Annotated in this window: 53 protein-coding genes and 3 pseudogenes (1 of these 56 running past the window's edge); 36 read left to right on the top strand and 20 right to left on the bottom strand. The window is 38.1% G+C overall.

The window, feature by feature from the left end; genetic code table 11:
* Positions 1-120: pseudogene (locus FTU77_RS03335) on the bottom strand (IS5/IS1182 family transposase); the annotation flags it as partial.
* Positions 121-198: 78 nt separating this feature from the next.
* Positions 199-1,037, bottom strand: a pseudogene (locus FTU77_RS03340) (IS3 family transposase); the annotation flags it as partial.
* A gap of 121 nt (positions 1,038-1,158) precedes the next feature.
* Between FTU77_RS03340 and FTU77_RS03345 the strand changes: the two are divergent.
* Positions 1,159-1,728 carry a hypothetical protein gene (locus FTU77_RS03345; protein ID WP_180042250.1) on the top strand — a complete coding sequence of 190 codons (570 nt, stop codon included), beginning with the start codon at positions 1,159-1,161 and terminating at the stop codon, positions 1,726-1,728.
* Positions 1,729-1,990: 262 nt separating this feature from the next.
* Entirely contained in the window at positions 1,991-3,151 is a 1,161-nt protein-coding gene (locus FTU77_RS03350) for an MFS transporter (RefSeq protein WP_180054633.1), read from the top strand.
* A 24-nt stretch (positions 3,152-3,175) separates the two neighbouring features.
* Here FTU77_RS03350 and FTU77_RS03355 read toward each other — a convergent pair whose 3' ends face one another.
* Complete coding sequence (locus tag FTU77_RS03355; RefSeq protein WP_180054635.1) at positions 3,176-4,606, bottom strand: GGDEF domain-containing protein; 1,431 nt, start codon at positions 4,604-4,606, stop codon at positions 3,176-3,178.
* A gap of 251 nt (positions 4,607-4,857) precedes the next feature.
* On the opposite strand from FTU77_RS03355, the gene FTU77_RS03360 reads away from it, so the two are divergent.
* Positions 4,858-5,340 carry a hypothetical protein gene (locus FTU77_RS03360; RefSeq protein WP_078190792.1) on the top strand — a complete coding sequence of 161 codons (483 nt, stop codon included), beginning with the start codon at positions 4,858-4,860 and terminating at the stop codon, positions 5,338-5,340.
* A gap of 70 nt (positions 5,341-5,410) precedes the next feature.
* Here FTU77_RS03360 and accC read toward each other — a convergent pair whose 3' ends face one another.
* Genes accC through aroQ form a run of 3 tightly spaced genes read right to left on the bottom strand, consistent with a single transcriptional unit; the run spans position 5,411 to position 7,677 of the window.
* Positions 5,411-6,772, bottom strand: a complete 1,362-nt coding sequence (gene accC, locus FTU77_RS03365; protein WP_180005521.1) for an acetyl-CoA carboxylase biotin carboxylase subunit — start codon at positions 6,770-6,772, stop codon at positions 5,411-5,413.
* A 17-nt stretch (positions 6,773-6,789) separates the two neighbouring features.
* Positions 6,790-7,206 carry an acetyl-CoA carboxylase biotin carboxyl carrier protein gene (gene accB, locus FTU77_RS03370; RefSeq protein ID WP_078190790.1) on the bottom strand — a complete coding sequence of 139 codons (417 nt, stop codon included), beginning with the start codon at positions 7,204-7,206 and terminating at the stop codon, positions 6,790-6,792.
* A gap of 15 nt (positions 7,207-7,221) precedes the next feature.
* Entirely contained in the window at positions 7,222-7,677 is a 456-nt protein-coding gene (gene aroQ / locus FTU77_RS03375; protein ID WP_078190789.1) for a type II 3-dehydroquinate dehydratase, read from the bottom strand.
* Positions 7,678-8,796: 1,119 nt separating this feature from the next.
* Between aroQ and FTU77_RS03380 the strand changes: the two genes are divergently transcribed.
* From FTU77_RS03380 to FTU77_RS03420, 9 genes are all read left to right on the top strand, one after another.
* Positions 8,797-9,165, top strand: a complete 369-nt coding sequence (locus tag FTU77_RS03380; RefSeq protein WP_180054637.1) for a hypothetical protein — start codon at positions 8,797-8,799, stop codon at positions 9,163-9,165.
* Between the two features lie 3 nt (positions 9,166-9,168).
* Positions 9,169-9,561 (top strand): hypothetical protein, encoded by a 393-nt coding sequence (locus FTU77_RS03385; RefSeq protein ID WP_180050770.1) that lies wholly within the window; start codon positions 9,169-9,171, stop codon positions 9,559-9,561.
* A gap of 584 nt (positions 9,562-10,145) precedes the next feature.
* Positions 10,146-10,406 (top strand): hypothetical protein, encoded by a 261-nt coding sequence (locus FTU77_RS03390; protein WP_168379492.1) that lies wholly within the window; start codon positions 10,146-10,148, stop codon positions 10,404-10,406.
* Between the two features lie 3 nt (positions 10,407-10,409).
* Positions 10,410-11,165 (top strand): zeta toxin, encoded by a 756-nt coding sequence (locus FTU77_RS03395; RefSeq protein WP_257223565.1) that lies wholly within the window; start codon positions 10,410-10,412, stop codon positions 11,163-11,165.
* Positions 11,166-11,208: 43 nt separating this feature from the next.
* A complete protein-coding gene (locus tag FTU77_RS03400; protein WP_180041448.1) occupies positions 11,209-11,454 on the top strand; it encodes a hypothetical protein in 246 nt (81 codons plus the stop codon).
* A 240-nt stretch (positions 11,455-11,694) separates the two neighbouring features.
* Positions 11,695-12,108 (top strand): YeeE/YedE family protein, encoded by a 414-nt coding sequence (locus FTU77_RS03405; protein ID WP_180054639.1) that lies wholly within the window; start codon positions 11,695-11,697, stop codon positions 12,106-12,108.
* Positions 12,109-12,110: 2 nt separating this feature from the next.
* The gene (locus tag FTU77_RS03410; RefSeq protein ID WP_180054914.1) at positions 12,111-12,530 is read left to right on the top strand and encodes a DUF6691 family protein; all 420 of its coding nucleotides are present in this window, start codon (positions 12,111-12,113) and stop codon (positions 12,528-12,530) included.
* The gene (locus tag FTU77_RS03415) at positions 12,530-13,414 is read left to right on the top strand and encodes an MBL fold metallo-hydrolase (protein WP_180022652.1); all 885 of its coding nucleotides are present in this window, start codon (positions 12,530-12,532) and stop codon (positions 13,412-13,414) included. The genes FTU77_RS03410 and FTU77_RS03415 overlap by 1 nt, the downstream gene beginning before the upstream one ends.
* Positions 13,415-13,590: 176 nt before the next feature.
* Positions 13,591-14,352, top strand: coding sequence for an alpha/beta fold hydrolase (locus FTU77_RS03420; RefSeq protein ID WP_180054641.1), 762 nt, complete (start codon positions 13,591-13,593; stop codon positions 14,350-14,352).
* A gap of 45 nt (positions 14,353-14,397) precedes the next feature.
* On the opposite strand, the gene FTU77_RS03425 is transcribed toward FTU77_RS03420, so the two are convergent.
* From FTU77_RS03425 to tssH, 6 genes are read right to left on the bottom strand one after another with little or no spacing between them, the layout of a single operon-like run.
* A complete protein-coding gene (locus FTU77_RS03425; protein ID WP_180054643.1) occupies positions 14,398-15,354 on the bottom strand; it encodes a M15 family metallopeptidase in 957 nt (318 codons plus the stop codon).
* Positions 15,351-16,022: a hypothetical protein gene (locus tag FTU77_RS03430; RefSeq protein WP_180054645.1), complete on the bottom strand. Its 672-nt coding sequence runs from the start codon at positions 16,020-16,022 to the stop codon at positions 15,351-15,353. The genes FTU77_RS03425 and FTU77_RS03430 overlap by 4 nt, the downstream gene beginning before the upstream one ends.
* A gap of 12 nt (positions 16,023-16,034) precedes the next feature.
* Positions 16,035-16,838: a type IVB secretion system protein IcmH/DotU gene (icmH, locus tag FTU77_RS03435; RefSeq protein WP_078190778.1), complete on the bottom strand. Its 804-nt coding sequence runs from the start codon at positions 16,836-16,838 to the stop codon at positions 16,035-16,037.
* 9 nt (positions 16,839-16,847) lie between these two features.
* Positions 16,848-18,212, bottom strand: a complete 1,365-nt coding sequence (gene tssK, locus FTU77_RS03440) for a type VI secretion system baseplate subunit TssK (RefSeq protein WP_168379484.1) — start codon at positions 18,210-18,212, stop codon at positions 16,848-16,850.
* Positions 18,213-18,217: 5 nt separating this feature from the next.
* Positions 18,218-19,348 carry a type VI secretion system protein TssA gene (gene tssA, locus FTU77_RS03445; protein WP_078193367.1) on the bottom strand — a complete coding sequence of 377 codons (1,131 nt, stop codon included), beginning with the start codon at positions 19,346-19,348 and terminating at the stop codon, positions 18,218-18,220.
* A gap of 19 nt (positions 19,349-19,367) precedes the next feature.
* The gene (gene tssH / locus FTU77_RS03450) at positions 19,368-22,040 is read right to left on the bottom strand and encodes a type VI secretion system ATPase TssH (protein ID WP_180054647.1); all 2,673 of its coding nucleotides are present in this window, start codon (positions 22,038-22,040) and stop codon (positions 19,368-19,370) included.
* Between the two features lie 373 nt (positions 22,041-22,413).
* Between tssH and FTU77_RS03455 the strand changes: the two genes are divergently transcribed.
* From FTU77_RS03455 to FTU77_RS03520, 14 genes are all read left to right on the top strand, one after another.
* Positions 22,414-23,109: a hypothetical protein gene (locus tag FTU77_RS03455; protein ID WP_180054649.1), complete on the top strand. Its 696-nt coding sequence runs from the start codon at positions 22,414-22,416 to the stop codon at positions 23,107-23,109.
* 15 nt (positions 23,110-23,124) lie between these two features.
* Positions 23,125-23,628, top strand: coding sequence for a type VI secretion system contractile sheath small subunit (gene tssB, locus FTU77_RS03460; RefSeq protein WP_078193364.1), 504 nt, complete (start codon positions 23,125-23,127; stop codon positions 23,626-23,628).
* Positions 23,621-25,105, top strand: coding sequence for a type VI secretion system contractile sheath large subunit (gene tssC / locus FTU77_RS03465; RefSeq protein ID WP_168379480.1), 1,485 nt, complete (start codon positions 23,621-23,623; stop codon positions 25,103-25,105). Before tssB ends, tssC begins: the two co-directional genes overlap by 8 nt.
* A 48-nt stretch (positions 25,106-25,153) precedes the next feature.
* Positions 25,154-25,657 carry a type VI secretion system tube protein Hcp gene (locus tag FTU77_RS03470; RefSeq protein ID WP_078190771.1) on the top strand — a complete coding sequence of 168 codons (504 nt, stop codon included), beginning with the start codon at positions 25,154-25,156 and terminating at the stop codon, positions 25,655-25,657.
* 70 nt (positions 25,658-25,727) lie between these two features.
* Positions 25,728-26,204: a type VI secretion system baseplate subunit TssE gene (gene tssE, locus FTU77_RS03475; RefSeq protein WP_078190770.1), complete on the top strand. Its 477-nt coding sequence runs from the start codon at positions 25,728-25,730 to the stop codon at positions 26,202-26,204.
* Positions 26,205-26,219: 15 nt separating this feature from the next.
* Positions 26,220-28,028 (top strand): type VI secretion system baseplate subunit TssF, encoded by a 1,809-nt coding sequence (gene tssF, locus FTU77_RS03480; protein ID WP_180005371.1) that lies wholly within the window; start codon positions 26,220-26,222, stop codon positions 28,026-28,028.
* Entirely contained in the window at positions 27,992-28,984 is a 993-nt protein-coding gene (tssG, locus tag FTU77_RS03485) for a type VI secretion system baseplate subunit TssG (protein WP_180054651.1), read from the top strand. Before tssF ends, tssG begins: the two co-directional genes overlap by 37 nt.
* A gap of 2 nt (positions 28,985-28,986) precedes the next feature.
* Positions 28,987-30,432 carry a hypothetical protein gene (locus FTU77_RS03490; RefSeq protein ID WP_180054653.1) on the top strand — a complete coding sequence of 482 codons (1,446 nt, stop codon included), beginning with the start codon at positions 28,987-28,989 and terminating at the stop codon, positions 30,430-30,432.
* A 28-nt stretch (positions 30,433-30,460) separates the two neighbouring features.
* On the top strand, positions 30,461-34,291 hold the full coding sequence (gene tssM / locus FTU77_RS03495) for a type VI secretion system membrane subunit TssM (protein ID WP_180054655.1): 3,831 nt from the start codon (positions 30,461-30,463) through the stop codon (positions 34,289-34,291).
* Positions 34,292-34,348: 57 nt separating this feature from the next.
* Complete coding sequence (gene tagF / locus FTU77_RS03500) at positions 34,349-35,308, top strand: type VI secretion system-associated protein TagF (RefSeq protein ID WP_078190765.1); 960 nt, start codon at positions 34,349-34,351, stop codon at positions 35,306-35,308.
* 20 nt (positions 35,309-35,328) lie between these two features.
* Positions 35,329-36,075, top strand: coding sequence for an OmpA family protein (locus FTU77_RS03505; RefSeq protein ID WP_306669385.1), 747 nt, complete (start codon positions 35,329-35,331; stop codon positions 36,073-36,075).
* Positions 36,076-36,478: 403 nt separating this feature from the next.
* A complete protein-coding gene (locus tag FTU77_RS03510) occupies positions 36,479-38,107 on the top strand; it encodes a long-chain-fatty-acid--CoA ligase (RefSeq protein WP_180054657.1) in 1,629 nt (542 codons plus the stop codon).
* 241 nt (positions 38,108-38,348) lie between these two features.
* Positions 38,349-39,236 carry a DMT family transporter gene (locus FTU77_RS03515; protein ID WP_180054659.1) on the top strand — a complete coding sequence of 296 codons (888 nt, stop codon included), beginning with the start codon at positions 38,349-38,351 and terminating at the stop codon, positions 39,234-39,236.
* A 263-nt stretch (positions 39,237-39,499) separates the two neighbouring features.
* Positions 39,500-40,798: an MgtC/SapB family protein gene (locus tag FTU77_RS03520; RefSeq protein WP_180054661.1), complete on the top strand. Its 1,299-nt coding sequence runs from the start codon at positions 39,500-39,502 to the stop codon at positions 40,796-40,798.
* Positions 40,799-40,821: 23 nt separating this feature from the next.
* Here the strand turns inward: FTU77_RS03520 and yddG are convergent, their stop codons facing one another.
* Positions 40,822-41,745, bottom strand: coding sequence for an aromatic amino acid DMT transporter YddG (gene yddG, locus FTU77_RS03525; protein WP_180054663.1), 924 nt, complete (start codon positions 41,743-41,745; stop codon positions 40,822-40,824).
* A 265-nt stretch (positions 41,746-42,010) separates the two neighbouring features.
* Between yddG and FTU77_RS03530 the strand changes: the two genes are divergently transcribed.
* From FTU77_RS03530 to FTU77_RS03560, 7 genes and pseudogenes are all read left to right on the top strand, one after another.
* Complete coding sequence (locus tag FTU77_RS03530) at positions 42,011-42,406, top strand: hypothetical protein (protein WP_180054665.1); 396 nt, start codon at positions 42,011-42,013, stop codon at positions 42,404-42,406.
* Between the two features lie 303 nt (positions 42,407-42,709).
* Positions 42,710-43,162, top strand: coding sequence for a GNAT family N-acetyltransferase (locus tag FTU77_RS03535; RefSeq protein WP_180041450.1), 453 nt, complete (start codon positions 42,710-42,712; stop codon positions 43,160-43,162).
* A 370-nt stretch (positions 43,163-43,532) separates the two neighbouring features.
* Positions 43,533-44,099, top strand: a complete 567-nt coding sequence (locus FTU77_RS03540) for a hypothetical protein (protein ID WP_180054667.1) — start codon at positions 43,533-43,535, stop codon at positions 44,097-44,099.
* 96 nt (positions 44,100-44,195) lie between these two features.
* Positions 44,196-45,158 carry an allantoinase PuuE gene (gene puuE, locus FTU77_RS03545; RefSeq protein WP_180054669.1) on the top strand — a complete coding sequence of 321 codons (963 nt, stop codon included), beginning with the start codon at positions 44,196-44,198 and terminating at the stop codon, positions 45,156-45,158.
* A 143-nt stretch (positions 45,159-45,301) separates the two neighbouring features.
* A complete protein-coding gene (gene uraD, locus FTU77_RS03550) occupies positions 45,302-45,805 on the top strand; it encodes a 2-oxo-4-hydroxy-4-carboxy-5-ureidoimidazoline decarboxylase (protein ID WP_180054671.1) in 504 nt (167 codons plus the stop codon).
* A complete protein-coding gene (gene uraH / locus FTU77_RS03555; protein ID WP_180054673.1) occupies positions 45,802-46,122 on the top strand; it encodes a hydroxyisourate hydrolase in 321 nt (106 codons plus the stop codon). Before uraD ends, uraH begins: the two co-directional genes overlap by 4 nt.
* 30 nt (positions 46,123-46,152) lie before the next feature.
* Positions 46,153-47,533: pseudogene (locus FTU77_RS03560) on the top strand (nucleobase:cation symporter-2 family protein).
* Positions 47,534-47,737: 204 nt separating this feature from the next.
* Here the strand turns inward: FTU77_RS03560 and FTU77_RS03565 are convergent.
* Complete coding sequence (locus FTU77_RS03565) at positions 47,738-48,238, bottom strand: ureidoglycolate lyase (protein WP_180022856.1); 501 nt, start codon at positions 48,236-48,238, stop codon at positions 47,738-47,740.
* Between the two features lie 90 nt (positions 48,239-48,328).
* Positions 48,329-49,336, bottom strand: coding sequence for an allantoicase (gene alc / locus FTU77_RS03570; RefSeq protein ID WP_180054675.1), 1,008 nt, complete (start codon positions 49,334-49,336; stop codon positions 48,329-48,331).
* Between the two features lie 208 nt (positions 49,337-49,544).
* Here alc and hpxO point away from each other — a divergent pair, with 208 nt between their 5' ends.
* On the top strand, positions 49,545-50,702 hold the full coding sequence (hpxO, locus tag FTU77_RS03575) for an FAD-dependent urate hydroxylase HpxO (protein ID WP_180054677.1): 1,158 nt from the start codon (positions 49,545-49,547) through the stop codon (positions 50,700-50,702).
* Positions 50,703-50,806: 104 nt separating this feature from the next.
* Here hpxO and FTU77_RS03580 read toward each other — a convergent pair whose 3' ends face one another.
* Positions 50,807-51,736: a LysR family transcriptional regulator gene (locus tag FTU77_RS03580; protein ID WP_180054679.1), complete on the bottom strand. Its 930-nt coding sequence runs from the start codon at positions 51,734-51,736 to the stop codon at positions 50,807-50,809.
* 248 nt (positions 51,737-51,984) lie between these two features.
* Here FTU77_RS03580 and FTU77_RS03585 point away from each other — a divergent pair, with 248 nt between their 5' ends.
* Entirely contained in the window at positions 51,985-53,040 is a 1,056-nt protein-coding gene (locus FTU77_RS03585; protein ID WP_180054681.1) for an aromatic ring-hydroxylating dioxygenase subunit alpha, read from the top strand.
* A gap of 85 nt (positions 53,041-53,125) precedes the next feature.
* Here the strand turns inward: FTU77_RS03585 and FTU77_RS03590 are convergent, their stop codons facing one another.
* Positions 53,126-53,566 (bottom strand): DUF2147 domain-containing protein, encoded by a 441-nt coding sequence (locus FTU77_RS03590; RefSeq protein WP_168379617.1) that lies wholly within the window; start codon positions 53,564-53,566, stop codon positions 53,126-53,128.
* A 524-nt stretch (positions 53,567-54,090) separates the two neighbouring features.
* Between FTU77_RS03590 and FTU77_RS03595 the strand changes: the two genes are divergently transcribed.
* Positions 54,091-54,927: an SDR family oxidoreductase gene (locus FTU77_RS03595; protein ID WP_180027184.1), complete on the top strand. Its 837-nt coding sequence runs from the start codon at positions 54,091-54,093 to the stop codon at positions 54,925-54,927.
* Between the two features lie 181 nt (positions 54,928-55,108).
* Here FTU77_RS03595 and benE read toward each other — a convergent pair whose 3' ends face one another.
* The 3 genes from benE to benC all read right to left on the bottom strand — a co-directional run.
* Positions 55,109-56,332: a benzoate/H(+) symporter BenE gene (benE, locus tag FTU77_RS03600; RefSeq protein WP_168379615.1), complete on the bottom strand. Its 1,224-nt coding sequence runs from the start codon at positions 56,330-56,332 to the stop codon at positions 55,109-55,111.
* 64 nt (positions 56,333-56,396) lie between these two features.
* Positions 56,397-57,182 (bottom strand): benzoate diol dehydrogenase BenD, encoded by a 786-nt coding sequence (gene benD / locus FTU77_RS03605; protein WP_180054683.1) that lies wholly within the window; start codon positions 57,180-57,182, stop codon positions 56,397-56,399.
* Between the two features lie 14 nt (positions 57,183-57,196).
* Positions 57,197-57,671, bottom strand: the 3' end of a protein-coding gene (benC, locus tag FTU77_RS03610; RefSeq protein ID WP_078190731.1) for a benzoate 1,2-dioxygenase electron transfer component BenC. It continues 542 nt past the right edge of the window; only the last 475 of its 1,017 coding nucleotides appear in the window; the start codon falls outside the window, past its right edge; its stop codon occupies positions 57,197-57,199.

Raw genomic sequence — 57,671 nt, forward strand, 5'->3', positions numbered from 1 at the left:
AATTCGAAATAAAATCGCTTCAATAAAATTCCGTAAATTTAATTTGAGATAAATATTAAAGTGACGGAAAATAGCAAGTAACTTGGACCAGTGTTGATCATTTAGCATTGTTCGAGGCATAGCGAGTGTAAAATTGGGTTTGGCGATTTAATTTTACTATCTCGCTATTTTTTTAATCAACAAATGTCAACAGACCCTAAATATTTCAGGTCGACCATATTTTTCAATAGCTTCATTTAATGTTTCTATGCAAAATGTAACCTCCATACTAATCGATACTCTATGCGCAAGTACCTTGCGGCTATGCCAATCAATCACAACACATAAATAAACAAAGCCTTTTGCCATAGGGATATACGTTATATCCGTAGACCACACTTGATTACTGCGCTGAATAGCCAATCCTTTGAGCAGATATGGATATTTGCGGTGAGCTTGATTAGCCTGGCTTAAATTTGGTTTGCAATATAACGCATTAATGCCCATTTTCTTCATTAAAGTACGTATATGACGTCGTCCTATATGATGTCCTTGACGATTCAACAAATCACGCATCATACGGCTACCTGCAAAAGGGTATTGCATATGTAACTCATCCATACACCGCATCAGCTTCAGATCTGATGCACTCACAGGTTTTGGGCGATAGTAATAACAACCACGGGAGACTTTCAGCAGCTGAGCTTGCTTAGATACTGAAATCTGAAGTGAGTCATCGATTAACTTTTGTGGTTGAAGCGGCCCAGTTTCTTCAACACACCTTCTAAAAAATCAATTTCTAATGCCTGCTCACCGATTTTTGCATGTGGTTTTTTTAGATCGATGGGTGGTTCTGTTGGAGCTTTTGATTGCTCGAAAGCTTGCGAGGAAGCTGAAATCAGTTGATTTTTCCAGTCGATAATTTGGTTTTGATGAACATCAAATTCAGCACTCAATTCAGCAAGTGTTTTTTCTGCTTTAATCGCAGCAAGTGCTACCTTAGCTTTAAAATCATTTGAATGATTTCTTCTTGGTCTACGTGCCATAAAATACTCCATATATTGATGTTTATAACATCATTTGGGGAGCAAAATATCACTTATAAGTGTTGTTCAAATTTCCTGATCCACCTCTTTCATTCGTAAACTCAAAATCGGCTATCTCCTAAATAACAAAGGAATGAGTTCAGTTCAGATAATTAAAAATTTAAGCACTGAAAAGATGGTGCTAGAAATATTTAAGAAAAAGGCGATCGTTGGTAAACATATGCATAGTAATAAATGTATGTTTAACAATAGAACGACGAATGAATGGCTGTCTGAAGATGATAGTGTTGAAGAGTTTATTTTTGAGCTTGTACGTATGGGCTGGATAAAATTGAATCGACCACCTGAAGAGAGTAGATTTTGGCAGATGATTCACGACGAAGATGGTAAAATGTTTGGAGTGTTTAATGCTGTTGAAAAAACTTTTATTTATGATTGGATTGCTGGCAAATCTATAGATCCTAAGCAAAATCAAGTGAATAATGAGTATGTGAAAAACTTCCTAGAGACCAATTCATTTAATTATTTAGCTAACCATGAAATGGCTGAGCTTAAGAAACAATTTGATGGAAATACGAATACAGGATATAAGATCAACAAACTTCTAAAGTATTTAGCGCCTCATATGCATCATCAAGAAATTGGTTTATGGAGTACCCAACGTATTGTTGAATGTTTATTTCCATCTCTAGCTCGTCAATAAAATAAATACTCCAAAAGATTTATAACTTTCATCGTCAAAAATAACCGCCTTCGGGCGGTTTTTCTTTTATGCGAAAAACAGTGATAAAATAGTGAAAATTAATGAGTTTTTAAAGCAGTCTACAAAAAATCAAAAAAAATATTTTTTTGCAATTTGTAGACTCATTTGTAGACTGTTGAGCTACAAATACAGCCAAATGAGTGCAATCTTATATAACCATTAACTTATTTAAGTGTTTGAAAATACAAGTGAATATAACCAAATGCAATCAATTCCAATCCAAACAAAACTAGGTGGATTCTACTTTTTCTATTATTCAATAGTGGGTACATTCATGCCGTATTGGAGTTTGTATTTAGAGGATCAAGGGTTTAATTATCAAGAAATAGGGGTTTTATCTTCGATTGCAATTGTGACACGTTTTTTTGCCCCATTTATTTGGGGTTGGATTGCAGATAAATCCGGCAAGCGCATGCTTTTAGTTCGAATCGCAACATGGATGGAAGCCTGTATTTGGTTTCTGATTTTTATAATTCCCAACAGTTTTCAATCTGTTGCATTACTCATGCTGGTTTTTAGTTTCTTTCAAAATGCTATATTGGCTCAGTTTGAAGGAGTAACTTTATTTTGGTTAGCTGAGCGGCGTGCAGAACTTTATGGAAAAGTCAGAAAATGGGGATCAGTTGGCTTCATTGTTGGGGTATTTGGAATTGGGGCTTTGCTAGAAATAATACCTGTTTCAATGCTGCCTATCATGTTGTTATGCATTGCATTTCTCGCATTTATTTGGTCATTTACGATTAAAGAGCCCGCTACTGCACCATCTTCACAGAAAAAACTTGAACCACTTTGGCCTATCTTAAAACGACCAGTTGTAGCGAGTTTTTTTATCATTGAATTTTTTCTGCTCTTTTCGCATGCACCGTTTTATAGTTTTTATAGCAATTACCTTATGCAAGCTGATTTTTCGACGAGTCAAATCGGTTTTTTATGGTCTGTCGGAGTCATTGCGGAAATCATTATGTTTGCCTATGCCAATGTCTTTTTTAATCGATATTCTTGGCGTAACTTAGTGCTCATTTGTTTAGGGCTAACAGGGATGCGATGGTTGATTGTAGGCTTATATCCGACGGTGTTTATCACTCAATTTGCTGCGCAAACGATTCATGCCTTTAGTTTTGGATTATTCCACTTAATCGCTATGCGAATCATTTTTCAAAATTTTACCGCAAGTCAACAAGGGCGTGGTCAAGCGCTATACAGTACCATGTGGGGCTTAGGTGTTGCGAGTGGCAGTATTTTAGCAGGTCGATATTGGGACATGCTTTCGGGACCCGTTATTTTTATGATCGCAGGACTGGCGGTTATACCTGCCATGTTTTTGGTCGTGGGCTTGCCTAAAACGAACCAAAAGCCAGCTTGAAACAATTCAGTATATTGAAAAGTCTCAATGGACTAAAATCACTTGATTACGGCCGAGTTCTTTAGCTTGATATAATGCCTGATCGGCTTGATTAATCATACTTTGCAAACTTGGAGCATTGGGCAAAGACTGATGAATCAGACCCATACTCACCGTAATATAAAAAGTATTTTGTTCATCAATGATGATAGGTGTAGTTTCAACGACTTTTCGGATGCGTTCAGCGATACCTTGGGCTTCAGGTGCTGCAACGTTGGTAAGTAATATACTAAACTCTTCACCACCTATACGTGCAAATAAATCTGTTTCACGCAAATTCTTACGTACAATACCAGAAAATTCCTGTAAAACTTGGTCACCGACATAATGCCCATATTGATCATTCAATTGTTTAAAATGATCAATATCTATCATGATAATGGAAAAATTGAGCTGAATTTGGTTTTGTAGGTAAAGCTCACCTTGCTCGAAAAAATATCGACGATTCATCGCATGCGTTAAACTATCATGATTTGCAAGGTATAAAACTTCTTTATACAGTTCGTGCCGATTGCGGCTAATAATACAAAGAATTAATGGAGCGATTATCAGCATGGCAAGGCCAATGCGTACAGAAATGGCTGTAGACAAGTAGGTGAGTGATGAATCATGTAAATAGAAGGCATTTAAATTGTAATAGGTCGCTAAAATGACTACGGCATTAATCAGAGATAGGGTAAATAATCGATAGGTTAAAGCTGCCCAAATCAGAGCCGCTAAAGGGTAGAGAATTGCGCCCGGACCAGTAGTCACTGTCGTTAAAAATACGCAGAAGATAACCGCAATAGCTGGAAATATCTTGTTGATTTGAAAGCTTTGATTGCGTCGGTCTTTGCAATACAGTTTAAGATCGGCCAGTTTAGGAAAAGACAGAATAAGCGGTAATATAATCAGCGCATTTAATATTTCAGTAATCCACCACATACCAAAATCAATCGACAATCGATCGGTCGACATAAACGTGTTGGGGATATAAGGCACAGTGAAAATAGCAAAAAGAGCACCTGCAAGGCATCCACCACAGGCGATGATGACAATCATGGTCAGAAAGGTGAAACCTTTATTATAGTTTTGATAGTTCACCTGAAAATATCGCATAAAAAATAGCGATACCATGCTGTTGGTTAAATTTGAAAAAGTGAGAAATAAAGTGAGTTGGAAATAATTGCCCGTCACTAAATCTGCGAGCATATAACCGGTAAATGCACCTAACCATCCTCCCAGATTACTCAGTTTAGGGAACCTTAAGAATATTGCTAACAATACTGCATTCGCAGGCCAAAAAATCGCTAAATAGCTTAATGGGCGGCTGAAAATACCGACTAAGCAGCAGCAAAGAATAACTGCAGCGACTATGACAAAAGCCATGCTGTGGCGTGCATTAAGCGGAGCAAGACTATTCGAATGCAGTTTCATTAGCTTATGTAAGCCTAAGTTAAATATGGGAGAATTCGTTTTTTTCGAATATTAAACGATAAAAAAGATTTTATATTATTTTATTGTAAATAGTGTGATTTGTTTGGCATTTAGCTGATTTGTAGTTTCGTTAACCGAGATTGATTTTTTGGATAAATAGGAAAAATGATTGTTATGAAAATGTGATAAACCGCGGATTTGTAAAAAAATGTGTTACTTTAAGAGCATGATTTATATGACTGATTAAATGTATGAAAATAGCATATCTTACAGTTTTACTCATGTTGAGTTCATCGTTGGTGATGGCGGCAGATAATAAGAATACAACTCAAAATTCAGAGGCTAAAAATCAAGTTGAAGCGGTGAATAGCTTTAGGGTGACAACACGTTCTGAATTGGTCGGCTTATGGGGTATGGAAATTCCGACCAATAAAAAGTGCGTTGAATATTATAATTTTAAGAGCAATAATGATGTTGTGATCAAAAGCGGTGAAGAGTGGTCATCTGGGGTATATGACTATCAACCTGCGCAAGATCCGAATGTGCAAATTCCAGCACTGATTTTACAAGTGAAATATGACAATAATCAGATGGATTGTTCGGGCAATATTCAAGATCAAACCGGCGAAATTTCACAGTACTTTGTAAAGTGGAAAAGTCCATCGGTTATTAATTTCTGTGCCAATGATCAGGCTCAGCAGTGTTTTGCGACATTGCGTCGAGTTTTGCCTTAAGCATGACTATAGATCTTTCTTATGAAAATAAAAAACCACTCATTTGAGTGGTTTTTTTGACGCTGAAGTTTTATTTCTCTTCATGTCCTTCGACTTTCTTTAATAGATGTTTTTCAAGATAGTGAATATCCATTGCTTGTTCGCAGAAATTTTTATCTTGAAGAATCAAATCTTTATGTAGCGGAATATTGGTTTTCACGCCAGTTAAGATAATCTCTTCGAGAGCTTGTTTCATGCGCGCAATAGAGGTTTCACGATCTTTACCATGCGCAATGAGTTTTGCAATCATTGAATCATAGTATGGCGGGATGCTATATCCTTGATAGATATGAGAATCTAGTCGGATACCTGCGCCGCCCGGTGCATAGAAATGATCGATTTTGCCCGGTGAAGGCATAAATGTAGATGGATCTTCTGCATTAATACGACATTCAATCGCATGACCTTTAAGTTGAATATCTTCTTGTTGAAGATCCAAACCTAAACCGGCAGCAATGCGTAATTGTTGCTCGATAATATCTACGCCAGTCACTTGCTCAGTAACAGGATGTTCTACTTGTACACGAGTATTCATTTCAATAAAGAAGAATTCACCTTCTTCAAATAAGAACTCGAATGTACCAGCACCACGGTATTGCATTAATTTACAAGCGTTTACACACGCTTCAAGAATATGCGCACGTGCTTCTTCAGGTAAACCCGGTGCAGGCGCTTCTTCAAGCACTTTTTGATGGCGACGTTGCAATGAACAGTCACGATCATAAAGGTGAATTGCATGGCCATTACCATCTGCAAGAACTTGCACTTCGACATGGCGTGGCTTTTGAAGGAAACGTTCCATATAAACGGTGTCGTCACCAAACCACATTTCCGCATCACGTTGAGCGGCTTGTACAGATTCGAGTAGCGTGTCTACACGTTCAACGATACGCATACCACGACCACCACCACCTGAGGCAGCTTTTACAATCAATGGGAAGCCAATTTCTTTGGCTTCTGCCAATGCATTGTGAATCGTTACAGCATGGTCACAACCCGGAACTGTTGGTACGCCAGCTTTTTTCATCGCAATAATGGCAGAAACTTTGTTCCCCATTAAGCGAATGTGTTCAGGACGCGGACCGATAAAGATAAAACCTGAGTTTTCTACAATTTCTGCAAACTCAGCGTTTTCAGATAAGAAACCATAACCTGGATGGATGGCATCTGCACCGGTGATTTCAGCCGCTGTAATAATGGCAGGGATATTGAGATAACTTTCGCTGCTGGCACCTGGTCCAATACACACTGCTTCGTCACAGAAGCGTAAGTGCATTAGGTCTTTGTCGGCATCGGAATAAATCCCTACGGTTTTAATTCCTAAAGTTTTGCAAGCGCGGGTGATGCGGAGCGCAATCTCACCACGGTTTGCAATTAAAACTTTTTGCAACATTGTGATTCCCCGTGGTCTTAAGCGCGATAGCGGAATAATGGTTGACCGAATTGGATCACTTCGCCATTTTTAACCAAAATTTCTTCAATTACACCGCTTTGAGTTGCTTCAATTGGGTTCATGATTTTCATTGCTTCGATGATACCGAGTGTTTCACCAGCAGATACAGTTTGACCAACTTTCACAAATGGTGCTTCACCTGGATTTGGCGCAGCATAGAACACACCAACCATAGGAGACGGCTCAACAGCACCACGTGGTGAACGAGGTGCAGCAGGCGCAGCGGCAGGAGCAGCCATAGCAGGCGCAGCGGCAGCAACTACTGGATTGCGACGAGTTAGAGCAATCGATTGATCGCCTTCTTTAACTTCAATCGCCTGTAAGTCAGATTCAATCATCAAATCGATGAGTTTCTTGATTTTACGGATATCCATGAACAGTATTCCTAATTAAGATTGAGAAGTTGGTTGAATTTTTTCGATGGCGAAGTCTAGTGCTGCGGCATAGCCTTTTGCACCTAAACCACAAATAACGCCAACGGCTTTATCAGATAGATAGGAGTGATGTCTAAATGCTTCGCGAGCGTGGACATTTGATAGATGTACTTCGATAAACGGAATGGCTACACCAAGGAGGGCATCACGCACAGCAACCGAAGTATGTGTTAGGGCTGCTGGGTTAATAATGATAAATTGAACGCCTTCTTGTTGCGCTTGATGAATTCGGTCGACGACAGCGCCTTCCCAATTACTTTGGAAAGTGTCGAGAGAAATGGAAGCGTTTTGAGCCTGTGAAATCAGTTTTTGGTTAATATCTTCGAGTGTTAGATAGCCATAAACTTCGGGTTCACGTTTTCCCAGTAAGTTGAGATTCGGTCCATGAATGACCAAAATGGTCGAGCTCATTCAGCCTGCTCCAATAAAAAGTTGCAAATTTACTTTGCAAGATACCTGCAAAGTTTGCTCATTATGGCATAAAATTCCACATTTTTTTTATAATTTCTTTGAATTGACGTGAAAAGCATGTGCCGAGAATGGGCTATATAATGCGAACTTTGCAGAGAATTGGCAATGTTAAAAGATTACATTTTTTATCATTATATTGTAGGGCATCATTTTAAACCCAATTGGCTAAAACTGTTGATATCTTTTGTGTAAACTTGCTTTATCGTGGTGCATTCGTGTAGCAATAACCAATACAAATGATCTGAAAGGTGAGATGGCCTGTACATTTGTCTTATAGATCGTCAGTTGAACTGCCTACGCATGCATAGTCGTAAAGATAGTATTTATTCAGCGTATTAAAAATTCTAAGGTTTAACTTATTTCACGCGTAAAGGAATCTAAATTGTTCTCAGTTTTCAATCGAGTTATTTGAAAGAATAAATCAGGTTTGTGTGCTAAGTATATAAAAATTAAAAGATAGTTACTTTTTCTATGGTTTATAAAGCATATTTCTAGGCCAATGAAATTTTTTTCATAGATGATAGGGCTCAAGCTAGATATTTTGTTTGCCTTAGCGAATTAAATATTCTGTGGGAGCATTTCCTTATAAGTAGGCAGCTTTAGATATGATGAACATTTATTGCCTAGCTAAGTCATACTTTATAGACCTATATATAAGCGTATTAACCATCCTGTGTATTTTCTAGTCAGTGTTTTGAATCTATGAAACGTGCAAGGCATTGACGATTTCTTTCATAAATCATGTAAGTTTGGAAAATCGGGTATTTGTCCAAATTTGCACAGGCATTGGCAAAAGTTAAATCTGTGGTGGTAAAGAAGCTTGCTGTTTGAATGTTGATTCTATTTTTTTTCGTCTATTTCTGTGTTTGAGCGGTATATGTCTTAAATTAAGTTTCCTTTATTCCTGTTTATACCTTTACATGGAATCTACAGCATTGAGTCTTTTGTTATAAATGAATTGATAAAACAAGGCACGAATGCTTTCGCACGGAAAAAATTTATCTATATAAGTGTAATTCACGGTAGAATGCCCGAAACCTATATGGCCTGAGAACAAACATGGCAAAACATACGCAAAATTCATCACCTTTGGCAGAACTGATTGCAGAACAAAAACTTTTATGTGAAGAAGTGGGTTCTGCATATGTAGAAGTGCAGGGCAATGATGTAATTGCTGTGGCTGTCCATACCTTAAATAAAGATCCAATAGTTGGTATTCGTAAGCCTGCAGAAGGTGATGAAAATGTCAGTTGGTATATTTATGGCGGCGAGCTTGAAGGCGCAGATAACTTTGAAACAATGACTGTGCGTAAACTGCAAGATGTTGTGCCTGAAGTGCTACCGTATTTAGCTTTGGATGTGGGCTATCGTTTTATGATCGATGCTGATGATTATGAAGATGTCTGGAAAGAAGGTGATGAGGCTTAATTTATGCATTCTCCGTTGATGTATAAACTTTATGTCTTTATTTTTTCTGTGTTTACTGCTTCTGTAGCATATGCAAATGTGAATGAAGCGGTTACTCCACAACTGACTCAAGCTGAATATAATGCTCAGATACATACATATACTGAGCAAATTAATTCAACCAAAGCCATTTTAGATGACCCTACATCTACTGCAACGGGTCAGCAGCAAACTCAAGCATTTTGTTTAAGATTGAATGCATATCGACAGATTTTAGAAATATCTCAGCAAAACTCAGCTCTTGAAATGGCCAATCTAATGCGAGTGGCTTCACAGCACTATTTACAACAACAGCAACAGAGTATGCAGTCATCTGGCTTAAACGAAAGTGCATTTTGTTCGAGTCCTACAAAATAATTTAGGTTTAAATTTCTCTGCTTAAACTTTTGGGCTCTAGTCTAACTTTCTTTCATTTTGTTCTATTTTTCATAATTCGAAATGGTCTAATATTTCAAAATTATTACAGCATTATTCACTATAGGTGCAGTTTCTAATAATCTTAGAAGTTGAAAATGTAGATTGTCAGAAAATGATATAAAATATGCTTAAATTGACAAGTCCATCACATTATTATGATCAAGTTAGAACGATTTATATGCAACAAACATCCCTGGTCCTGTTGCATAGGTCAGTACTAATACATCAACTTGTTGATGTCGTTCTCTTTTGGCCACTGAATAAGTGGCTATTTTTTTGTGAAAAATTAAATGCTTAATTGGGTGATAAATCCAATGTATGTAACTTTTACTTAATTCCTGATTTACTATCCACACACATTGACTCATATACGACATTCTTTTCGAGTAAGATAATCAAATGATTTAAGCACTTTGAATTTTTATCGATTTCCTTTCAGTATGAGTGATGGATAAATAGACAAATATTGCGAGTATGATAAGATGATTGAACACATTATTTTTGATGTTTGAGGAGTTGTTTCCATGACAGCTTATACTTCAGTAATGAAAGCAAGCCAATATGAGGACGATATGATCCCGAGCCTTGCTATCCATGCATTTCGCCATGCTTTTGAACAAGCAAGTGCTTCATCCACTGTGGTTTATGTAAAAGGTCTACAACTGGTTCAACGTCTGCAAAATGGTCAAGAAGTACAAATAAAAGATGTTTCAGCCGACTTCGTACAAGTGGATGATCTACCTAAAATTTTAAAACGTAAAAAGAAAATAGAGGAAATTGTTTAATACATGCCTCCACAACCTCGCATTAGAATGTTCGCGGGTCCAAATGGTTCAGGTAAAAGCACAGTTAAAGAATATTTATTGCCCCATCATATTGGGGCATATTTAAATGCGGATGAACTCGAAGCTCAACTGAAACATTCACACCGGCTCAATTTGTTGGATTACCATCCCGCTTTAAAATCCGAAGCACTAATTGACTTTCTATATACGAAAAAGCGTCCCGCCGATGGAGAATTTATTCCTCTATTAGCACGTAAACCTCAGATATTAAATCCGTGGAAAATTGAGTTTCATCCAGACCAGATTGACTCATATCTTTGTGCAAGAATTATTGATTATATCCGTTTGCAGTTTTTAGAACTAAAAATTAGTTTTACCTTTGAAACAGTGATGTCCCATATTTCAAAGGTGGAGTTTCTACGCGAAGCAAAAAGAAAAGGCTTTCGAACCTATCTGTATTATGTTTCCACTATTGATCCTGTTATCAATATTTCACGTGTTCAGTACCGAGTGAAAACGGGTGGACATGGTGTTCCAGAACAAAAAATTCGCGAACGTTATTATCGAAGTATGGATTTGTTAATGCAGGCGGTAGAAGCAACGGATCGTAGTTATTTATTTGATAACTCTGCCGATGGACAGCATGCTTCTTTCATTGCGGAAATTGAACAAGCTGAAATTTTAAAGATGAATTCAGGTATTCAGCGTTTACCTTGGTGGTTTGTAGATAAGGTGCTTAAAGAGTTTGAACCAAATTAATATCAACTGAACGTAATAGAAAACAACATAACAGGCTGAACTTATGCAGAATAATGACTATGAATTACAACAACATTCAAACTCATCTCCATTAGATCAAACTCATCTTGATCAAGCCATTGAGCAGCAAGCTGAACAAGAACAGCAAAAAAATAGTACATCATCTGATCCTTTATCTTCTGTAGATTTGACTGACTTAGCTGAAATTGGTTCGAATATTATAGAATTGGGTTCAGATGCTTTAACATGGGTGAGCGATGCACTCAGCGATATCAGTATTGATCTATAAATTATCTATTATTTCAATTAACTTCATAATAAACAGCCTTTATTGAAAAATCTCCGAGGAAATATTCCGTGATTTTTCAAGTTTATAAATTATTTCTAAATAAATTAATCAAATACCTTTGAACCGTTAAATTATTAAATTAGGAAAAGGCAAATTAGAACGAATATTTCGGCGTGAGAGCTTGCATCTTTTTCTAAATAACATATTATAAAAACATATAATGTTTTGTGGCTGATGAATATGCATCCATTTCTAACTGCTTTTCTCGGTGGGACCTTATTGGGCCTGGCCGCAGTTGGCTACCTATACGTACATGGTCGAATCGCAGGTATCAGTGGTTTAATTGCGCAAACGCTGAATCGCCAAACGATTTTAAAAACACCCGCGATCTGGTTTTTAGCAGGACTTTTTATTGTGCCTTTTATCTACGGGCAATTGACCTCTGTGACAATCGAGCTGGATGCAAGTCCATGGATGATGATCATTGCCGGTGTATTGGTTGGATTCGGAACTCGATTAGGCTCAGGTTGTACTAGCGGTCATGGCATTTGCGGTATTAGTCGTCTTTCTAAGCGTTCATTCTTTGCAACTGCTAGTTTTATGTTGGCTGGGATTATCACAGTTTATGTAATGAGACATGTAATCGGAGCTTAATGATGAAAAATATATTGGCTTTTATTTTTGGTGGAATTTTCTCATTAGGTTTAATGATTTCGGGCATGTCTAATCCAGAAAAGGTCTTAAGTTTCCTTGATATTACAGGGCAGTGGGATGCGAGTTTAGCTTTTGTGATGATGGGAGCCATTGCAGTTGCATTTATTCCATTTCAAATGGTAGTTCGTCAATCAAAACCGACAACCTTTGATAGGAAGGCGATTGAATTACCGAGTAATAATCAAATTGATGCAAAACTCGTCATGGGGAGTGTTATCTTTGGAATAGGTTGGGGGATTGCAGGGATTTGTCCTGCGCCAGCCTTTACTTTGATCGGGCTTGGCTATTATCAAGCGATTTATTTTGTTATAGCGATGTTTGCAGGCGTCTATCTACATCGAAAATTTGCGGGAGCAAATTAATGTCAAAGCGTGCACAGGTACAACCTTTTTTTGATGAAAATACCAATACATTTAGTTATGTGGTATCCGATCCGCAAACAAACCGATGTGCGATTATAGACAGTGTATTGGATTATGATGCTGCTTCTGCAACTACTCAAACGAAGCATGCAGATTTGATTATTCGTTATATTCAAGAAAATAGCCTAAGCGTAGAATGGATTTTAGAAACGCATGTGCACGCAGATCACTTAACCGCATCTCAATATTTAAAACAGGTTCTTGGTGGCAAAATTGCGATGAGCCATAACATCAAGATTGTGCAGGAAACATTCAGCGCCATTTATAATTTTGATGTGAAATATTTTAATTCACATCAGTCTTTTGATTATTTATTTGCAGATCATGAGGCATTTAAAATCGGTGAGTTAAATGCCTATAACATTCCAACGCCTGGACATACACCTGCTTGTCTGAGCTATGTGGTTGGTGATGATGCTGTGTTTGTCGGTGATACCTTATTTATGCCTGATTATGGCACAGCACGCTGTGATTTTCCCAAGGGCAGTGCAGCAGTATTATTCGATTCAGTACAAAAGATTTATCAGTTAGCACCTGAAATGCGCTTGTTTTTATGCCATGACTATTTACCAGAAAATCGGTCAGAATACTGCTGTGAAAGCAGTGTACATGCGCAAAAACAGCAGAATATTCATATCCACGTTGGTACGAAAAAAGAAGATTTTGTCAAAATGCGAACTCAGCGTGACGCAAAATTGGCTATGCCAAAACTGATTTTACCTGCAATACAAATCAATATGGATGCAGGTAAATTTCCAAAACCAGAAGGGAATGGTATTCGCTATTTAAAAATTCCTTTTAATCACTTTAAATCTGCAAATTAAAGACAAAGATCTTTTAGGTTGATTGCGGTTGGCTATTTCATTTGTAAAATAGCCTAAGCAAATTAAATATTTGCCACATACAAATAGCCTAAGTAAGACTAATAATTTTTTAACTGTCATTTGATTTCATTCATTCAACTAGGCATCATAATATCAACATAGCAAAGTATTCAAAAATGATCCTAAATTACGAATATCATCAAAAATTAGAAGGCGAAACACACCCACTAGTCTTTATTCATGGTTTATTTGGCAGCCTCAGTAATTTAGGGATGCTTGCCAGAGCTTTTCAAAATTCACATTCTGTCATTCAGCTTGATTTACGAAATCATGGTAAATCACCTCAAAGTACAGAAATGGATTATTGTGAGATGGCAAACGATGTACTTGAGACATTAGATGTAATTGGCATCGATAAGTTTTCAGTGATTGGCCATTCCATGGGAGGTAAGGTCGCAATGCAATTGGCTTTAATCTCAGAGCGGGTAGAGCAACTTGTTGTATTGGATATCGCGCCCTTTGCATATCAAGAACGTCATCATGATGAAATTTTTACAGCTTTGATTGCTGTACAAAATGCACAAATTCAATCTAGAAAACAAGCGGTTGAAATTATGCGTGAGTATATTCATTCAGATATGGTGATACAGTTTCTACTCAAGTCGTTTAGTAAAGGACAATGGTTGTTTAATGTAGATGCGTTGTATAAACAGTATGACCAAATTATTGGTTGGGAAAATATCGGAAATATTTGGCAACAGCCTGTATTGTTCCTCAAAGGTGGACAGTCACCTTATATTTCAAAAGCAGAACATATCAATGCGATAGAACACCAATTTCCACATGCGAAAATTGTAGAAATAGAAGGTGCAGGCCATTGGTTACATGCAGAAAAAACAACTGAAGTTATAGAGCAAATACAAAATTATTTAGATTAATACGGTGTGCCTTCAATTATATTTTGCAGGCACAACATCGAAATACTACTCAATCGAAATGTTATTGGCTTGAAGCTGACCTTCAGAGGTGAGTAATGCCGCCATCTCTGCAGTTTTTTTCAGGCCTGGCATACGATATTCTGTATGACCATAATCTTGAATGGATTTCCAACGTCCGCCCCATGTTAAACCGACAGACTCAGCGGCTTGACCGTAAAGTTGATAACCACGCATAGCCCAAGGGTCTCGTTCAGTAATGACCACTTTTCCATTGCGTTTAAAGGCGACATCGGCTGCTAAACCAAACTGATGATAACTTTGGAAGCCACGGGCACGAGTGGTATTTTTATTGGTGGCTAAATTATTTTGACGTTCTGGACTACGATAACCTTCAAGCAAAATCATTTCATAGCCATGTTGTTCACGCATGATTTTGAACACCATCAATAAACGCTGCTTATAACGAGGGTTCATTTTATGCCATTTACGATCTGCTGAAGGCACATCCGTAGAGTATGAATGCGTATGGATATCTTGAACTTCTGGATTAAAGCTTGAGGCCATAACAGATGGCTGCTCAATCATTGCAGCTTCTTCTGCAATTGCTTCTTGAACAAGATATTCTTCGACTTCAGGAGGTGCATCTAAAACTTGCCCATCGAGCATCGAGTAAATTTGAGGATCGACTTTGCGTAAATAATCTGCTTCTACTTTACTTGCAGTAATCGGGCGAGTAAAAGAAAATAATAAAATACTGGCAAACAGTAAAAAGCCTGCAAATAAAATCCACCATTGTTGTAAATGCCAGTGTGATTGAATCTGTTGTGGTGCTGCAGCATAGTTCAGTTCATAAGCAAAATTTTTGGCGTGTTGAATTCTTTTTTTACTTTGTGGAATGATTTGAAAGAAAAAATCTTGAACTTTAATTCTTAGCTCATAAGAAAAGCAAAGCACTGTCACCAGTGCTAAGACAAAGAAACAACTAACCAAAAAAATGATCATGGAGAAACTGTAGCGCTCACAGTCGCATTGGCAGTGCTTGTTGCAGCAACCACTTTTGGACGTTTGGTTTCAGAAATTTGCGTTCCGCCCATCGGTTCTTCGAAGTGCTCATCTTCTTTCACTACTTTCGTGGATGGCTCTGTAGGCTTGGTCACCTTGGCCGTTGTTGGCGAAGCTTTTGGTTTCGCTATAGTATTTGGAATATGTGATTTAACGGTTGTTGTAGCAGCTACAACAGGGCGCTGCGGTTGGGTAATTTCAAAAGGTGAACGGTTATTCGCCACAGCTTGAACAGGCTGAGTTGCCTTAGCCGTGTTACCATGATTGAAAGCAGTAGCTAAATCATTCGAATATAAGTCATTATCCGGATCTTTTTCTTCAGTTGCATGAACGGTTTGCTGCGCTTTTTCAGCTGAAGCTTGCTCATTTTCGTTTTGACGAGGTACAGCGGATGCCTCAGTTTCAGCTTTATCTTCAGTTGGGGCAGAAGTAGTCATTTCTGTATTTGCAGGCTGATCGTCAGAACTTAGATAAAAATATCCCAGGCCAACAACAATAATGACCGCAGCACCAACAAGAAAGCCAATCGCAGCATGAGCTAAAGGCGGTAAATTATTCTTTTGAGTCGACTGTAAAATTCTAACGTTATTCGATTTTTCGTTTGCCATGGTGTCTAAGTCTTATGGTAAATGAATGGTGATATAAGCCTGTTCCGATGGTGCAGTTATGACATTTTGATATTGTGATAACGCCTGATTATTTTGACTGGATAACATATATTTCAGTCCACCAAATGCTAATACAGCAAACAAAGCCCAAAAGATAATGATCCAAAAAAATGGTAATTCACGGTGAATAATGTTTTTAATTTGATCCGGCAGTGCCGCGAAAGGCGAAAACGCCTTTTTACCTTTCATATAATCAATTTCATCACCGACACGTGCAACGAGTGAATTGAGCATTTCAATCGATTCAAGTCGGTATTTACCATGAAAACCAAGGAGCATGCAGTAATGATAAACTTCAAGTGCTGCTAATCGATCTTTATTCTTAGAACGAATTTGCTCTAAATTTTCAAAAAAGCGGTAACCCGCAAGCTGTGAACCAAAAAGACTTAATTGCAATGGATTCATCATCCAATTGTTTTGTAAATCAAAAAAGCGTGCATCTTGTTGGGTGACAATGGTTTCATCTAATAAAGCGCAATAGGCATATTTTGCGTCCGTGATATCTTCATTGCTGAATTGAAGCTTACGGGCTTGGCTTTCAAATCGGTTTAATAGATCCATAATTTTTGTCCTGAAACTTTCAGGGCTGGATGGAACATATTGATTTTTGAGTAAGAAAACAATGTAAAACCCATCATGCAGTAGATCAACTAAATTAGTTGAACTGTTGATTTTCGGTTCAGCACTTGGTTTTGAAGAGCCTAATCCTATTTGACCGTCGTCAAAAAGTGAAGGGGCATTATTTGAAATATTCATGATTGCTCCTTAACCATTCATCACAGCAATAAGTTCAATCGAGATATCTTGGAAGCCAGCTGGTATGTAAACGCAGATGGATTCAGAATCAAGCATACGTTGATACAAATCATTATTTGGCTCAACTTCAAAATAACTCACACCTGAACGTACCGGAATTGCTGTTGGCACTTGCATCATATGTTGCAATGGCACAGCCGGTAATGCCGCCATGACACGCTGTTCAACATCAACGGTATTACCGACTTTAAAGCGCAGCGGTACATAAGAAATAATGTCATGTGTAGGCATCACACTACTTGAAACAGCTAAATACAGGCGAGAATCGCGAGTAATTTTATCACTTTCAAGACTGCCCACCCAGTAGGATTGACGGGTTTCTTTCAAGTTAATACTGATATATCGATTTGAAATAATCGTATCGAGCAACTCACGTAAAATCACATCTAATTGAGTAAAACTTTCTTGCAAATTATGATGTTGATACTGTGGAAGCTGATCTACTTCGTAAGCTGTCGAGAAGGTGAGCAAGGAACCTGTCAGACGCAATAATTCAAAATACAAACGTTCAGGATGAATCAGTGGATATTGCAATAAATGATTTAAGGTCGCATGCGCAGTATTTAGCGCATTAACCAACCAAAATGACACGATATCACCTGAACGGAATTCAATTAACTTTTGTTCGTTTTCACGATTATTCGATTGAATGGTTTTAATTTTAGCTTTAATGATATTCAGCGTTCGTTTAAGCCCGGTAATCAGTGAATCACACGAACTAATATGTAATATTGGTGGGATGAATTGATAATCTAAAACAAAATTACCAGAACTTTGGCGCTTAATTCGGCCAATAGGCATGTAAAGAAAACCATCAAGATTGTGCTGTGGTTCTTGGCCTAATTCAAAGATTTTAAACTCTGCACGGCGGCGTAATAAGGTAATTTCAGCAGCCGTTGCATCTGTAAACAAATCATGAGTTTCAGTCAAATGTGAATGATAGCGACTCGATTGGGTATTTTCTTCAAAATTGACGTTTCGTTTATTCGGTTGAACGATTGGTAATGCTAAATAAATTTGCATTTCACCGCGTAAATTTAATGAATCAAGTAGTACAGGCTCAGGTAATAAGTCTTGTGCAGGTGCTTGATAAATCTCGCCATCTTGCCAAATCATTTCAACTTTATTCAAAGCCAAAGTATTGGTACTGAGTTGTGATTCATCAAAAATTAAACTTTGAATACCATAAGCGAACGGTATTGTTGCGCGAACCGTATGGTTTAAACGCTGTTCATGATAAGCATCTTGTAATTGAAAGTGTTGCGGGCGTAAAAATAATCCTTCACCCCATAAAATTTTTTCTGCTTTAAACATTGCTTTTACCAGTCGCTATTCGATTCATTACTTTGTTGCTGAACACCTAACATTTCTTGTACAGCTTCAAGAGGGTTTTCATCCTTAATCACATGAGTTAACCATTCATGCAGTGGCATTTGTGACCATTTAATGGTTTTTTGCAGCATATAACTGACAGGGCTATGCGGCTCATTCACTTGGAAATAGTCCGCAATATCTTGCAAGACTTTCATGGCTTGTTCACGGTTTTCAAGATGATTTTGCACTTGAGGTTTAAATTGCTGTGTATGCTGTTGTTGTATTATTTGCATATCATTCTGCACGGAAGTTACAGTGGAAAGTGTTTGGCTTTCAATTGGAGAATTTGATTGAACCTGTTCAGCGCTCGATGAATTGATAAAAGCATCTGCTTTATAGATTTTTTTTAAACTCAAGTGAATCATTTCGATTTGAGAGTCAATGCCAGCAAAGCTTGGCGCATCTAAACCCATCAAATCATCAAGAGTCGTTTTTAAGTTTTCCCAATGGTTTAAAATATCTAAAAACTGTTGGTAATACTGGTATTGAATTGATTTTGAGGTATTGAACAAGGCATGTTCAAACTGTTCCATACCATTAAAAGACTCTTCTTGATCATCATCTTCATGGTTGGATTTACGTCTTTGGTTTTGAACATGAAGTAGTCGATCATAGTCGGATAGGGAATAAGCTGCCGCGCCATGAACGATTGAAACTGATTTAATTAATGTTGGGATTTGATTAATTATCCCTTGTAATAAACCTAGACGTTGATCAAGGTCATCATCTTCAATTTCAGGATGAAGTTGTAGCCAAAAGTCTTGCAAACTTTTTTGTGTAAGTTCAATCCCTTTGGCAATCCCTTCGAAACCATGAATGTGAGTCCACGCTTCAAGCAACCAACCATATAAGCGAATATCTTTTGTATGTTCGCGAAGTAGATCTGACGATTTTTGGTGCACAAAGCCCCAATCTGCCTGTTTTGGTTCTGCGATCCAGTCGCCTTGATCCAAGAGCGGGTCATCTTGTGTTTTAGCTTTTTTAATTGCATGAAAATCATTTGAAAATGAAAAATCACTACCGCAAGGTAAATCGTCCGTAATCGGTTGCAATAAAGCGTCGAGCTCTAAACTCATATTCTACATCGTTCCTAACTTATGCTTCTAAGGTTTTAGTCTTTTTGCTGCTGCGTTTTTTCGCAGGTTTACTTTTAGGATCTAAAACATAAATAATTTCATCGTCTTTGACATCGATTTCAATGGCTGATGGAATCTTTTGCTCGCTCATTGCCATGAGTAATTCAGTGGCTAAAGCAGGCAAGACCGTCGCATTTAAAATGTTATCGACATTACGCGCACCACTATCGACCTCAGTACAGCGACTTAATAATAATTCGACTAAATCGTCGGTATAACGTGTTTGCGTACCATATTGTTTTTCAATACGCGCGGTAATTTTGCCTAATTTATGCTGAATAATGCGTACGAGCAGATCATCGTGCAATGGGAAATACGGCACGATACGCATACGACCTAAAAATGCCGGCTTAAATTGTTTATATAAAGCTGGTTTTAATACATCTAAAAGTTCTTCTGCTGACGGCCATTCTTCTACTGGCTGATTTAAACAGGCCTGCATAATGGCACTAGAGCCTGCATTTGAAGTCAATAAGATCGTAGTATTTTTAAAGTCAATGACACGACCTTCGCCATCTTCCAAAGTACCTTTATCGAATACTTGGTAGAATAATTCTTGAACATCGCTGTGTGCTTTTTCAATCTCATCAAGTAAAACTACACTATATGGGTTACGGCGAACTGCTTCTGTCAGTACGCCACCTTGGCCATAACCGACATAGCCTGGAGGAGCACCTTTTAAAGACGACACGGTATGTGCTTCTTGATATTCAGACATGTTAATGGTGATTAAATGAGACTCACCACCATATAACTCGTTTGCTAACGCAAGTGCAGTTTCGGTTTTACCCACACCACTTGGGCCAACCAGCATGAAAACGCCTTGAGGTTTATTTGGATCTTCCAATTTTGCTTTGGAGGTTTTAATGCCTTGTACCAGTTGATGCAGTGCATAATCTTGACCCATCACACGTTGTTCTAACTGTGTTTCAAGCTTCAAAATTTGCTGAATTTCATCATTCACCATTTTTCCAACTGGGATACCGGTCCAGTCTGAAATGATTTCATTAATAATTTGTGCATTCACACGTTCAAAAACCAGCGGCGTTTGACCTTGTAAAGTTGCCAGTTGGTTACGAATATTGCTTAAAGTTTCAATATTTTCTGGTTTTTGCTCGGACTCTTGTTCAAGCGTTTTAATCTGTTGAACGATTTCGAGTTCTATTTTCCACTGCGTTTCTGTCGACTGAATTTCTTGTTCAAGCGCGGATATTTGTGTTTTTACACTTTCAATGCGTTCGTGGTGAATAGGAATATTCTTATGTTCATTTTCAAGAATCGCCAATTCAAGCTTCAAATTATGTAATTGAGCATGAAGTTGATCCAATTTTACAGGTTGTGCATTTTGCGTTAACGCAACACGCGCAGAAGCCGTATCTAAGACACTAATCGCTTTATCAGGCAATTGACGGCCAGTGATATAACGGTGTGATGCATGGACTGCAGTAACGATAGCTTCATCGTCAATTTGTAAATTGAAATGTTTTGCCATCACGGGAATCATGGCACGCAGCATATCGATTGCGACTTCTTCAGTCGGTTCTTCAACCTGAATTACTTGGAAGCGTCGGCTTAATGCGGCATCTTTTTCAAAATACTGCTTATATTCAGCCCATGTGGTTGCGGCAATGGTTCTTAACTCACCACGTGCAAGCGCCGGTTTTAACAGGTTTGCTGCATCATTTTGACCTGCTTGACCACCCGCACCAATCAACGTGTGTGCTTCATCAATAAATAAAATGATTGGATGTGCAGAGGCTTGAACTTCATGAATGACTTGTTTTAAGCGATTTTCGAATTCACCTTTAACACTGGCGCCCGCTTGTAGCAAGCCCATATCTAAAGTATGAATGCTGACATTTTTTAAAGCATCTGGAACTTGGTTGGTTGCGATTTTTAATGCCAGACCTTCAACAACGGCCGTTTTACCAACACCAGGCTCACCCGTTAAAATCGGATTGTTCTGACGACGACGCATCAAAATATCGAGCATTAGGCGGATTTCAAACTCACGACCAATCACAGGATCAATGCCACCATTTTTAGCTTTTTCAGTTAAATTAATGGTGTATTGGTCTAGAGCAGGTGTTTTAACTGGCGTTGTTGCATTCGTTTGAGCAGCTGATTTTTCATCTGGTGATGCAGTTGCTAAATCTTCATTTTCAATGCTCTTTAGGCAAAGATCTAAAAATTTATGTTTAATCGTATCGATAGGTAATAAATCGAAAAGAGAAGAAGCTCTTGCTGCAATTTGGTATAAATCTGGCGCGGTAAGGAGCGCAACAAGTAAATGACCACTACGAATTTGTGGATCTTGTTCAGCAGATGCTAATAACCAAGCTTGTTCAAGTAAGCGCACAATGGATTGGGCAAAAATAGGAGTGCGCGTATTTCCTTTTGGAAGTTGAGCAATACTTTCTTTGAGGTCATCTGCCAAACCATCTGCAGAAACTTTGTATTTTTCTAAGAGTATTTGAAGGTCATTTTTATTGTTATAGGTTAATAATTCGAGTAAAAAATGTTCAATTTCGATTTCATAATTTTGCTGTGAAATACATGTATTGGCTGACTTTTCGAGTGAAATGCGGGCGTGAGGTGAAAGTTTAGTAATTAAAACTTTTAAATTATTCATAAATAACTCATCAAATTTAGAATCCACAGTACGAAATTTTACAAGTTTGACTGTGATCTCTTTTTTCTTGCTATAAAAATAAAAACTTTAAAATCAACACCTTATGTATTATTAGTGTCTTGCTTTAGGCGATATAATACAGATTAAATAAAAAAAGGAAAAAGATTTTTTTATAAAATGAAACAAAAAAAAACAAATAGTCGACAAACTTTGGAGTATTTGGCACATTTTTGTATTGACTCTATGTGCTTATTTTTTGTTAAATCTGCAGCATATTTTTAATTTTGATAAATGAAGAGAAAACCCACGGGAAAATAAGTGGTGATTTCTCCACATAAATTAAGTTTTAGCACGTAGAAATACAGAGGCAATTTTGAATAAATTTAGTGTTTTATTACCTATAATTTTAGCAGTCAGTTTAACACAAACCGTTTTTGCAAAAGATAAAGCGGCATCTGTGAAAAAATCCTGTTTAAAGGATTATCCACTGGCAGTAGGTGATACAGATCCAGAGATTATTGGTTTTTATAATCAGTTATGTGACAAAAAAAATAAGAAAAATGAGAACTTAAAAAATGAAATCTTTGTAGATATTGCCAAAAAATATCAAGCCAATGGTTACAATTTAAAAGCATTGCAAGCGGTCAATCTGCTGCGAGAAAAGAACTATCAGTCTCCTGAACTTACTGATGTCACTTTTTTAGCAGGTATCGCTATTTCTTATAATGCGCTGAATCATATGCGGAGTAATGAAAATCGTACTCTAGATGAACAGACCTATTCTCCTGCCAAAGTGTTGTCGGATAATATTCGTTATATTCAGCCGACGATTGATAAATCTACGTCTGTTGCAGCAGATGTTCGTGAAAAAAGTACAGAATCTTCGAGCAATGTGAAATCTAAACAGACAACACCAGCTAAAAAACGAACCAATACAGCGTCTACCAAGCCTAAACAAACGACTACAGCTGCAAGCAAAAAGAAAACCACCACGACAGCAAAACCGCAGACTACAGCGAAAAAACCTGCTACTGGTGGTTCACCTTTCGATACATTGAAGAATAAATAACAAGGAAAAGCACTCATGGCAAAACGTGAAAGTGTACAGAAAAAACTTCAACGAATTCGTCCTCCTCGTGTTCAATTGACTTACGATGTTGAAGTTGGCGACGGTAAAGAAATTAAAGAGTTACCATTCGTTGTTGGGGTGTTAGGTGATTTCTCTGCGGCATCTGAAGTAGAGAAAACTAAATTAAAAGACAAGAAATTCATTAATGTTGATTTAGATAATATTGATGAGGTAATGGAGTCTTTAGCGCCACGTGCTAATTTTCAAGTTGAGAATACCTTGACTGAAGACGGTGGAAAAATGTCGGTAGATCTTACATTTAAGAGCATGGCCGATTTCACTCCAGAGCAAGTTGTACAACAGGTTGATCCATTACAAAAGTTAGTTGCCGCGCGTGAGCGTCTGTCTGACTTGCGTAATAAAATTTCAAATAATGAACGCTTAGAAGATTTACTGGATGAAGTGTTACATAACACTGATCAAATTCGTAAGTTGAGTGTGGAGGCAGAAAATGAGTAATTTTAATACTGCAACTGCTGCAAACCTTGAAGCAACTGAAGAATATTCGCTTTTAGATTCAATTGTTGAACAAAGTCGTATTGCGCGTACAGATCAAGAACATGATCGTGCAAAAAGTCTGATCGGTGAACTTGCCAAAGAAGTCATGGCAGGTACCATCACCGTTTCGGACAATATGACTTTATCAATTGATAAGCGTATTGCTGAAATTGATGCGTTGATTTCATCTCAGTTAAGTAAAATCATGCACCATGCTGAATTTCAAAAAATTGAATCGACATGGCGTGGTTTGTATTATTTCTGCCAAGAAACACCTTCAAACTCTTTAACAAAAATTCGTATGTTAAATACGACGAAAAAAGAGCTGATTAAAGATTTCCAAGGTGCGACAGATTTTGACCAAAGCACGTTGTTCAAAAAAATCTATGAAGAAGAATATGGATCGTTCGGTGGTGCGCCTTATGCAACATTGATTGGTGATTTTGAGTTTGACCGTACACCTTCTGACATGTACTTGCTTGAGCAAATTTCACATGTCGCGGCGGCTGCACATGCACCGTTTATTTCGGCAGCAAGCCCGAATATGTTGGGTCTAGAATCTTTCACTGATATTGATCGTCCACGCGATGTGTCTAAAATCTTTGAAACTGCTGAATATGTACAATGGCGTTCATTCCGTGAAAGTGATGATGCACGTTATGTTGCATTGACAATGCCACGTGTATTGGGTCGTTTGCCATATGATCCAAAAGAAGGTATTGCCACTGAAGGATTTAACTTCGTTGAAGAAGTTTCAGGCGAAAACCATAATGAATATTTATGGATGAACGCGGCTTATGCCTTTGGTACACGTTTAACCAATGCTTTTGATATGCATGGTTGGTGTGCTGCGATTCGTGGTGTAGAAGGTGGTGGTTTAGTTGAAGGTTTGCCTGTCCATACGTTCAAAACCAATGATGGTGAAGTGGTCTTTAAATGCCCAACTGAAATTGCCATTACAGACCGTCGTGAAAAAGAACTGAGTGATCTTGGTTTTATTCCGTTGGTACACTGCAAAAATACGGATTATGCAGCATTTTTCGGTGCGCAATCGACGCAAAAACCTAAAAAATATGATAGCGATACAGCAAATGCCAACTCTGCATTGTCTAGCCAGATCCAATACATCATGGCAGTTTCACGTATTGCACATTATTTAAAAGCAATGATGCGTGACAAAGTGGGTAGTTTTGCATCAGCGGGTAATGTTGAGACCTTCTTAAATGAATGGTTGTCGCAATATGTATTACTCGATGATGGTGCATCTCAAGAAGCTAAAGCTCAGTATCCATTGCGTGAAGCTTCTGTAAAAGTTGTAGAAAATCCAGCTTTGCCTGGTCACTACAAATCTGTGGTTTTCTTAAGACCACATTTCCAGTTGGATGAGTTGTCTGTTTCATTACGACTTGTGACCGAGTTACCTCAGTCCTCAAATTAATTTTGGGTCAACACTATAATAACTTTAAATAAATAGGTATTCAGAACAATGAAAGATATATACATTCAATTTCGTGGTAAGTACAAAGTAGACGGCGAATCTCGTGATGCAGAGCACAAGAGTTGGTTAGAAGTAAACTCTTGGACGCATAACATCCGTCAACCTAAATCTGCGACTTCTTCAAGTGTGGGTGGTCACACTGCAGAACGTGTAGAACATTCTGATATGGTTTTTGTTAAAGATTTAGACGCGACAAGCCCTAAACTTTGGGAAGCATGTTCAGCAGGTTATACATTTGATGAAGTTCAAATTGATTTCTACCGTGCGAATGGCGATAAACGTATTAAATATCTTCAAATCAAACTGAAACATGTGTTGGTTTCTAGTGTGACTCCAACTGTAAATGATGAAGGTGTTCCGCACGAATCATTTGGTTTGAAATATGCTGCAGTAGAGTGGACATATAACCAACAAGATATTAACGGTACTGCGAAAGGTGCTGTTACTAAGAAGTGGTCATTATCTAACAACACTGCTTCATACGCGGCGTAATAGATGGATTCAGATAGAGGCTAACTTGGGTAGCCTCTATTTTCATTTTTTTAAATATTTATAAGAAGATATGAATCTCGATCAGCTTTATCCTTATGGTTTTAGAACGACATTATTTGACCGCTTATTACCAGCAGATGCTCAGCAGACTCAAGGTCTGTCTTTGCAAGAACTTCGTGAATCTGTTGCCTCCGATTTAGAGGATCTCCTCAATAGTCGGGTGGCAAAGTTAGATGAACTGATTGATGACTTTCCATTAGCAAAAAAATCTATTTTGCAATTTGGCATTATCGATTTTGTTGGCTTATCGACTGCAAATCCATCGGATCGCGACAAAATTTGTCAGTCAATTGAACAATCGATTGCTGCACATGAACCGCGTTTAAAGCAGATTCGAGTCGAAATGCTCATGGATGGTCATAATATGGGGGCACTATGTTTAAGTATTCAGGCATATTTAAATATTCATCCTTTATATGAACCGGTTATTTTTGATGCCTTATTAAAACCAACAACACAACAATATGTTATTTCTCCAAGAGCTTAATGAAGTGGGTTATCTGTGATTGAAGAGCTGTTACCGTATTACGAAAAACAACTACAGGAATTTGGACAACAGTCCCGTGAATTTGCCAGTAAATACCCCAAAATCGCCCAGCGTTTGTCTTTAAACCAAGAACAAATAGATGACCCGCATATTGAGCGTTTAATTCAAGCATTTTCTCTAATTTCTGCACGGATTGATAAAAAACTTGCAGATAGTTATGACGTTTTTACCCGTTCAATTTTTGAGGTGATGTTTCCTCAATATTTAAAACCATTTCCTGCATGTTCTGTGGTGAGCTTCGAAGATATAAATAAAATTAAGCAATTAACAGATCGACACGTTATTCCAAAGGCGACCAGTCTAAAAGCCAAAAGTACGCGTGGTGTTCAATGTGAATATCAGACGGTACAAGAAGTCACTTTATTACCGATTCAATTAAAACAGCTCAATTTCAAAACTCATCCATCGGCACATATGCATTTAAATCAAAATGCTACATTGAGCTTAGGATTTGAAATTTTTTCGAATAAGCACGCTTTACTCAAAAATGAAACTTTGCCGATATTTTTAGACGCTATTTCTAATTTTCCTTTACAGGTTTTAGATAGTATTTTTAAATCGACTACGAGTTTTTCGATTCGTGTGGGGCAGCACATTTTTGATATTGCCAATCCATTTGAAATTATGGGCTTTGATGAAGTTCAAAGTGTTCTACCTATCGATCAGCATACGCATCATGCATATCGTTTATTGATGGAATATTTTTGTGTTCCTGAAAAATTCAATTTTTTAAATCTAAATTTAGATTTCATTAAGTTTTTAAGTTTAGAACACAGTGAATTTGATGTTCAAATGCACTTTAAGCTTAATTTAAACGATCAAGCGGCAATTCGAAATTATTCTGAATTAAATGCTGCAAATTTTAAATTGTTTGCTACACCAATCGTTAATCTCTTCAATAAACAAGCAGAGCCGCAAAAGATTAATCATAAGCGAATGGAATATCCATTGGTGACAGATGCGCACCATCCTGAATATTTTCAGGCCTATAGCATTTTAAAAATGAATATGGTGCGTGAAAAAAGTAACCAAGATGAAGTGTATTATCCGGTACTGCCTTTTTTTGCAATGAGTCATTATCATCAAGATAAAGTCCAGTTTTTTTATAGTTTAAATCCGCAGCAGATGAAGAATAAACATCAGGAATTAAACTATTCAATCATATCTCGTGCTTTAGACCCGCATAGTACTCAGTCCGATTTTATTAGTACTGAACTTTTGTGTAGTAATCGTGAGTTACCTTACGAAAGTTATAATAAAGATCAGAATGCATTAACACTGAATGATAGTAATTTGGCACGTCGTGCTCTGATGCTCAAACGACCGTCGTTACCGTATTATTTTGAGCAAAATAAACAAGAACAGTGGCGGGTCATTTCACATTTATCTTTGAATAATATGTCTTTAATGAAAGGCGATGCGGTCTCTCATATTAAAGAACTTTTGGAATTGTATAATTTACCTAAATCAAAAGAAAACCAAATTATTATCGACTCCATAAAAAAGATTCAGTTTTCTACTACGCAGAAACTTGTGGATAGTAAACCATTTCCATTATTTGTCAGAGGTTTAAAAGTACAGCTCGATATCGATGCGGATATATTTAGAGGACATAGCCTATATATATTTAGTCAATTGCTGGCCCATATCTTTAATTTAAAAGTCAATATGAACAGCTTTGTCGATGTCTCGGTTTTTGATGCAAATAGTCAACAGGAGTTATACCAATGCGTGCAGAACGTTGGTGGCAAGAAAGCTCTGTAATTGACGGACTTTTCCAAGAACCGAAAGCCTACGAGTTTGTTCAAGCCACTCGTTTGTTAAGACATGCACCTTATGGAGCGGCTCAAGTTCACTGGGCAAATGACTTTGAGTTTAATAGTTCACTTAATCTGAACTTCCCGAACACTGAAATTGAAAGTTTAGAGTTCAACGATGAGAAAGTTGAACTGACAAATTTAATGGTAGGTTTAACGGGTATTCAAGGTGCATTACCTTATAGTTATACCAATAAGATTAAGCTCAGCGGGCGACATCAGCGACACGAAACTCAAAAGTTTTTAGGGCTGTTTAATCATAAATTAACAGCACATTATGTTGATGCCAGTTTAAATTATCATTTACCTATTCGTTATGAAATCGAGCAGGATAATCACTATCTTGATATTTTACATGCATTAAATGGTTATATCCGTAGCCAGCATGATCAGCCTGATTTAGATGATTATTTTGCAGAGTTTTCAGGTTTAATGCAGGGACAAAACAATACAGCGTATGCATTAAAAACCATGCTGAACTGTATCTTTAAGCAGAATTTTGATATTCGAGAATTTATCCCTGAAACTTTTGTATTTGAAGAAGATCAGAGAACATGTTTAGGTGGATCTCAGCCGAGCTTATTGGGGCTGAATACTTTTTGTGGTGAGAAGATTCAACAGATTGACGAAAAAATTGAAATCGTGATTGGACCTTTAAATCATGAAGATTATTTAACATTTTTACCGAATCAGGCACGCAGCCTAAAATTAAAACAAATGATTCAAACTTGGTGCAGTCCAACATTAATGGTGGATGTGCGCTTAATTTTACAAAAAGAAGAAATAAAACCGGTGTGTTTAAATTCTTTGAGCGGAATTGGTTTAGCTCAGGGAGCATTTTTACAGCCGAATAAACAGGTCGATAATACAGAAACCTGTTATGCCTTAATGGGGAATTTATAATAATGCTGAAATTAATAATTGGGACCTTTAGTACGCTTTTTGTTTTGTGTACTGCTTTCGTGATTTTTTACTGGCGAGATACAGGCTATGACCCGACAGCTTTTGATCTGGTCACCTATTTTCTAATTCTTCCTGTCGCTTTATGTGCAATTACTTTGTCTCCTTATTTGATTTATAAGAGCATTCAACATCAAAAAGAAAAAAAGCTTGAAGCTGAAAAACGTGCCGAGGAACAAGCTGAGCAACAACAACTTGAGGCCATTGAACAAGCAAAACCGAAGCCTGTCGATGTACAGCAATTTCGTTTAAATGTTTATTCTTCAGCGGCTTGGCATAGTTTTGGTGAAAATGAACAAATTATCCAAGATATTCAACAATTCAAAAGTCCTGAACTTGATGATAAATTATTCAATGCATACGGTTTGCCTGTTCTTTCATTTCGAATCAAAGATTTAGATGAACTTACTAGTGAAGAAGCAGATGATGAATTTAGTGCCATCACCATGCGTGAAAAAAGAATCCAGTCACTTATTCAGCAACAACTAGAGCAACACGTAGAAAGTCTATTTTTAATCGCTGAGCATCTGAAGCAATCTGCACTCTTTTATGATAGTGAATTGGCATATCAGTACCGTATGCATCCGGGTTGGGTGGACCCAGACTATACGCAAGATGAACATCCAGAACATTTGGCGAACAATGCACAGCAAGTTTCACGTTTAAATCGTTTAAATGTTCATATTTTACTTGCTGATAATTTGATTCATCAATGGAATGATGATTATGCCCAAATTATTCAGCAGTATCTATCTGACGGATTTTCGATCATTCCTGAACAAATTCATATCGAGCCACATTTTATCGGCACTCAAGTCGCTTATTCAGAATGGCTAAATATTTTAGAGATGATTTCAAAACAAAAGTCTGAAGTCAGTTTGATTCTCAATGCTGACTCTGAAATCGACCAAGAATGGATTGATGAAAAGATGTGGCTACAAGAAAAATACATTGCTGCAGAGTTTACATCGAGTTGGTGTTTGGCTGCTTCAGACGTTCAAGTTCGAGGTTTAACTCCAAATAAAGTGCTACAAGTGGTGGCACATGAGCCTGAGTTGAAACGTAATTTAGAGCTTAAAGCACTGAATAATTTAGATCAGTATGATCAAGAACAACCCTTTTTATTGATGTTAGATGATGCAACGGATATGAAAGTGGTGAAAAAATTACAGTATAAATTTAATGAAACCGCGATTGAAACCTATCATTTTTTATATACAAAACAGAATCTTGGAAATACCCAGCAATTGGCAAAAATTTTTGGATTCATGTTGGGTATGCACTTGCCAGAAGAGTTAACTGCCATGATTTATAGCACAGACCAAGAATCGACATTTGCTTTTATTCAAGCATTTTCAGTAGAAGATGAACTTGAACAAGAAACTGTTTAATTAGAATTAAGACGAAATTGAGAACATTGTGAACACACTATTTTATACGATCCTCGGTTATGTTTGGCAGTACGTCACCAATCCTAAAGCGATGGTGGCTTTGTCATTTTTTGTGGCCATTGTGGCTATGCATAATTCGATTCCACAAAAGACTTTTTACATTGTGGTTGCTGTTTATATTCTCGGATTAATTCTGTGGGGTATTTATGAATTAGTGCAGCATTATCGTCATAAACAGCAAGGCGAAGAGCTAGCTGAGGCGATTGCCAAAGATAATGAAGCTGAATACGGCAAACAAAAGAATAAAGAAGAACTTGCCCTGATCAATCAGCAAATGAAAGGCTCGATTCAACTTATCCGTAAATCAAAACTCGGCGACAAAAAGGGTAATGCAGCCCTATATGAATTACCTTGGTACATGGTGATTGGTAACCCAGCAGCGGGTAAAAGTTCAGCGATTTATAATTCTGGTCTTAGATTTCCATTTGAAGAAACTCATCAGAAAATGGTGTCGGCAGGTCTAAGTGGTACTCGTAACTGCGATTGGTTTTTCTCTACAGATGGTGTCTTACTCGATACCGCAGGTCGATATTCAGTTTATGCCGAAGACCATTCAGAATGGTTAGGTTTCTTAAATATTCTCAAAAAAAACCGTTCTAAAGCACCAATTAACGGTTTAATCGTGATTGTTTCTGTGGCGGAGCTTGTTAGTCAAAGTCCTGAAAAATCAATCAAATTAGCCAAAAACTTACGCGCACGTATACAGGATTTGACTGAACGTTTAGAAATTTTTGCGCCAGTGTATATCGTTTTTTCAAAAATGGATTTGATTGCCGGCTTTACTGAATTTTTTGATTGTTATGATAAGGATGAATTTGATCAAGTTTGGGGTGCAACACTGCCTTATGATCCAGACTCATCTGAGCATGCCGTTGAGATGTTCGAAAAGCATTATTCAATTTTATACGATGGTTTGAAGAGCGTCAGTACTACGCACTTGAGTCGTCGTCATTCGCAAAATATTTCTCCAAGTGTAATGACATTTCCACTTGAGTTTAAAAGTTTAAAGCCAGTGTTAAAAACTTTTATTGGTACGTTGTTTCAAGACAACCCTTATCAGTTTAAACCGGTATTCCGTGGGTTCTATTTCACCAGTGCGTTACAAGAAGGTGTGATTGAAAGTCCAATGACCGAGCAAATCGCTGAAGACTTTCATTTGGTGAAAAGTACGGATAGTGAGTTTGGCATTCCTACGAATTCTGTTTCGCAAGACCATGGTTATTTCTTAAAAGGACTCTTTTCAACCGTCATTTTAAAAGATAAAAATCTGGTTAAACAACATATCAATCCTGCACGTAAGCGTCAGCGTTTTATGGCATTTATTGCTGCATTATTATTGGTTGCTGTGGTGCTTGGATTATGGGTTTGGTCGTATCGTAATAACCAACAACTCGTGGCTGAAGTTCAGGCAGACCTAGACAAAGTTGTACAAATGGAAAGCCGTAGCGGAAGTGAGCTTTCGACTCAATTGGATGCATTGCTGATATTACAAGGGCATTTACAGCAGCTCGATCATTTTGATGAAGATCGTCCTTTGAAATATAGCTTTGGTTTATACCAAGGGAATAAAATTCGTGAAAAACTCAAAGTTGAGTATTTACGAGGTATTCAACAAATTGTATTGGCACCATCTCAGCAAAATATGGCGCAGTACTTACAGCGCGTTAAAGCCAATGAAGCGACGTTGAAAGAAAATCACGTCAATGTGCAAATCACTCAAGCTGTGAAATCAAATCAGCCCTATTTAGAACCATCGGATACTAATCCTCAGGATGCCTACAATGCACTGAAGGCGTATTTGATGATGAGCAATCATAAATATATGGAATCGAGCCATTTGAGTGACCAAGTTACTCGTTTCTGGCGTTCATGGTTAGATTCAAATCGTGGTCAAATGCCACGTGGGGAAATGATTCAAAAAGCAGAACAAGTTTTATCTTATGCGATGACTTTAGCTGCTGATCCTGCGTTCCCGCAAATGGAATCTGATCCTTTATTGGTTGATCAAACACGTCAATTATTGACGGCTGTTACCATGGGTATTCCTGCACGCGACCGCGTTTATAATGAAATTAAAATGCGTGGTTCGGTACGTTTCCCTGCGGTGACAGTGAAGCAAATATTAGGTGAAACAGGCCAAAACAGCATGTTGGGTAGTTATGCCTTGCCGGGTATTTTTACTTACCAAGCTTGGAATGATTATGTAAAAGATGCGATTAACCAAGCTGCGAATAATCCGACGGATACTCAAGATTGGGTACTCAATACCAATCGCTCTGATGACCTGACGTTTAGTGGTAGTCCAGACCAGATCAGTAAACAGTTAACCGAACTTTATAAGCAGGAATATATCGCTGAATGGCGTAAATTCTTAAATGCAGTACATTATGGCAAGGGTGCTGATGTTGCTCAGCAGTCACGTTTTATCGATATTTTAGGTGAACCTGAAAATTCGCCAATTCGTAAAGTGGTCGACCGTATAGCGAAAGAAACCAGCTGGGATAATCCAATTGTTCAAGCAGAACTGGCTGCGCCTCAGAAAGGTTTTATTGCGTGGTTTAAACGTAAAGTCCTCAGCCGTGATGATGCGCAGCAGGCACAGCAAGTTGCTTCTAAAGCCGGTCAAGGTGTTATTGCAAAAGAATTTGATGTGTTCTATCAATTGGTTCGTAAGCGTGATGATCAGCAAAACAAATCTATTTTAGATGAATACATGCTGTCTTTGAGTCAAGTGCGCAGCAAGTTCAATGACTTGAAGAGTGGCGGTGATATGGGGCCTGCAAGCATGACATTGGTGAAACAAACCATCAATGATCAAAGCTCTGTCTTTAATAGCACGCAAAAATTTGTGGATGAAAAAATGTCTGTGGGTCTGAATGAATTAGACCAGCAGTTGATTCAAAAGCTCTTTATGCAGCCGGTGACCCAGTCATTTGAAGTATTACTGATCCCAGCTCAAAACGAAATTAATAAGTTATGGGCAATGCAAGCGTATCAACCATTTACAACCAATCTTGCACCTAAATATCCATTTAATAGCAATGCTACTTTACAAGCGACCAGTAATGAAATTAGCCAAATTTTTGGTGAAAACGGAAGTATCGCTCGCTTTGTAAAAGAATATTTAGATCCATTGGTGATTCGTCGTGGCTATACCTTAACCACGAAAACATGGAAAGATTTGGGCATTGGTTTAAATCCACAATTCGTAGCGAATTTCCAACGCTATGTTGCGCCAAGTAATGGCGTTGCTACAGGGGAATTGAGTCAAGCAGCACCTGCGGCAACCAATCAATCGAACTTCCAGTTCTTCCCATTAGAAAATACACAGTTGCTTTCATATACCATTGATATTGATGGTCAGCGTATGGTGTATGAAAACGGTGTTCAGCAATGGGTGAACTTCGTTTGGCCAAATAAAGGGGCAATTCCGGGTGCACGTATTACTGCAATTGACTTGGAAGGTCAAACGCATACGATTTTTGATGAGCCGGGTGAATATGGTATTAACCGATTGGTTGAAGGCGCTCAGCGTACACAAAATGGTAATTCATTTGAAATGGTGTGGCGTAGCAAACAAAATCCAAAAGTGTTTGTTAAAGTGAACTTCCGTTTAATCAGTGGTAACGCATCTGGCCCAACTACAGGTTCAGGCTATTCAGGTATGACTCTTGTTGATCAAGTGGTGACGAATAAAGGTGTTCGTGTCGTCGCAGCGCAAACGATGCCTGCAGGACAAGCGCCTGTAGCGCCAGCGACTTCACCGATGAGTGTTGTACAAGGAACAGCAACACCATGATGATGAATTTAAAAATGAGAGCGGTGGCATTCGTGCAAAAGAACAAGGAGTGTGACAATGTATGAAGTGAGAACGACACCGCTGTATTATGGGAAATGTCCAGCTCGTGGTGACTTCTTAAAGAGCCGTGAACAATATTCACTGATTCAGTTAATCGATCAGTGGATCACGGAGGCGCTTGAGTTCGCTATGCGTTCAGACAATTTTAATGCAGCGTATAACTCACTGCCTTCATTAGATTTCTTTATTGCCAGTCCAAAAGATAAGCGTTTTTTGGTTGCCAATTTGATTAGCAGTGAAGACAGTTCAAAGCGTCAATTTCCAATGGTGCTCGCTCATCTGCTAGAAATCGATGATCCTTTCGATAATATTTTGTATGCACCTTATCGTTATAAACAAACCTTAATTGACTTATATCAGCGTAACCGAGTGATGCGTTCTATTCGCGATCCCGATATTTTGCTCGATAAATTAGGCAAACTGAATAACGAAATTCAAGTGTTCGGGACAGAAGAAACCTCTTCTTTTTATGAGCATCATACGTTGCATTCATTTGCACGTTTATTGAATTTTACGCCTTATCAGTTGGCGCAAAGCATGATTGGTCTCGGTTTGCTGCTACAACCGATTATTCATCAGGGCACGTCTCGGTTGAATAAAGTGTTGATCTTACCGATCAATAATATTAGTTACTGTTATGAAATTGCGGCTTTTTGGGTCAATTTAATTAGTCGCTTTGTCGAAAATCAAGATGCTGAATTACTCATTGGCATCCTACACAGTGATTCGCCAGTTTTACTGTTTGGTTTTCAAGGCGCTGATATTACAGCGCTGAGTGATGTATTTACCCAAAACATGCAAAGTGATCATTGGGTTTCCTTGATTGATGCTAGTTGGATTGATCCTTATCTTGAACAAAATGCAGGCTTAGCCGTTTTGGAACAGTCTTTGAGTGAGCGCCAGATCAGCCTTATTCATGGCATTAAACTTTTTAGACAGACTTTTATAGAAGAATAATGATGCAAAGAATCTTACCAATGTTGCCCAAATTTCTTGCGAGTGTGTACATTTTAGGTTGTTCGACTTTGCTTTGGGCAGAGCCTATTGTGATTGAAGGTGCTGTACCGAATGAAGCAACCAAGCAAGAAATATTAAATAAAGCCTATTTGACCTATGGTCAGGCAAATGTGGTTGATAAAATTCAGGTTCGAGCGGTTACAGCACCCAATGGTTGGGGCAATAGCGTAAGCCAAATGATTAATGATGACTTAAAAAAAGTAAAACAGGGGAAACTCTCTGTACGCGGAACGCAAGTCGATTTAAGTGGCAAGATGTCAAATCAAAATGATATCCAACCAACGACCACCAAGTTTCAGTCTTTGGTCACAGCACCTTTTCGTTTCAATGCACAGCTTTCTGTCAATCAGGCTGAACAGGCTATTATTGATGCGGCTTTACGTAATCGTATTATCGAATTTGAATCGGGAAGTGCTATTTTAGCGCCATCTGGGGTACAGATCTTAGATGAAATGGTTGTCGCACTGAATCGCGTCGGTGGGAAAAAAGTACGAATTATTGGTCACACAGACAGCTCGGGGAATCCTGAGAAAAACTTAAGTTTAAGCCAAGATCGTGCTAATGCAGTTAAAAACTACCTGATTTCAAAAAATATTGCAGCGGCGAACTTAAGTACTGAAGGGATGGGCTCAAATAAGCCTGTAGCAGACAATGCTACGCCTGAAGGCCGTAAGAAAAACCGTCGTATTGAGTTTGAAGTACTGTAACTTTTTCAACTTAACTGCAACGGCTAATGCAATGAATGAACCCAGTGTATCTAGACTGGGTTTTTTTATGCCAATTGACTCAGTCGATTATTTGATAACTGAAAACGACATTTTTAAAGCAGCAATGTTATAACTAAATAAGACTATATTTTGAATAGGTCTAAAGCTTTAATTTTTGCATTTTATACCACTAAAGCATTCATATTTTGAGCAATAAAACAGTGGATTCTAAAATCAATTAAGGTTAAAACATAAGAATCAGTTTTGGATATGCGTTTCATATCTACTGCTTTAACCTTGTCGATAAAGAATAATCACTTTTGACATGGTGCAAAGTTTTAAAAAATCTGCAGGACAGTGCGGAAAAACAACAACTCAATATGGATGAATGTGGGAGCAAAGAATGCTTGGTAATATGATGTTTAAACCGCTTTTGATTAGTAGCATGATTGAACATGCGGGTCGCTATCATGCGGATAGTTTAGTCATTTCAAAAAATACAGACTCGACGATTACGAAAACCACTTGGGGTGAAGTCCATAAAAATTCAAAACGATTTGCCAATGTTCTTGCATCACTCGGTTTAAATTTAGGGGATCGTGTTGCGACCATCGCTTGGAATAACCATCGTCACTTAGAGTCTTGGTACGCTATTTCAGGTAGTGGTTATGTATGTCACACCATTAATCCACGTTTATTTCCTGAACAATTAATTTTTATCATCAATGATGCCGCAGACCGCGTCATGTTATTTGATAAAACCTTTTTGCCTTTAATCAAAGCAGTAAAACCATTATTAAAATCTGTTGAACATTTTATTTGTTTAGATGGACCAGATGCAGCGATTGTTGAAGCGGTGCCCGATGTGAAGTTTTATGACGAACTTATCGCGGGGCAATCTGCAGACTATACATGGCCAGAATTAGATGAATTATCGGCTAGTTCTTTATGTTATACCTCGGGTACCACAGGCAATCCTAAAGGTGTGTTGTATAGTCATCGTTCAACAGTCTTACACAGTTATGCGATTTGTATGCCAGATTCATTAAATATCTCAGCGCGAGATATTATGATGCCTGTTGTGCCGATGTTCCATGTCAATGCATGGGGTACGCCATATGCTGCGGCTATGGTGGGTTGCACCTTAGTGCTGCCAGGCCCAGGTTTAGATGGAGCAAGCCTGACGCAAATGATTGATGACTATAAAGTATCCGTTGCATTGGGTGTTCCAACGATTTGGCAGGGTTTAATCAATGCTGCGCAACAAGCAGGTAGTCAGCTCGAAAGTTTAGTGCGTAATGTGGTTGGTGGATCTGCTTGCCCACCTGCGATGTTGAAAGTGTTTAAAGAGCAATTTAACTGTGAAACGATTCATGCTTGGGGCATGACCGAAACCAGTCCATTAGGTTCTTCAAACCAGTTTAAAGCCAAACATTTGTTATTATCTGAAGAAGAACAATTACAAGTGCGTTTGTCACAAGGTCGTCCACCATTTGGGGTCGATTTACGTATTACCGATGAAGAAAACGGTACACACGAAGTTGCACGTGATGGCGAAACGACGGGTAATTTGCAGATCCAAGGGCATTGGATTATTGGCAATTACTTTGGCAAAACAGAGTCTGCATTAACCTCAGATGGTTGGTTTGATACCGGGGATATTGCAACCCTGAACGAAGATGGTTTCTTAAAAATTAGTGACCGTTCAAAAGATTTGATCAAATCGGGCGGTGAATGGATTTCTTCCGTTGAGTTAGAAAATTTAGCTATGGGACATCCTAAAATTGCTATGGCGGCAGTGATTGCAGTGACCCATCCGAAATGGGATGAGCGTCCTGTTTTGATTGCAATTAAAAAGCCAGATGTCGATTTATCTGATACAGAAATTTTGGATTATTATGCAGATAAAGTTGCTAAATGGCAGGTGCCAGATAAAGTGATTTTTGTGGATGCTATTCCTTTGAGCGGAACAGGTAAAATGCTGAAAAAAGATCTACGTGAGCAATTTGGTGCTGTACTACTTGAAAGCTAACTTACTGTAAGTTACCAACTAAATATTGGTAAAGAGCAAAACGCAAAGGTAACATGCCTTTGCGTATTTTTATAAAAACTTAAATTTTGATAAATACCATATTCTTAATATGAGGTTTTTAAATAAAATTTTTTCAATGAATCCATAACCAAGTTCAATGAATAATCTAGCCGTGTTAGGTCGCATTCAATTCAATAAAAGCGTAAATTGATGAGGCATCCATCGTTAAACCACCTTTCTTATGTTTCCAGTTTGGATCTTGTTCACTTTAATGGCTGCTTTTATGCAGTCATGGCGCAATGCATTTCAAAAGCAACTCAGTACCACTGTTGATGTGTATGGTGTCACCCTTGCTCGGTTTATTTTTGGACTCCCATTTGCCTGCATTTATTTATTTGTACTGTACCAACAACAGCCTGTGAGTCAGGTAACCACATTTACACCTATGTTTTGGGTCTATGTGGTGATTGCAGGACTAAGTCAAATTTTAGCGACGATTTTAATGGTCTTGCTTTTTAAACAAAAGAATTATGCCATCGGCGTCGGTTTAGCGAAAAGTGAAGCCATATTTGCGGCCATTGTTGGGGTGATTTTCTTAAGTGAACATTTAAGTTTATTTGGTTGGATTGGTGTTTTGGTTGGTGGCATAGCCGTTTTTCTTTTAAGCAAAGGTTCTCAACGACAAAAGTTATCTTTGCCAACTTTATGCATCGGTGTAGGGAGTGGATTAAGTTTTGCCATTACCTCTTTATTGGTTCGTGAAGCCAGTTTAGAGCTAAGTGATTTACCGACTTTGCATCGTGCGGCGTGGGTATTGTTGAGTGTAATTGGCTTTCAATGTGTGATTATGCTGTTGTACCTCAGTCTATTTAGCCGCAAAACGCTCATTGCCATGTGGGATAGAGTCGGTCTAACATTTCGCGTTAGTGTCTGTAGCTTTCTAGCATCCTTGGGCTGGTTTACTGCTATGAGTATGCAAACGGTTGCGATTGTCAAAACCCTAGGTCAAATCGAAATCTTATTTAGCCTCTTAATTTCTGCATATTTCTTTAAGGAAAAACTCGCAAGAACCGATCATTGGGGTTTAGCCCTAGTGGTGATTGCGGCGATTATGGTGATTTGGGCTTAATGTGTGCTTTAAACAGACATGAAGGTAAAAAAGTCAGATTTTCGAATATTTTTTTTAATTAAAAGATGAGAAATATTTGATGTCCACTAGGATATTTATCATGGAATTGTTTATGATTTAAAGTATGACTAAACTTTGAACATGATTGAAAATTCTCAAGTTGTTCAATTTATATGTTTTTTTCAAATTTTAGCGTTAAATTTTTATATTATTTTTTATTTATATTGCCAAAATAAACAATGTATTGATGGGAGGGCTTAAATTTGGAAATACTCATACAAACATTATCCTTCCCAGCGTTGTTAACTATTTTAGCTTCGGCTTTAGGCTGTGGATTGCTCATCGGTTTGGAGCGTCAACGTAACAACAATTTGGACAGTGAACAGAGCTTTGCCGGTTTACGCTCATTTACCATTTGTGCGCTGTTTGGAGCATTGTGTTTTTTAATCCATTTAGCTGTTGGTGTAATCGGTGCAATTGTCGTCAGTATGTTTAGCTATTATGGATTAAGCCAGCAAAAACAAGATATTGGCACAACCACAGAACTAGCTTTTGTTATGACCTATTTAATCGGCGCTGCTTGTGTATTTAATATTCCATTGGCTGCGTGTTTGGCTGTGGTGTTGACCCTCATATTAGTTGGAAAAAAAGGCTTACATCATTTTGCAGCACATTGGATCAAAGACTATGAGTTAAGAGATGGTGTATTTTTACTGGCATTGATCCTAATTGCCTTACCGTTAACGCCGAATCAAGCCTATTGGGGTTCAGTATTAAATCCCTATGTGATTTTAAAATTACTGATATTGATCTTGGTGGTGCAGTCATTAGCACACATTTCCAAGCGGCTATTATCCTCTGATAAAGCCATTATTTTATCGGCCTTGGCATCAGGTTTTGTGTCGAGCACAGCAACAATCGCAAGCTTAGGTATGGAAGTACGAGCAGGAAAAGCCAGTGCCAAAAGTAATGCAGGGGCAGGACTTTTTTCATGTGTTGCGACATTGGTTCAACTTTTGATCATTGTCCTTGGGGTGAGTTTTGCTTGGTTTAAAATATTAGTTATACCAAGTATCGTCGGCATCTTGATATTGGTCCTTGCTGCGCTATATCTGATTTATGGCTCATCTCCAGTTCAGCATAATAAAGAGTCAGAACCCGAAATGCTTCATGTACAGGCGAATGAAACAGTGCCGTTAGAAAATACTGATAGTCGAATGTTTAGCTTAAAACAGGCGGCAATCATTGCCATCACGCTTACTTTGATCCAAGCACTTGTTTATGGATTAAATCTCGCTTTAGGTGATAAAGGCTTAATTTTAGGGACATTATTAGCATCACTCTTTGAAGTCCATGCAGCTATGGCAACCGTGGTGATGCAAGGTAATATCGATAATTTGACACTGGTTTATGCTGTGGTGATTGGATTATCAGCCCATGCGATTTCAAAATGTGTGAATGCATTTCTCACAGGTGGCTGGAAATATTTTCTATATTTTGCACCAACACAGTTACTTCATATGCTGTGCCTAATCGCGGTTTTGCTATTCAGTTTAAGATAAATGAGCCAAGTGACTGCTTCTTATTATTCATGGCGCAATTGCATTAATCTGGCTTTAATTTGTGGCCAACTGGTTGAAATCCAACATACCAGCGAACCTAATGTCACCAAAATGGCACCATGCCAAAAACTTAAACTCAGTGGTGTCTGTAATATAAACATTGAAATAACCGAAGAAAAAATCGGACTAAAATACGATAAAGTCACCAATATCGTAATATTGCCTTTAATAATACCTACATTCCACGCTGCATAACCCAAAGCGGTTACAATGGACACGATTAACATATACTTACCGGTATGTAAGTCTACGGCAGGCATTCGCGGAATACCGTGAAATATCAACATTTTTAGCCATAGCATAATCGTGATCACGACGAAAAAGAATGAAATAGGGTTATGTCCAAGACTGTATTTACGTGTAATCACACAGTAGAGTGACCATAAACTCGCTCCCATAAAAGCAAGAAAATAGCTTAATGGATTAGACTGAATGTTCGTAAAGACTGTAGACCAGTTAAAACTTCCATTACCCGTTTGGATCAAAATGATGCCACCCAAACAAATGGCTAAACCAATGATTACGAAAAAGTTAAATTTTAATTCTTTAAATAAAATTAACGCGGCAATTGTCAGACTCGGCCATAAATAATTGACTAAACTGATTTCAATCGCTTGTTGAGCAGTTTGAGCCAAAGCAATGGCATACGAAAAACACAACTCATAAATCACAAATAAAAGGGTGGCGTATATCAAAAATTGGCGCGGAACCAGTTTAAGGTTTGGAATTTTAAATAAGAGCAATAGAATAATTGCGCTCAAGGTATACATAAAGAGCACAGCAAGATCAGGGCTAATACTGAAACTAATTTTCTTAAGTAAACCAACAATAGAAGACCATTGTAAGATTGCACTGAATCCAATCAGCGTTGCAAGATTTTTGGACATGATTGCTCGAAGATTTCGCAAATGGCGAATGAATTTTTAATTTTTATTATAGTCTTTATTCAGTCGTTTAGTATAAGCGTGAAATTATCAAACTCTATTTAATTAAAAAGATTTAGAGCTCGTCGTACGTCAAGAGCAGCATGGCGATGAACTAGGTTTAGGTTCTGGTTTATTAACGCACGATTTAAAACTTGGACAATGTATTCATGCCTATATTCGTGCGAATCCAAATTTTGACTTAGCAGAGGGCGTTAAGTCGGCAATTATGATTGGCAATGGCTCAGGAATGGCGGGTTTGCTTTCACATCTTAAGCAACGTGTCGCAACGGTGCACTATCAAAACAGGTTTATTTATGGTGAACGTCAACATGCTTTTGATGCAATTTTTGCTGATGAACTGCATGAATTACAAAGCCAAGGTAAAATTGCAGAAATCGATCGGGTATTTTCTCGTGATGGATTTGCTGAAAAGTATGTGCAAGATGTCCTAGTTGTAAAAAAAGCTGAATTGATTGATTGGCTAGAGCAAGGGGCTTGTCTCTATATCTGCGGCAGTTTGAATATGGCCAAAGCGGTAGATGCCACTTTGCAAGAGATACTGGGCATTGAACAACTGCATACACTGCGTAAAGCAGGTCGTTACCGCCGTGATGTGTATTAAAAATAATGGCTATTCAATAAATAAAGTAAAAAATCCTCCAAACGTGGGGATTTTTATGTTTTCTGAATTCATTCAGCATTTATGCCTCACATATATTTTAAAATTGTGCTGAAAAATATTTGAATGACAATTGCATATTGTATGTACAACATCTACTTTAAATTTAGCTGAAGTAACTTTTAAACGTATTGAAAAATAACAGCTAAAAGTGATAATTCATTAAATGACTCTTTTAAGAAAGTTTATTTTCTTTGACGGAGGAAGTTTAAGGATTACTTTTATAAAGAGAACAACATGCTAAAAATGATCATACGCCCAGCCTGTGTAGAGGATGTTGATGGAATCGCGGCAGTCATTGAACCATTTGTCGATGATGTTATTTGCAGTGAAGAAGGTCGTGAGCGCTTTAAGCCCCACATGCTCAAACATATTTTTGAGCGTGATTTAATCCATTATTTTGTTGCTGAAATAAATCAAGAAATCGTTGGCAATGTAGCTTATGTGCATCCTGCACATCTCATGCATTTTTTCTTGAAACCTGAATATCATGGCCAAGGTTTTGGACGTCAAATGTGGGAGTTTATAGAAAGCGTAATAATGCAGCATGAGCCTGAGCATATTACGGTAAATTCGAGTTTCTATGCTTTAGAAATTTATAAAAAATTTGGCTTTGAGATTGTAGGTGAATTAACTCAGCAATGGGGAATTCACTACATACCTATGAGAAAGCAGGTAACTAAACCTATAAAACATTGAAAAATATTAAATCTTATTTAAAAATCATTAAATAAAAATTAATTTTCCAGAGCATGATGAGATAGTTTTACAAAGACATTTCATCATGACGCTTTAAATTTATCAATAATTAAGTATAGTTATACCATTAAAAAATTACTAGATTAAACAAACAATGAGAATGCATATTTTTTTAAATTCCTTACTTACGATGTATTGTTCAATTTCAATATTTATGGTCATTTTTATATATTTTTTATCTAATTGGCAAATATGGGAAAAACATTTTACATTCATTAGTTTAATATCATTCTTAATACTGGCAATTTGTTTTTACTTTAAATATAACGAAAAATTGAATGATGGTAATATTTTATTCAAGCAGTTGCCAATGAAAGTACAACTACCAATAAGAACTTCAACTATATTATTTTTAAACCTAAATTTGGGTTTTATCTTATTTATATTGGCAGTGCTTACGATAGTAATTACAGCTAATATATGGTTTTTTACACTTTGTATTTTTATTATTTGGAATGCAATAATTTGTCATCCTCATATTTGGTTTGTAGATTCAATTGATTTAAAACAAGATATAAAGAATAAAACAATTGAATTTGAGAGTCTAAGACAGGATAAAGGTGATTTTGAATATTTTAATGATGGTTTCACATATACTATAATTGGGCCTGAAATAAGCACAAAAACTATATTATGGAAAGATATTCAAAGTATAGATGTCGTACGCCAAAATATTGGAACCATTGATGAGATTCAACTCTATATATTGTGTTCAAATACAATCATTTATATTACCGAAAATACACAGGGTTATTACTATTTCATTGATCAACTGCATCAGAATTTTCCAGAAATAGATGAAATTTGGCAAATTTCAATCATTGCAGATGATTCAGGGCAACCATTCAATATTTTAAAAAAAGGCAATGGTCATTGATATGAAAAGTTATTTAGCCGTCTACGATATTGGCGTATAATTTGCTTGCTTCTACCTAATTTTTTACTGTTTGATATAACAAATTAGGAAGTTGAAGTGACTACAGGCTACTTACGCGGGCAAGACTTAATTGACCAGATCCAACAACAGGATTATTCCAGAGACCTAATTGGATATCATGGCGATGTACCTCAAGTCGTATGGCCTAATCAGGCACGTATCGCAGTGCAGTTTGTGTTGAACTATGAAGAGGGTGGAGAAAACCATATCGAACATGGGGATGCAGGATCAGAACAATTCTTATCCGATATTATTGGAGCGGCCAGTTTTCCTGCCAAACATATGTCGATGGACTCGATGTATGAATATGGCTCCAGAGCCGGTTTTTGGCGGATTCATGAAGAATTTAAAAAACGTGATTTACCCATGACGATCTTTGGCGTTGGTATGGCTTTAGCGCGCAATCCTTATATCGTCGATGCGATCAGACAATCCAACTATGATGTCGTTTCACATGGTCAACGCTGGTTACATTATCAGGATATGCCGATAGAGCTAGAACGTCAGCACATGGATCAGGCAATTAGTGTGCTTGAAGCTTTATTTGGAAAGACGCCTATTGGCTGGTACACAGGGCGTGACAGTCCCAACACACGTCAGCTATTGGCTGAATTTCCGCAAATTAAATATGACTGCGATCACTATGGTGATGATTTACCTTTTTGGAGTCGTTTGACAAATGAAAATGGTCGAACCCGTCCACATTTAATTATTCCTTATACACTCGAAAGCAATGATATGAAGTTTTGTTCACCGGGTGGTTTCAACAGTGGTGAACAATTTTATCAATACCTTAAAGACGCTTTTGGTGTGCTATATGCAGAAGGTGAAAGCGCGCCAAAAATGTTATCGATAGGGATGCATTGTCGTATTTTAGGGCGACCAGGCCGTTTTAAAGCACTACAACGATTCTTAGATTATGTGCAATCACATGAAAAAGTCTGGATCTGTCGCCGTGGTGATATCGCGGAACATTGGTATACACATCATGCAGTCTAGTAAAAAAATATTTGGATAAAGAGGAGCTTAGCTCCTCTTTTTTTAGGCCTGTACTTAGGTAACTGACATCATAGACCTAGGTTGGCACTGATATTGCAAAACTAAATTTGAACAATCATTCAATAATTTTAGGCGATTTTATAGTGCAACTTGTTGAATTTAATAAAGCATCCGAAGCAGATGTAAAAACTTTTTTAAAGCACTGTGTGCAAATTGAAGGCTGGGCAGAACATATTGTAGCGCAGCGTCCTTATACCTGTGTCACACAAATCATAGAGCAAGCAGTAAAAGCTGCAAATGCTTGGACTTGGGATGAAATCAAAAATGCTCTAGATAACCATCCACGGATTGGTGAAAAAAAGGCACAGGCAGAATTAAGTTGTTTGGAACAACAATTTTCTAATCGAGAACAGTCTGAAATTTCAGCAGATGAAGAAACTCAATTTGCATTGCTCAAAGGCAATATCGCGTATGAGAAAAAGTACGGATATCTCTTTTTAATCAAAGCTTCAGGCCTCAGTAGTGAAGATGTACTGCAGGCGCTGCAATATCGATTATTGAATGATCCTGAAACTGAAAAACGAATTGTTCATCATCAACTGGCTGAAATTGCCTTATTAAGATTAAAACAGGAGCTTAGCGCATGATTAGCTCACATATTTTAGATACCAATCTAGGCAAACCCGCAGCGAATGTCAGCATTCAATTATTTAATGCGAAAGGTAAGTTACTAGGTTCAGCCCAAACCAATGCAGATGGTCGCGTCAATGATTTTGCGCTGAAGGACTTTACAGCAGGTGCTTATAGCCTTGAATTTGCGACTGCTGAATATTTTCAGACTTTAAATACCGAAACCTTTTTTCCAAAAGCTGTGATTCATTTTTATGTAAAAGATGCCTCACAGCATTTTCATATTCCTTTACTCATCAGCCCATTTGCATATTCAACGTATCGCGGAAGCTAAGAGCAAAGTTTAAAAATAGGGGATATAAAAATGACAGAACAAGATAAAACAGTTTCACCAGAACATGAATATTTAGGCGCAGGGAAAAGCCTTGCCTATGGACTACAGCATGTATTAACCATGTATGGCGGTATTATCGCTCCGCCATTGATTATTGGTACAGCCGCGGGACTTGAACCTGCGCAGATCGGTTTATTGATTGCGGCGGCGCTTTTTGTCGGTGGCTTGGCGACCATCCTACAAACCGTAGGTGTGAAATATATCGGTGCAAAATTACCCTTAGTACAAGGTGTTTCATTTGCAGGTGTGGCGACGATGATTGCCATAGTAACCGCAGGCGGTGGGCTTTCTGCTGTTTATGGCGCAGTGATTGTTGCATCTCTAATTGGCTTTTTTCTAGCTCCATATTTTTCAAAAATTATTCGTTTTTTCCCACCGATTGTGACTGGCTGTGTGATCACTGTGATTGGTCTTTCATTGCTGCCTGTAGCGGTACGCTGGATGATGGGGGGGGAACAATAAAGCACCAGACTGGGGAAGTGCTGAGAACATCAGTTTGGCATTTTTAACTTTGGGTATCGTGATTGCGCTGAACTTAACCCGTAATGCAACTATCCGACGTTTATCAATTTTGTTGGCCATTGTCTTCGGTACGGTGCTGGCTTATGCCTTTGGTTTTGGCGATTTTTCTAAAGTTGCAAATGGTAACTGGATTCAATTTCCAAGCTTCTTTGCTTTCGGTATGCCAACTTTTGAGTTAAGTGCCATTATTGCTATGTTGATCGTGACTTTAGTGATTATGACTGAAACGACAGCAGATATTATTGCCGTTGGGGAGATTGTTGGTACTAAAGTGGATGCTGAGCGTATTACCAATGGCTTACGTGCAGATATGTTATCTAGTGCAGCAGCGCCAATCTTCGGCTCATTCATGCAAAGTGCTTTTGCACAAAATGTCGGTTTAGTAGCGATTACTGGCGTGAAAAGTCGCTTTGTTGTCGCAGCGGGTGGAATGATTTTAGTCGTATTAGGCGTTCTGCCAATTATGGGGCGACTGATTGCAGCGATTCCTGTCCCTGTATTAGGTGGTGCTGGTTTAGTTTTGTTTGGAACGGTTGCGGCAAGTGGTATTCGTACCTTGGCGAAAATTGACTATAACGAGCAAAAGAACCTCATCATTGTTGCGACTGCGATTGCAGCAGGGATGATTCCAATTATCGATCATTCTTTCTACGCAAACTTCCCGAAATGGGTGCAAACACTCTTTCATTCAGGCATTAGTTCAACTTGTTTGATGGCGATTATTTTAAATATTGTGTTCAATCATTTGAATTTATTTAAAAATAAAGAAGTGACTATGAGCAAAGATCAGGTTAAAAAACCAAGCATGGCGATAGATGTACAACATTAATCATTGGCAATCTTGGGTCTTGAACCACACGATGATTCATAGAATATAGTTTGTATAGAATAAATAAAGCCCTTTGAATTGAGGGCTTTTTTAATGCGTTATGTTTAAATTAAATAATATCAAAAGATGAAATTAATTATGTATTAACAATTGGTTAAGTGATTTTTAGTCTATTTAACTGTAAGTGTTTAAGCTAAAAATACATTAATTTGAAATGTGAATAGGCGTTTGGAACTGGAACACATCACAATTATGTCCAATGCCAATACGATCGATGACGGCAAAGCTACTGGGTGCTTCGAGTGTCAGGAGAGGATGATGCCATGTTCCTGCACGATAGTTGACTCCTTGGCTCCCATCAGTGATGAAAGCACATAGCTGTGTAAGATCAGGGCTGTGATCATCCAACGCAGGTGCAACTACCACTAAAAAAGCCTGCGCTTGCATTGGAATAAACGCTTGTGAGCCGTTGGGATGACGCTCCAACATCGAAATCGTAAAAGGCAATTCAGTGGTTTTGATATTTCTAAAGATGCTAATTCCAGCAACCGCATCACCTGAAATTTCTGTTTCCACGAGGGCATGATATCGCTCTGTATGTGTGTCATTGATGTGGAAAAAATCATGTCCAGTCGTGCAAATGACCTCTCCAAAAGGCGCAAAGCCTTCAATACTTAGAGCTTGTATTTTTATGCTATGTGTCATGTTTAGATATCTTAGTAAGGCATTTAATTAAAAAAATTGAAACCATACACATAGGAAGCACGAAGGCTTCCTATTTTATCAATATTGCAATTAAGGATGTATTTTTCCCCATAACCGTATGCGACTAATCCCCCCGTCAGGAATCATATTGATGCGGATATGCGATATTTTTTCATGCTTTAAAATCTCACTGACGAAGCTATGAATGTGATCCATCTGCATGTCTTGTGCGTCGAGCAAAAACGGCCAGAACATACTTTGCGGAATCAGTTGAGGGTCAGTGGCATCTTCCACATAGATCGCTTGTATGGAAACCTGCGCAGGGAAGTTGCCTTTAAAATGGGCAGTATCAATATCAATTTTCTCTATTGCACCAGATTGACCCAAAGCCAAAATACACCAGTCAAAACCTGGTGCACGGCGACGTTTAGTTTCCCAACCATCTCCCATATTGATACCACGACCAGGGTTAATTAAGTTTCGTGGATGTCCAAAATGAGCATCACTATAAGCAATTACGCATCCACCATTTTCCAGTGCAACAAGGTCTAATGTGCTCGTACTGTCTTGAATTTGAACCTGAACTTCACCATAGACTTTAAATCGTGCAATACCACCGTCTGGATATATATTTAAACGTACATGGGTAAACACCTGATCATTTGAGACCTTCAATATATGGTGTTGGCTCGGGCCCAATACGGTATTGTCTAAGATATTGACCCATGCTGCCTGTGCTAGCTCACCACTTGGTGCAAAACAGGCTTCAACTGATGCGGAAGCTGGATAATTCCCTGTAAAGAATGTTGTATCAATATCTAAGGCTTGAATTCGTCCAGCAACACCGAGTTGGATGATTGCCCAATCATAACCTGCATGGCGTTTACGACGCGTTTCCCAACCATCCATCCATTTGCCATGATCATCAAATTTATCTTCGACGAAGATAGGTGCATTAAATTGAAGCATGCGTTTTGCTTCTGCAAAAAAATCATCTGAACATTCAAGTATTTTTGCACCAATACGGTCATCTGCTAAATTTGTAAGTGTCTGTAATTGTGCAGGAATATCAAAACTTGGTGCGAGTAAAGTCGCCATATATAAAATCCATTCACTATTTTCATTTAAAACATATGCATTTTGTTTTTAGTGTTAAAAATTTAACATTTGATAAAAACTAGCATTTACACGTGTTTAGAAGCACAGCGTGTGCCAACTTTAGATTTTTTTATTGTTTGTTTGAAAAAATGGCATGCTTTTCGCTTTTTAGGAGAAAGATATTTAAAAAAACACAGGGGAGTTATAGATGGACATTACAATTATTGGTGCAGGTATGGCGGGCCTAACGACAGGGATCGCTTTGAAAAAATTTGGACACCAAGTAACCATCTATGAACAGGCAGAACAAATTTTACCTGTTGGAGCCGCTATTTCTTTATGGTCTAACGGTGTCAAATGTTTGAACTATTTGGGGCTAACCGAACAAGTCGAAAAGCTCGGTGGCAAGATGGATCACTTAGCCTATATCGATGGCTTAACTGGTGATGTTATGACGCAGTTTAGTCTGTTTCCTTTAATCGAAGAAGTTGGTCAGCGACCTTATCCAGTTTCACGTGCAGACTTACAAAATATGCTTATGAATGAGTTTGGCCGCGAAAATATTCATCTAGGAAAAAAAATGGTGAGCTTCTCAGAACAAGATGATCAAGTGATCACATGTTTTGCCGATGGAAGTGAGGTTCAGGCTGATTTATTGGTTGGCGCCGATGGTACACATTCATTGACACGGGCGTATGTATTGGGGGAACAAGTTGAGCGCCGCTATGCAGGTTATGTCAATTGGAACGGGTTAGTCGACATTTCAGAAGAATTTGCTGCGGCAGATCAATGGACGACATTTGTAGGAGAAGGTAAACGTGTTTCGCTGATGCCCGTTGCCGACAACCGATTCTATTTCTTCTTTGATGTCCCTTTAGCAGCAGGCTTAGAAAATGACCGCACACAATATAAGGCTTTATTTAAAGAATACTTTAAAGGTTGGTGTGAACCGGTGCAAAAGCTGATTGATGCTGTAGATGCCCAAAAAACCAATCGGGTAGAAATTCATGATATTGAACCTTTTGCAGATTTCTACAAAGGTCGTGTGGTGATCGTGGGTGATGCAGCACACAGTACAACGCCGGATATTGGACAAGGTGGCTGCCAAGCAATGGAAGATGCAATTTATTTAGCCCGTTCTCTGCAAATCAATACTTTAAGCTTACAAGATTCATTGCGTCGTTATCAAAATAAACGTAATGAACGTGCCAATGAATTGGTACTGCGAGCGCGTAAGCGTTGTGATGTGACCCATATGAAAGATGAAAGTGTGACGCGTGAATGGTATGCAGAACTGCGTAAAGAACAAGGCAATCATATTATGAAAGGCATTATTAGTAATATTGTAGGTAATCCATTGGATTAAAAAATAAACAGATAAAACTTTAGCTTTCAGCAGCCAGTACGGGTTATTCGCACTGGCTTTTTTTTACAAAAAATTAAGTGACAAAAAAAGCCTAAATAATGGTTTTAGGGGTTCAAAGATTTTAAATTGATCTTAATTTCTTCCATTTTTTCCACCAAAAGATTAATCATGATCTGAGAAATTCGAGAGGTTTGGCGTTTCGATGCGACACATAAAGCAATGGTCAAACTGTGCAAACCTTTTTCACGGATCGGTTTAAAAATAATCTTATTATTCTCAAGCAATGGCAAAGCATCCATATATGACATCAAACTGATGCCTAATTGTTGTTGAATCAATGACAGTATCATTCTAATGTCATTACATTCGATCTTTTGAATCGGACTAAACTTATGATGTTTATATAAAGTCTGTACATATTCACTAATAATGAGTGGATCACTCGGCAAAATATGCCGTTCATTTAACGTATCTGAAAGATAAATTTTATCCATTCCACCCAGGGTATGATGCGGCGACATCACAAAGCCCAACGGAATTTCTATAAAGGATAAAATCTCTAATTGGCTATGGCTTTTAGGATTTAAAATAATGCCAAAATCTAATTCTGCATCAACGATTTTTCTGGAAATATCTTCACTGCTATTCATGCTGATGTTGAGGTTGATCCACGGATAAGTTTCAGCCATCTTTTGAATACAGTCGACAACAAAGCTATCATTCAAAGCCGCAATAAAACCCATTTCAATGTTTCCTCGGTTTAAACCTTGGATTTCATCAAATCGAGTTCGTGTCAGTTGATATTCTTTTTGCCATTTTAATAAATCGGCATACAGTAATTCACCCGCGAGCGTCAGTTTTAAGCCCTGAGGTAATCGTTCAAATAGGGCAACCCCCAGTTCTTCCTCTGCCAAAACGATTTGCCGATGTACTGCCGAGACTGAAATAAAAAGTTGTTCAGCAGCTTTGCGCAGACTTCCAGTCCGTGCAACCGCCATAAAATATTCAGAAAATCTAGAAAAGGTAATCGACATACAAGCTTCAATCTCTATCGCGTCATCAGCGAATCATAATGTTATGCATTTTAAGCGATATTCATGCCAGCTTTATCAAATCGTGCAGAGATCAATGCTTATTGTTCTAAAAAACAGAACAATCTATGCAAATCATTCTAATAGACAGAAATGTGTTTAGATTTTAATTTCGACTTAGAAAATAAGGATTTAGCAAAATTTAAATAGTGCTAAATGCTAAAGAAATATTGAAAATGTCGAGATGAACTATGAATGCCATTCCAGTACTCAATTTATTTACCCAACCTCAGTGCAGTACATTTGATGCCAACGACTGGAATATTTTGGCGCAGCATTGGTATCCCGTTGCACGTGTAGAAGATGTTTCGACTGAACCGCAACAAGTGCAATTACTCGATGTAAAAATGGCGTTATATCAAACTGAAAGTGGAAAAATTCATTTAGTTCGTGATATCTGTCCACATCGAGGGGTGCCATTAACCAAAGGCTGGGTCAAGGGTGAAGACATCATTTGTCCATACCATGGTTTACATTATAACGGCGCAGGAAAGTGTGTAAAAATTCCTGCACAGCCTGAGTTGACACAAATTTCAGAGCGTTTTTCATTAACTAAATTTCCAGTCGTATTGAAATATGGATTGGTGTGGACCAGTTTATTTAACCGAGATGAATCTACGGCCAATTTTCCAAATTTAGACACGTGGGATAACGAGCAGCACCAATCTATATTGCCACCTTATGTAGATATTGGAGGTTCAAGTGGACGTCAGCTCGAAGGCTTTATTGATGTTGCACATTTCGCATGGGTGCATCATGAGAGCTTTGCAGACCGTGAAAATCCTAAAGTACAAAAATATTCCACAGTACGTACGGACTATGGACTACATACAGAATATCTCAGTGATGTGAGTAATTATCCGCATGGCTTACAACATTTAGCGCCAGAAGATTTTTTATGGAAAAGAACATTTGATGTCTATCCACCATTTTCAGCAATTTTAACCATCGATTTTCCTGAAAATGGGGTGTTGAAAATCTTAAATGCTTGTTGTCCTGTATCGCATAATAAAACCCGTTTATTTGTGCCTTTAACTCGTAATTTTGATACCACAGGCGATTTACAAGCGGTCTATGATTTTAATGCACAAATTTTTGCTGAAGATCAGGACATGGTGGAAAGTCAAAAACCTGAGGAATTGCCACTGGATATCAGTATGGAGGCGCATTTCGAAGCAGATCGCTCATCGACAACCTATCGTCGAATATTAGCCGAATGGGGGCTAAGCAAACGTTATACCGTTTAATTTTTATTTTCGAATAATTTCATTCTTGGTTTTCATACAAAAAAAGCGACTCAATCGAGCCGCTTTTGACTTTGTACATAAAGGATTAGTTTACACGTATCCATGTTTGGCTGCGTCCAAGCGCAGATACACCAATATAGCCACGACCATTCAAGGTCTTGCCGTCATTCGACATTTTGGCATTGAAACTATAGGTTTTACCATTTTTCGGGTCAGTAATTTTACCGCCGTCATAGGTATTTTTACCGGTATTTTTCAAACCATTCACGATTTGCACACCGAGTAGTGGTTTATTGTGGAATTTACCTACACATTTTTGGCAGTTTTCTGCTTCACCCGGGGTGAGTACATCAACGATTTTTGCAGATAAAACGCCCTTTGATGTTTCATTAAATTGAACTACAGATAAAGGTTTTTTGGTTTGGTCATCGATGGTTTTCCATTTAGTACCATGCAATGGATCAGCAGCCAAAGCTAAGCTAGACACCAGTGACAAACCGATTAGGCTAAGAGTTGTTTTTATCATTTTAGAACCTCTATTGAACATAGTAAGAGATGTGCATCCCTGATCTTCCAAAGGGTGGATACACAAGACTTGGAAAATTACAAAGCATCAGCCTTGTTGTCTTCAAGGGCTATATTCACAAAAAAATAAGTATATATTGTGGATTTTATATACTGATTTTGAATATGTAGAATCTGGATCGTGTAGAAAAATAGAATAAATGTTGAGCTTTGTTTATAACATTTGGGATTTGTATCACTTTTATAAATATCAAACGCTGTTTGAGCTGAAAAATTTAGAGCTACAATCCCAAAAAAAGCCGGAGCTAAAAGGCTCATTTAAGTTTTCAATTTTTGCTCTAATCATGTTGAATTACATTAATTTGATTTGAAGTAATAACGCTAAAGAGCTATGTATAGCATTCATATTTTACAATTAAATAAAATCATTTCATTCATAGATCAGTTCTCGTTAAGCTTGTGTTATGAATAATATGAAAATGCAGCTTGTTCACTGAACGAGATTAAGTGTGTATAGGAATAACGATGAAAAATTTTAACAACAAAGTCGCAGCCATTACTGGAGCAGGTTCAGGTATTGGGCAGCAGTTAGCCATTCAACTGGCTCAATCAGGTGCGCATCTAGCATTAAGTGATCGCAACCTTGACGGTCTTGCACAAACGGCTGAAATGATTAAGTACACCGGTGTGAAAATAATTCAGACCCAATTAGATGTGTCTGATCGTGCCGCTGTAGAGCAATGGGCGGCTGCAACCCAAGCTGAATTTGGCCAGGTCAATTTGATCTTTAATAATGCAGGTGTCGCGTTAGCCAGTACTGTAGAAGGTATGCATTATGATGAAATTGAGTGGATTATGAATATTAATTTCTGGGGCGTGGTATATGGGACAAAAGCATTTTTACCGTATTTAAAACAAAGTGGCGATGGACATATAGTTAATATTTCCAGCTTATTTGGTTTGACGGCTCAACCGACTCAAAGTGCCTATAATGCAACGAAGTTTGCGGTACGAGGTTTTACTGAATCTTTACGCCAAGAATTAGACTTGGAAAATGCTGGAGTCAGCGCAACTTGCGTGCATCCGGGTGGGATTCGAACCAATATTGCAAATAGCGCGCGTATGAGTGACAGTATTCGTGCGTTAGGGATGAACCCAGATAGGGCAACCAAAGCATTTAATAAAGTGCTAAAAACACCGCCTGAAGTCGCAGCAAAAGTCATTTTAGATGCGGTAAAGCAGAATAAACGTCGAGTTTTAATTGGTAATGATGCCAAAATTATTGATTTAATTCAGCGAATTGCACCTACACGTTATGCCCAAGCCATAGATCTACTTAGTGGTAAGAAAAAACGTAAATAATTCAAAGATAAGTAAAAAAGGGATGATGCAACATGATCCCTTTTTTATCCTATAGAGCTCTTAATTTCGAATATTGAATTTTTAAGTTTATAAATGACAAGAAAATCAAAAAATTGAGTTTTCGATTAAACAAAGAAGATGTAGTGTTCCATCTTCTTTGTATTGGCAATGCGTTTGGACATTATGAACTTTTAGAATCTTGAGTCGTTGTCATCGGTGCTTGTGTGGCTACTCGTTTGGTCAAAATGACATGTGCAGCGACACCGATACAAATCCCCCAAAATACTGAGCTTAGCCCTAAAAAATGCATACCTGAGGCTGTCGCTAAAAAAGTGATTAGCGCCGCATCACGGTTGGCCTCATTTTTCATCGCAACGGACATGTTTGTTCCAATCGCACCTAATAACGCTAAACCTGCAAGTGCAGCGACCAACTCTTTAGGTAATAGGCTAAATAACATGACAATACTGCCTGCAAATAAGCCGCCTAAAATATAAAAAATACCATTGGCAATACCGGCTATATAACGTTTTTCTTTTAGTTCATGTGCATCTTTGCCCATACACATGGCTGCGGTAATAGACGCCAAAACAATGGTAATACCTCCGACACATGCGACAGCGAGCGAGGCAATACTGGTCGCAGTGATAATGGGCTTAGCTGGCGTGTCATATCCACTTAGTTTCATGATCGCCATCCCCGGAAGGAATTGACCACTCAGACTGACTAAAATTAGGGGAATCGCCAAATTTAAAGTTGAGTTCCAAGTCCAAATTGGGGCAATAAACTGCGGTATAGCGAGTTGAAAATTCACATCAACAGGATTAATTTTTCCTAATGTAAAACTCAAAATGACACCAGTCATTAAGACCCAAATCATCGCGTAGCGTGGCGATAGTCTTTTAGAAATAAGAAAGACCAATAACATGCCAAAGACAATGATCGGCATACTATCTGTAGCAGTGAAAAGCCCAAGACCAAACTGAAATAAAATACCTGCCATCATCCCCGCAGCGACATCTTGAGGAATCCATTTTAAAAGTTTGTCAAAATAGCCAGTGATGCCGATCAAAAAAATAACGATAGCGGATGTGATATAAGCCGCTATGGCTTCATTCAGCGAAATATTCGGAAATAGGGTCACTAAAAGAGCCGTACCAGGCGCTGACCACGCGGTAATTACCGGGGTTTTATATTTAATTGAGAGATAAATACCCGCCAGCGCTGCACCAATAGAAATCCCCCAAATCCATGAAATCATCATGGTTGGGGAAACTTGAGCTTTTTGTGCGGCTTGGAAAAAAATAATCAGTGGGCCTGAATATGAAATCAGCACGGCTAAAAATCCTGCAACCGTCGCTGAGATCGACCAATCTTCTTTTAATGTTTTTAACAGGGGTGCCATCGCTTTTGCCTCCATGCGACTATGCCAATGAGCCTGTTGAATTAAACCAATGACGGTATAGCGTTTAACCTTGATCTCCACCACCAACAGGGACGACTGTTCCTGTCATATAAGATGAATCATCGGATGCCAAAAATAAGATGGCATTGACTTGTTCCTGAATTGTGCCATAGCGCCCCAAGAATGTACGGTCAATGGTTTGATCGACCACGTCTTGCATCCATTGTTTTTCATGATCTGACAATGGGTTTGCGTTTCTTGGTACTTTCCGTGGTGGCGCTTCTGTGCCACCTGTGGCTACGGCATTGACTCGAATACCATCTTTTGCATGCTCAAAAGCGAGTGCAGCGGTTAAGCCATTGACCCCACCTTTTGACGCTGAATATGGCACACGGTTAATACCACGGGTTGCAATAGAAGATACATTTACAATCGTCCCTTGCTGATTTTTAATCATTTCAGGTAACACGGCTCGGCAGCACCACATAGTTGGAAATAATGAACGATTAACTTCCTTAATGATTTCTTCTTCTGAAAACTCTTGGAAGGGCTTCATCCAAATCGCACCTCCGACGTTATTGATCAAGATATCAATTCGGCCATATTTTTCAATGGCTTGGGTAGCAACTGATTGAGCGCCTGCATATGTTTCAAGATTGGCTTTAACAATAATGGCATCGCCATTATGGGCTTGAATATCGTTCAGCGTATCTTCAACAAAATCTGAGAGATCTGCCAATACCACTTGAGCGCCTTCTCGGGCCACTTGTAGTGCGACGCCACGACCGATACCTTGTGCGGCACCGGTTACAATGACAACTTTATTGTTAAATCTGGCTTGTTCTGACATTAAACTATTCTCCCTTAATTCGCTGAGAATTTTTCAAACAAAAAGTTTGCAGGTTTAACGCCTTCGGTATCTAACCAGCCACGTACCGCTTCGACCATCGGTACAGGACCACAGAGGTAAATATCCACATCGCCATTGTTTAACCAATCTTTTTCAACATGACTGGTCACATAGCCTTTACGTTCATGCTGTGACTCAGGGTGAGCGACCACAGTACGGTATTCGAACCACGGGAGTTTGCTTTGTAATTCATCGAGCTTGTCTTTTGCTACGATGTCAAAGTCATTGGTTACGCCAAATACAAGACGAACAGGTTGTTCAGAACCTTTTTCTTCAAGCACTTGTAACATGGACATAAACGGCGCAATACCTGTACCACCTGCAAGCATGACCACAGGGCGGACAACATTACGCAGATAAAAACTACCAAAAGGTCCTTTGAAGGTCATTTTGTCGCCGGCTTTCGCATCGGCACTCAGGAAAGTACTC

This window comes from Acinetobacter sp. YH12142, from assembly GCF_013418435.1.
Lineage (GTDB): Bacteria > Pseudomonadota > Gammaproteobacteria > Pseudomonadales > Moraxellaceae > Acinetobacter > Acinetobacter amyesii.

Coding starts and splice junctions, on each gene's coding strand:
- FTU77_RS03420 (WP_180054641.1), top strand. CDS start 13,591: ATGATCCTAAATTACGAATATCATCAAAAATTAGAAGGCGAAACACAC.
- FTU77_RS03595 (WP_180027184.1), top strand. CDS start 54,091: ATGAAAAATTTTAACAACAAAGTCGCAGCCATTACTGGAGCAGGTTCA.
- FTU77_RS03430 (WP_180054645.1), bottom strand. CDS start 16,022: ATGGCAAACGAAAAATCGAATAACGTTAGAATTTTACAGTCGACTCAA.
- FTU77_RS03385 (WP_180050770.1), top strand. CDS start 9,169: ATGCATTCTCCGTTGATGTATAAACTTTATGTCTTTATTTTTTCTGTG.
- FTU77_RS03380 (WP_180054637.1), top strand. CDS start 8,797: ATGGCAAAACATACGCAAAATTCATCACCTTTGGCAGAACTGATTGCA.
- FTU77_RS03395 (WP_257223565.1), top strand. CDS start 10,410: ATGCCTCCACAACCTCGCATTAGAATGTTCGCGGGTCCAAATGGTTCA.
- accB (WP_078190790.1), bottom strand. CDS start 7,206: ATGGATATCCGTAAAATCAAGAAACTCATCGATTTGATGATTGAATCT.
- FTU77_RS03400 (WP_180041448.1), top strand. CDS start 11,209: ATGCAGAATAATGACTATGAATTACAACAACATTCAAACTCATCTCCA.
- FTU77_RS03425 (WP_180054643.1), bottom strand. CDS start 15,354: ATGATCATTTTTTTGGTTAGTTGTTTCTTTGTCTTAGCACTGGTGACA.
- FTU77_RS03360 (WP_078190792.1), top strand. CDS start 4,858: ATGAAAATAGCATATCTTACAGTTTTACTCATGTTGAGTTCATCGTTG.
- FTU77_RS03355 (WP_180054635.1), bottom strand. CDS start 4,606: ATGAAACTGCATTCGAATAGTCTTGCTCCGCTTAATGCACGCCACAGC.
- accC (WP_180005521.1), bottom strand. CDS start 6,772: ATGTTGCAAAAAGTTTTAATTGCAAACCGTGGTGAGATTGCGCTCCGC.
- tssB (WP_078193364.1), top strand. CDS start 23,125: ATGGCAAAACGTGAAAGTGTACAGAAAAAACTTCAACGAATTCGTCCT.
- FTU77_RS03590 (WP_168379617.1), bottom strand. CDS start 53,566: ATGATAAAAACAACTCTTAGCCTAATCGGTTTGTCACTGGTGTCTAGC.
- yddG (WP_180054663.1), bottom strand. CDS start 41,745: ATGTCCAAAAATCTTGCAACGCTGATTGGATTCAGTGCAATCTTACAA.
- tssA (WP_078193367.1), bottom strand. CDS start 19,348: ATGAGTTTAGAGCTCGACGCTTTATTGCAACCGATTACGGACGATTTA.
- tssE (WP_078190770.1), top strand. CDS start 25,728: ATGAATCTCGATCAGCTTTATCCTTATGGTTTTAGAACGACATTATTT.
- FTU77_RS03470 (WP_078190771.1), top strand. CDS start 25,154: ATGAAAGATATATACATTCAATTTCGTGGTAAGTACAAAGTAGACGGC.
- FTU77_RS03405 (WP_180054639.1), top strand. CDS start 11,695: ATGCATCCATTTCTAACTGCTTTTCTCGGTGGGACCTTATTGGGCCTG.
- benE (WP_168379615.1), bottom strand. CDS start 56,332: ATGGCACCCCTGTTAAAAACATTAAAAGAAGATTGGTCGATCTCAGCG.
- FTU77_RS03415 (WP_180022652.1), top strand. CDS start 12,530: ATGTCAAAGCGTGCACAGGTACAACCTTTTTTTGATGAAAATACCAAT.
- FTU77_RS03490 (WP_180054653.1), top strand. CDS start 28,987: ATGCTGAAATTAATAATTGGGACCTTTAGTACGCTTTTTGTTTTGTGT.
- FTU77_RS03585 (WP_180054681.1), top strand. CDS start 51,985: ATGAATGCCATTCCAGTACTCAATTTATTTACCCAACCTCAGTGCAGT.
- uraH (WP_180054673.1), top strand. CDS start 45,802: ATGATTAGCTCACATATTTTAGATACCAATCTAGGCAAACCCGCAGCG.
- FTU77_RS03350 (WP_180054633.1), top strand. CDS start 1,991: ATGCAATCAATTCCAATCCAAACAAAACTAGGTGGATTCTACTTTTTC.
- tagF (WP_078190765.1), top strand. CDS start 34,349: ATGTATGAAGTGAGAACGACACCGCTGTATTATGGGAAATGTCCAGCT.
- aroQ (WP_078190789.1), bottom strand. CDS start 7,677: ATGAGCTCGACCATTTTGGTCATTCATGGACCGAATCTCAACTTACTG.
- FTU77_RS03345 (WP_180042250.1), top strand. CDS start 1,159: ATGAGTTCAGTTCAGATAATTAAAAATTTAAGCACTGAAAAGATGGTG.
- benD (WP_180054683.1), bottom strand. CDS start 57,182: ATGTCAGAACAAGCCAGATTTAACAATAAAGTTGTCATTGTAACCGGT.
- FTU77_RS03410 (WP_180054914.1), top strand. CDS start 12,111: ATGAAAAATATATTGGCTTTTATTTTTGGTGGAATTTTCTCATTAGGT.
- tssC (WP_168379480.1), top strand. CDS start 23,621: ATGAGTAATTTTAATACTGCAACTGCTGCAAACCTTGAAGCAACTGAA.
- FTU77_RS03580 (WP_180054679.1), bottom strand. CDS start 51,736: ATGTCGATTACCTTTTCTAGATTTTCTGAATATTTTATGGCGGTTGCA.
- FTU77_RS03535 (WP_180041450.1), top strand. CDS start 42,710: ATGATCATACGCCCAGCCTGTGTAGAGGATGTTGATGGAATCGCGGCA.
- tssH (WP_180054647.1), bottom strand. CDS start 22,040: ATGAATAATTTAAAAGTTTTAATTACTAAACTTTCACCTCACGCCCGC.
- hpxO (WP_180054677.1), top strand. CDS start 49,545: ATGGACATTACAATTATTGGTGCAGGTATGGCGGGCCTAACGACAGGG.
- icmH (WP_078190778.1), bottom strand. CDS start 16,838: ATGAATATTTCAAATAATGCCCCTTCACTTTTTGACGACGGTCAAATA.
- FTU77_RS03565 (WP_180022856.1), bottom strand. CDS start 48,238: ATGACACATAGCATAAAAATACAAGCTCTAAGTATTGAAGGCTTTGCG.
- tssG (WP_180054651.1), top strand. CDS start 27,992: ATGCGTGCAGAACGTTGGTGGCAAGAAAGCTCTGTAATTGACGGACTT.
- FTU77_RS03510 (WP_180054657.1), top strand. CDS start 36,479: ATGCTTGGTAATATGATGTTTAAACCGCTTTTGATTAGTAGCATGATT.
- FTU77_RS03540 (WP_180054667.1), top strand. CDS start 43,533: ATGAAAGTACAACTACCAATAAGAACTTCAACTATATTATTTTTAAAC.
- alc (WP_180054675.1), bottom strand. CDS start 49,336: ATGGCGACTTTACTCGCACCAAGTTTTGATATTCCTGCACAATTACAG.
- FTU77_RS03530 (WP_180054665.1), top strand. CDS start 42,011: ATGATTGGCAATGGCTCAGGAATGGCGGGTTTGCTTTCACATCTTAAG.
- FTU77_RS03390 (WP_168379492.1), top strand. CDS start 10,146: ATGACAGCTTATACTTCAGTAATGAAAGCAAGCCAATATGAGGACGAT.
- tssK (WP_168379484.1), bottom strand. CDS start 18,212: ATGTTTAAAGCAGAAAAAATTTTATGGGGTGAAGGATTATTTTTACGC.
- FTU77_RS03505 (WP_306669385.1), top strand. CDS start 35,329: ATGTTGCCCAAATTTCTTGCGAGTGTGTACATTTTAGGTTGTTCGACT.
- FTU77_RS03515 (WP_180054659.1), top strand. CDS start 38,349: ATGTTTCCAGTTTGGATCTTGTTCACTTTAATGGCTGCTTTTATGCAG.